This is a genomic window from Kitasatospora sp. NEAU-69, assembly GCF_057158765.1.
Genome location: NZ_JBWXUE010000015.1, coordinates 179,771 through 225,714, shown reverse-complemented (window position 1 = coordinate 225,714; position 45,944 = coordinate 179,771). Strand labels below are relative to the sequence as shown.

Here is a 45,944-nt window from a genome sequence, read left to right as displayed (position 1 = left end):
GGCGGTGGCGAGTTGCTCGGCCATCAGCGTGTCGTAGACCGGGCGCTGGATGTCGCGCAGCACGCCGATCGGGGTGTGGTGCAGGGTGTCGGCGTCGGCGAGGCGGGAGAGTGCGAAGGCGGTGACGGGGCTGGCCGCGTGTGCGTCGTGGACGAGCACCTGGGCCTCGTTGGCCGGTGTGACGGTGTCGGTGCGCAGTTCGCCGGTGGCCTGGTCGCGGAAGACGCCCTGGTCGGCGAAGCGGATCGGCTGTCCGTGTTCGAGGCGGATCAGCGCCTGGTCGGCGGTGGCCGGTTCCTTGAGGACGTCGAAGGCGCCGTCGTTGAAGATGTTGCAGTTCTGGTAGATCTCCACCAGGGCGGTGCCCTCGTGCTCGGCGGCCGCGCGCAGGACCGAGGTGAGGTGCTTGCGGTCGGAGTCGATGGTGCGGGCCACGAAGGTGGCCTCGGCGCCGATCGCGAGCGAGACCGGGTTGAACGGCGCGTCCAGCGAGCCCATCGGGGTGGACTTGGTGATCTTGCCGCGTTCGCTGGTCGGTGAGTACTGGCCCTTGGTGAGGCCGTAGATCCGGTTGTTGAAGAGCAGGATCTTCAGGTTGACGTTGCGGCGCAGCGCGTGGATCAGGTGGTTGCCGCCGATCGAGAGGGCGTCGCCGTCGCCGGTGACGACCCAGACGCTCAGGTCCTGCCGCGAGGCGGCCAGGCCGGTGGCGATCGCCGGTGCCCGGCCGTGGATCGAGTGCATCCCGTAGGTGTTGAGGTAGTACGGGAACCGCGAGGAGCAGCCGATCCCGGAGACGAAGACGGTGTTCTCCCGCCGGATGCCCAGCTCCGGCATGAACGACTGGACCGCCGCGAGGATCGCGTAGTCCCCGCAACCGGGGCACCAGCGCACCTCCTGGTCCGACTTGAAGTCCTTGGCGCTCTGCGGTGCGTCCGCCTTCGGCACCAGCGTCAGGGACTTGAAGCCCGAAGTGTTACCGGTACTCATTTGCCGTCGCTCCCGTCCAGCGTCCCGATCGCCGCCCACAGCACATCCGCCAACTGGGCCGCCTTGAAAGGCAGTCCACGCACCTGGTTGTAGGACTCGGCGTCCACCAGGTACTTGGCGCGCAGCAGTAGCGCGAGCTGCCCGAGGTTCATCTCGGGCACGATGACCTTGTCGTAACCACCCAGTACCGCGCCCAGGTTGGCGGGGAACGGGTTGAGGTGGCGCAGGTGCGCCTGGGCCACCCGGCCGCCGTCGGCGCGCACCCGGCGCACCGCGGCCGCGATCGGCCCGTAGGTCGAGCCCCAGCCGAGCACCAGCACCCGGGCGTCGCCGTCCGGGTCGTCGACCTCGATCGGCGCGACGTCGATGCCGTCGATCTTGGCCTGGCGGGTGCGGACCATCAGGTCGTGGTTGGCCGGGTCGTAGGAGATGTTGCCGGTGCCGTCCTGCTTCTCGATGCCGCCGACCCGGTGCTCCAGACCGGCCGTGCCGGGCACCGCCCACGGGCGGGCCAGCGTCTGCGGATCGCGCTTGTACGGCCAGAACGCCTCGCTGCCGTCCTCCAGCACGTGGTTCGGCGCGGTGGCGAACTGCGGTTCGATCCGCGGCAGTTCGTCCGCCTCGGGGATCCGCCAGGGCTCCGAGCCGTTGGCCAGGTAGCCGTCCGAGAGCAGGAACACCGGGGTGCGGTAGGTGACCGCGATCCGGGCCGCCTCCAGCGCCGCCCAGAAGCACTCGGCGGGCGTGGCCGGGGCCACGATCGGCACCGGCGCCTCGCCGTTGCGGCCGAACATCGCCTGCAGCAGGTCGGCCTGCTCGGTCTTGGTCGGCAGTCCGGTGGACGGGCCGCCGCGCTGGATGTCGATGACCAGCAGCGGCAGTTCGAGCGAGACGGCCAGGCCGATGGTCTCCGACTTGAGCGCCACGCCCGGGCCGGAGGTGGTGGTGACGCCGAGCGAGCCGCCGAAGGCCGCACCGAGCGCGGCGCCGATGCCGGCGATCTCGTCCTCGGCCTGGAAGGTCCGCACGCCGAAGTTCTTGTGCTTGGAGAGCTCGTGCAGGATGTCCGAGGCCGGCGTGATCGGGTACGAGCCGAGGAAGAGCGGCAGCCCGGAGCGCTCGCCGGCCGCGACCAGGCCGTAGGAGAGCGCGAGGTTGCCGGAGATGTTGCGGTAGCGGCCGGCCGGCAGCTTCGCCGGCGGCACCTCGTAGGAGACCGCGAACTCCTCGGTCGTCTCACCGAAGTTCCAGCCCGAGCGGAACGCCAGGACGTTGGCCTCGGCGATCGCGGGCTTCTTGGCGAACTTCTGCCGCAGGAACGCCTCGGTCCCCTTGGTCGGCCGGTGGTACATCCAGGAGAGCAGCCCGAGCGCGAACATGTTCTTGGCGCGCTCGGCGTCCTTGCGGGCCAGCCCGCTCTCCTTCAGCGCCTCCAGCGTCAGCGTGGTCAGCGGCACCTTGTGCAGCCGGTACGCCTCCAGCGAGCCGTCCGCCAGCGGGTCGGCCGGGTAACCCACCTTGGCCAGCGCCCGCTTGGTGAACTCGTCGCTGTCCACGATGATCTCGGCGCCGCGCGGCAGGTCGGCCAGGTTCGCCTTGAGGGCGGCCGGGTTCATCGCGACCAGCACGTTCGGCGCGTCACCCGGGGTGAGGATGTCGTGGTCGGCGAAGTGCAGCTGGAAACTGGAGACGCCCGGCAACGTGCCGGCGGGTGCCCGGATCTCGGCCGGGAAGTTCGGCAGCGTCGAGAGGTCGTTGCCGAAGGAAGCCGTCTCCGAGGTGAACCGGTCTCCGGTGAGCTGCATGCCGTCACCCGAGTCCCCCGCGAACCGGATGATCACTCGATCCAGGCGCCGGATCGGCTTGGACCCGCGCGACGTGCCCGGCGCCGGAAGGCCGCCCGGGCCCTCCGCCCCGTCACTCGCTGCCTCTACCTGATCGACCTCGCTGGTCACTGCCGCGGACCTCCCTCAGGGGTACCAGCCGCGGGCGTGAGCCGTGTGCCCCGTCCGCCTGGTGCACCGATCGCATCCTATGCGGGTAGAGAATTCCTAGGCGGGATCTAAAGCAAGCCGATCGCACTGCCTTATTTCCGGCCGTCCCACTGGCCGAACGGGCATCCCAGACCGTGGACGAACAATCGATTTCGGGGCGCCCGCGTCACGCGTCGAGGTGGGCGTCAGGAGTTCAGGTAGGTGAGCACCGCGAGCACCCGGCGGTGGTCCTCGGAGCTCTGGGTCAGCCCGAGCTTCTGGAAGATGTTGCTCACGTGCTTCTCCACCGCGCCGTCCGAGACCACCAGACGGCGGGCCACCGCGGTGTTGGTGCGCCCCTCCGCCATCAGGCCGAGCACCTCGCGCTCACGCGGGGTCAGGCAGGCCAGCACGTCTCCCTTGCGGCTGCGGCTGAGCAGCTGCTGGACCACCTCCGGGTCCAGCGCGGTGCCGCCGGCGGCCACCCGGACCACCGCGTCGACGAACTCGCGCACCTCGGCCACCCGGTCCTTGAGCAGGTAGCCGACGCCCCTGGTCGAGCCGGCCAGCAGCTCCGAGGCGTACTGCTGCTCGACGTACTGGGAGAGCACCAGCACCCCGAGCCCGGGGTACAGCCCGCGCAGCGTGACGCAGGCGCGCACGCCCTCGTCGGTGTGGGTGGGGGGCATCCGCACGTCGGCGACGACCACGTCCGGCAGCGCGTCGGCGGCGGCCAGCTCGTGGATCACGGCCAGCAGCGCCTCGCCGTCGCCGACCCCGGCCACCACCTCCAGACCGCGGTCGGTGAGCAGCCGGGTCAGGCCCTCCCGGAGCAGGACCGAGTCCTCGGCGATGACGACGCGCAGCATGGTGCCTCTCCCCTACCCAGGATCAACCCGGGAACTACCCCTCCCAGGAGCGTTCCCGGAACGATGATCACATCGTACGGATGGCCACCGCGTCGCAGAGCCCCTGGAGCGCCGCCTTCGCCGGGCACTCCGGCAGCGGGGCGAGCAGCGCGCGCGCCTCCTCGGCGTAGCGCAGCGTCTCGCGGCGGGCCCGCTCCAGCGCCGGGTGGCGGCGCAGCAGGCGCAGCGCCTCGGCGTGCAGCTGATCGTCGGTCAGCTCCAGCTGGAGCAGCTCGCGCAGCCGGGCGTCCTCGGGGTCGCTCGGGTCCACCGGCATCGAGCGCAGCAGCAGCACCGGCAGCGTCGGCACGCCCTCGCGCAGGTCGGTGCCGGGGGTCTTGCCGGACTCGTGGCCGTCGCTCGCGATGTCCAGCACGTCGTCGGCGAGCTGGAAGGCCAGGCCCATCTTCTCGCCGTACTGGGTGAGGATGTCCACCACCCACGGCTCGGCGCCTGCCATCAGCGCGCCGAACCGGCCGGAGACGGCGATCAGCGCGCCGGTCTTGCCGCTGAGCACGTCCAGGTAGTGGGCCAGCGGGTCCTCGCCGGGGCCAGGCCCGGCGGTCTCCAGGATCTGACCGGTGACCAGCCGCTCGAACGCGTCGGCCTGGATCCGGACCGCCTCCGGGCCGAGGTCGGCCAGCACCTGCGAGGCCCGCGAGAAGAGGAAGTCGCCGGTCAGGATCGCCACCGAGTTGTCCCAGCGGGCGTTCGCAGTGGCCACGCCCCGCCGCACGGGGGCCTCGTCCATCACGTCGTCGTGGTACAGCGTGGCCAGGTGGGTGAGCTCGACGACGACGGCGGCCGGCACCACGCCGGGCGCGTACGGGTCGCCGAACTGGGCACCGAGCATCACCAGCAGCGGGCGGAAGCGCTTGCCGCCGGCCTCCAGCAGGTGGCTCGCGGTGATGCTGATGAACGGGACGTCGCTCTTCACGGCCTCGGCCAGCGCGGCTTCCACTGCCTCCAGCCCGGCCTGCACGTCGCGCGTCAGATCGCGGTCCTGCACGCTGAGCCCGAAGGGTTCCACGACGGTCACGAAGACCACTCCTGTCGCCGGTCGATCATGCGGTCCGGGCCCTGATGCCGCCGCTGCCGTTCCCCAGCAGCGTATCCGGTCGCATGTGGATCACTGTACGGGCGTGCGGGTACAGGCCCCAGAAGGGCGCCGGGCCCGGGGCTCAGCGCCCCGGGCCCGGTCGTGTACGGAGTCCGCCCAGTCGTGTCGGGAGTCCGCCGGTCGGGTACGGAATCCGGCAGCGGTCTGCCGTCACCGGATCGGCGGACGGCTCGTCATCTGGTGAACATCGCCGCCTTCTGGGCCAGATCGAGGAAGTACTGCGGCAGCAGACCGAGCCCGAGCGTGACCAGCACACCGAGCGTGATCGCGGTCGAGGTGAAGACGCTCGGGATCGCGACCGAGGGCCCGTTCGGCTGCGGGTCGGAGAAGAACATCAGCACGATGACCCGGATGTAGAAGAACGCCGCGACCGCCGAGCTGAGCACACCGACGATCACCAGCGGCGTCGCACCGCCCGCCGCCGCGGCCTGGAAGACCGCGAACTTCCCCGTGAACCCGCTGGTCAGCGGGATGCCGGCGAAGGCCAGCAGGAAGAGCGCGAAGACCGCGGCGAGCAGCGGCGAGCGCCGCCCGAGCCCCGCCCAGCTGGACAGGTGGGTCGCCTCGCCCTTGGAGTCGCGCACCAGCGTGACCACCGCGAACGCGCCGAGCGTCACGAAGGAGTACGAGAGCAGGTAGAAGAGCACCGCGCCCAGGCCCTGCCGGTTGGTGGCGATCACGCCGGTCAGGATGAAGCCGGCGTGCGCGATCGAGGAGTACGCCAGCAGCCGCTTCACGTCCTGCTGGGTGACCGCCAGGATCGCGCCGACCACCATGGTGAGGATCGCCACACCCCACATGACCGGGCGCCAGTCCCAGCGCAGCCCGGGGAACGCCACGTAGAAGAGCCGCAGCAGCGCGCCGAACGCGGCGACCTTGGTGGCGGCCGCCATGAAGCCGGTGACCGGGGTCGGCGCGCCCTGGTAGACGTCCGGCGTCCAGGCGTGGAACGGCACCGCGCCGACCTTGAAGAGCAGGCCGACCGCGACCATCGCCAGGCCGATCAGCAGCAGCGCGTCGTTCTGGGTGCTGACCGCGAGCGCCGGGGTGGCCGGGGCCGTCCCGGAGATCACGTCGGCGATCTCCGGCAGCCGGAAGCTGCCCGAGTACCCGTACAGCAGCGCGCTGCCGAAGAGGAAGAACGCCGAGGCGAACGAGCCGAGCAGGAAGTACTTGACCGCCGCCTCCTGGGAGAGCAGCCGGCGGCGCCGGGCCAGCGCGCAGAGCAGGTAGAGCGGGAGCGAGAAGACCTCCAGTGCCACGAACATGGTCAGCAGGTCGTTCGCCGCCGGGAAGAGCAGCATCCCGCCGACCGCGAAGAGCGTCAGCGGGTAGACCTCGGTGGTCGCGAAGCCCGCCTTGACCGCGAGCCGCTCCTGCTCGCCGCCGGGGGCGGCCGAGCCCTGCGCGGTGAACGCGTCGGTGGCGACGCCCTCGGTGCGCGGGTCGAGCCGCCGCTCGGCGTAGAGCAGCACGGCGACGACGGCGGCCAGCAGGATCACGCCCTGCAGGAAGAGCGCCGGGCCGTCCAGCGCGACCGAGCCCATCGCGAGCAGGCCGCTCTTGGTCGAGCCGTAGCCCTCGCTCGCGAGCACGATCAGGGCGATGAACGCGCCGGCCAGGCCGGTCAGCGCGAGCGTCACCTGGGTGGCGTAGCGGGCCCGGCGGGGCACGAAGGCCTCCACCAGGATCCCGACCACGGCCGTGCCGAAGACGATCAGCATCGGCGAGAGCTGGCCGTACTCGATCTGCGGCGCCGGGATGCTCGGCGTGCTGCCGTTGGCGGCCGCCATCCACAGGCTGGGGACAGTCACTGGTTCACCCCTGTCGTGCCGGAGGCTGTCGTGCTGGAGAAGAAGACCGGGTGGGCCGGGATCGGGTCGGGCCGGTGCACCTGGGTGAGCGTGTCGGCCACCGCCGGGTTCACCAGATCGGTGAGCGGCTTCGGGTAGACGCCCAGCACCAGGGTCAGCGCGATCAGCGGGGTGGCCACCAGCAGCTCACGGGCCTTCAGGTCGGCCATGCCGCTGACCGACTCCCTGACCGGCCCGGTCATGGTGCGCTGGTAGAGCACCAGCACGTAGAGCGCGGCGAGCACGATGCCGAGCGTGGCGACGATGCCCAGCGCCGGGTAGCGGCTGAAGGTGCCGACCAGGACCAGGAACTCGCTGACGAACGGGGCCAGCCCCGGCAGCGAGAGGGTGGCCAGGCCGCCGACCAGGAAGGTGCCGGCGAGCACCGGCGCGACCTTCTGCACGCCGCCGAAGTCGGCGATCAGCCGCGAGCCGCGCCGCGAGATCAGGAACCCGGCGACCAGCATCAGCAGCGCGGTCGAGATGCCGTGGTTGACCATGTAGAGCGTGGCGCCGCTCTGGCCCTGGCTGGTCATCGCGAAGATGCCCATGATGATGAAGCCGAAGTGCGAGATCGAGGCGTACGCGACCAGCCGCTTGATGTCCTTCTGGCCGACCGCCAGCAGCGCGCCGTAGATGATCCCGATCACGGCGAGCACCAGGATCGCCGGCGCGAAGAACTTCGAGGCGTCCGGGAAGAGGCCCAGGCAGAACCGGAGCATCGCGAAGGTGCCGACCTTGTCGACCACCGCGGTGATCAGCACGGCCGTTCCGGCGGTGGACTCGCCCATCGCGTTCGGCAGCCAGGTGTGCAGCGGCCAGAGCGGGGCCTTCACGGCGAACGCGAAGAAGAAGCCGAGGAAGAGCGCGCGCTCCGCGGTCGGGTTGATCACCAGCTTGCCGTCGGCGAGCGCGCCGGTCAGCGTCTGCAGGTCGAAGGTGCCGAAGCCCTGCTGCTGCGCGATCACGTACAGCCCGATCACGGCGGCCAGCATGACCAGGCCGCCGAGCAGGTTGTAGAGCAGGAACTTGACGGCCGCGTAAGAGCGTTGGCGGGCTGCCTCGGGCCCGCCGGCCTTGTCGCCGAAGCCGCCGATCAGGAAGTACATCGGGATCAGCATGGCTTCGAAGAAGACGTAGAACAGGAACACGTCGGTGGCCAGGAAGGAGACGATCACCATCGCCTCGACGGCCAGGATCAGCGCGAAGTAGCCCTGGGTCCGGCGGCGCCCCTCGAAGGTGGCAGTGTCCGACGTGCCCTCCGGCGCCGGCGTGCCCGCGACGGAGTCGCTGGTGTCCGGCGTGGCGTCGTGCCAGGCGGCGATCATGACGAGCGGCACCAGGACGGCGGTGAGCAGCACCAGGACGGCGCCGATCCCGTCCACACCGAGCGAGAAGCTGATCCCGAACGAGCGGATCCAGCTGTACGACTCGGTGAGCTGGTAGCGCGGGCCACCGCTCTTGAAGTCGGCGGCAACGGCGGCCGAGAGCGCGAGCGTGACAGCCGAGACGCCGAGCGCGACGGCCTTCGCGGTGCGCCGCCGGGCCTCGGTGGTGCCGGCCGGCAGCGCGGCCGTCAGGATCGCACCGGCGGCCGGTACGGCGCAGGTGGCGGTCAGTAGAGCACTCATGGCCTTGCCTCCTGACTGGACATCAGATTCATACCGACCTCATCAGGAGGGTGGTGGCGACCAGCACCAGCGTGCCGCCGAACATGGAGAGCGCGTACGAGCGGACGTAGCCGTTCTGCACCCGGCGCAGCCTGCTGGAGATACCTCCGATGGTGGCGGCCAGGCCGTTGACGAAACCGTCCAGTCCCTTGCTGTCGAAGAAGACCAGCGAGGCCGTCAGCGCGGAGCCGGGGCGGACCAGCACGGCGTGGTTGAAGTCGTCCTGCAGCAGGTCGCGGCGGGCCGCCCGGGTGAGCGCCGAGCCCACCGGCGCGGCGACCGGCACGGGCGAGCGCCCGTACACCAGGTACGCGACGCCGACGCCGGCCAGCATGCAGACGAAGGTGATCAGCGTGACCGTGAGCGAGGACAGCGGCGAGTTGCCCTCGCTGTGGCCGGTGACCGGCTCCAGCCAGTGCAGGAACGAGCTGTTGATGGTGAACAGGCCACCGGCGAAGACCGAGCCGAAGGCGAGCACGATCATCGGCAGCGTCATCGTCTTCGGCGACTCGTGCGGGTGCGGCTCGTGGCCTTCTGCGTTGGCCTGCCAGCGCTTCTCGCCGAAGAAGGTCATGATCATCACGCGGGTCATGTAGAACGCGGTGATCGCGGCGCCGAGCAGGGTGACCAGGCCGAGGATCCAGCCCTCGGTGCCGCCCTTGGCGAACGCGGCCTCGATGATCTTGTCCTTGGAGAAGAAGCCGGACAGTCCGGGGAACCCGATGATCGCCAGGTAGCCGAGGCCGAACGTCACGAAGGTGATCGGCATGTACTTGCGCAGGCCGCCGTAGTGACGCATGTTCACCTCGTCGTCCATGCCGTGCATGACCGACCCGGCGCCGAGGAAGAGCCCGGCCTTGAAGAAGCCGTGCGTGACCAGGTGCATGATCGCGAAGACGTAGCCGATCGGACCGAGGCCCGCCGCCAGGATCATGTAGCCGATCTGCGACATCGTCGAGCCGGCCAGCGCCTTCTTGATGTCGTCCTTCGCGCAACCGACGATCGCACCGAAGAGCAGCGTCACCGCTCCGACGCAGACCACCGCGGTCTGCGCGTCCGGCGCCAGGTTGAAGATGGCACCGGAGCGGGTGATCAGGTAGACGCCGGCGGTCACCATGGTGGCCGCGTGGATCAGCGCGGAGACCGGGGTCGGGCCCTCCATCGCGTCACCGAGCCAGGACTGCAGCGGCACCTGGGCCGACTTGCCGCAGGCCGCGAGCAGCAGCATCAGGCCGATCGCGGTCAGCCGGCCCTGGCTCGCCTGGTGCGCGGCGCCGAAGACCGGGGTGAACGCGAAGCTGCCGAACTGGGTGAACATCAGCATGATCGCGATGGACAGGCCGACGTCACCGACCCGGTTGACGATGAACGCCTTCTTCGCGGCGGTGGCCGCGCTCGGCTTGTGCTGCCAGAACCCGATCAGCAGGTACGAGGCGAGCCCGACCCCCTCCCAACCCACGTACAGCAGCAGGTAGTTGTTCGCCAGCACGAGCAGCAGCATGGCGGCCAGGAAGAGGTTCAGATAGCCGAAGAAGCGGCGGCGGCGCTCGTCGTGCGCCATGTAGCCGATCGAGTAGAGGTGGATCAGCGAGCCGACACCGGTGATCAACAGGACGAAGGTGACGGAGAGTTGGTCGAGCTGGAAGGCGACGTCGGCCTGGAAGCCGGCCACCGGAATCCAGCTGAACAGCTGTTCGGTGACGGCCCGTTGGTCGGTCGAGCGGCCCAGCATCTGGAAGAAGAGGACCAGCCCGAACACGAAGGAGAGCGCGGCGGCCAACGTGCCGAGCCAGTGCCCGAACCGGTCGAGCGCCCGGCCACCGAGCAGCAACAGGGCAGCACCGGCCAGCGGGGCCGCCACGAGCAGCGGAATGAGAGAGTTCACCCTGGGCCCCTACAGCTTCATCAGGTTGCTGTCATCGACCGAAGCCGAGTGCCTGGTCCGGAAGATGCTCACGATGATGGCCAGGCCCACCACCACCTCGGCCGCCGCGACGACCATGGTGAAGAAGGCCAGGATCTGGCCGTCCAGGTTGCCGTGCAGCCGGGAGAAGGTGACCAGCGCCAGGTTGGACGCGTTGAGCATCAGCTCGACGCACATGAAGAGCACGATCGCGTTGCGCCGGATCAGCACCCCGGATGCCCCGATGGTGAACAACAGGGCAGCGAGGTACAGGTAGTTGACGGGATTCACTCGGCCTCCTCCTGGCTCTCGCCGTTCGCCCGCTGTGCCGTGCTCTCCTTGGTTTCCAGCGCCGGGCGCGGGCCGGGCGCCTTGGGCCGCTCCGAGGACGGGCGGCCCAGCCAGTCGGCGGTGCTGTTCTCCAGCTCCGCCATCCGCCGCAGCATCTCCTGGCTGACGTCGCGGATCTGGCCGCGCTCGCGCAACGTCGCCATCACCGACTTCTCGGCGACGGTGCCGTCCGGCAGCAGGCCCGCGATGTCCACCGCGTTGTGCCGGGCGTAGACGCCGGGCGCCGGCAGCGGCGGGATCTGGACGTTGTCCCTGATCCGCTGAGCGGCCAGCTCGCGCTGGGTCTTCGGCGCCGTCACGTGCTCGCGGTGGGTCAGCACCATCGCGCCGATCGCCGCGGTGATCAGCAGTGCGCCGGTGACCTCGAAGGCCCAGACGTACTTGGTGAAGATCAGCCGGGCCAGGCCCTGCACGTTGCCCTCGGCGTTCGCCTCGGCCAGGCCGGTGAAGTGGCCCAGCTTCGCGTTCGCGATGCCCGCGATCAGCAGCACCCCGAAGCCGAGGCCGCAGAGCACGGCGGCGATCCGCTGGCCCTTCAGCGACTCCTTCAGCGAGTCCGCCGAGGTCACGCCGACCAGCATCACGACGAAGAGGAAGAGCATCATGATCGCGCCGGTGTAGACGACGATCTGCACCACGCCCAGGAAGACCGCGCCCTGGGCCAGGTAGCAGACCGCGAGCGCGAGCATGGTGGCGGCCAGGCAGAGGGCGCTGTGCACGGCCTTGCGCATCGTCAGCATGCCGAGCGCACCGCCGACCGCGATCACCGCGAGCACCCAGAACTGGACCGCCTCGCCCGTGGAGGTCATGCCGTGGCCTCCTTCTCCTCAAGGGGGTGCCGCTGCTGGGTGACCGTGCCGGGCGCCGCGTGGGTGACCTCGCCGCGGTAGTACGCGCCGTCGTCGGTGCCCGGGTACATCGCGTGCGGCGCCTCGACCATGCCCTCGGTGAGGCCGCTCAGCAGCTGCTCCTTGGTGAAGATCAGCGAGGCCCGTGAGGAGTCGGCCAGCTCGTACTCGTTCGTCATGGTCAGTGCGCGGGTCGGGCAGGCCTCGATGCAGAGGCCGCAGAGGATGCAGCGGGCGTAGTTGATCTGGTAGACCGCGCCGTACCGCTCACCCGGGGAGTAACGCTCCTCCTCGGTGTTGTCGGCGCCCTCCACGTAGATCGCGTCGGCCGGGCAGGCCCAGGCGCACAGCTCGCAGCCGATGCACTTCTCCAGGCCGTCCGGGTGCCGGTTGAGCTGGTGGCGGCCGTGGAAGCGCGGGGCGGTGGGCTTGTGGTACTCCGGGTACTGCTCGGTCAGCCGCTTCTTGAACATGGCCGTGAAGGTCACGCCGAAGCCTGCGGCCGGTCCCAGCAGCGACGGCTTGTCGTCGGGTTCTGGCATCTCGGTTCAGCTCCCTTCGGAATGGTTGGCGCCGTTCAGCGCGTCCTCGAGTGGTTCGGCGGGCTCGGCCGGGATCGCCCGCGGGATCCGGCTGCGCCGGCGTGGCACCGGCGGCAACTGCTGGCCGGGCAGCGGCGGGACGGGGTAGCCGCCCGCCATCGGGTCGAACTCCGCGGCGGGCTCGAACTGTTGTGGCTTCTCCTTGGTCCGCATCGCGTCCCAGAGCAGCGAGAGCAGCAGCACCGCGCCGACCGGCGCCCCGACGTAGAGCACCACCTGGCCGAAGCCGTGGCCCTCGTTGCGCAGCGCCCGCACGCTCGCCACCATCACCAGCCAGACCAGCGAGACCGGGATCAGCACCTTCCAGCCCAGCTTCATGAACTGGTCGTAGCGCATCCGGGGCAGCGTGGCGCGCAGCCAGATGAAGAAGAAGATCAGCAGCTGGATCTTGATGATGATCCAGAGCAGCGGCCACCAGCCGTGGTTGGCGCCCTCCCAGAAGGTGGAGACCGGCCACGGAGCCCGCCAGCCGCCGAGGAAGAGCGTGCTCGCGACCGCCGAGACGGTCACCATGTTGATGTACTCGGCGAGCATGAACATCGCGAACTTCAGCGAGCTGTACTCGGTGTTGAAGCCGCCGACCAGCTCGCCCTCGGCCTCCGGGAGGTCGAACGGCGCGCGGTTCGTCTCACCGACCATCGCGATGATGTACACGATGAACGAGACCGGTAGCAGCACCGCGAACCAGGTCGGCTGTTGCGAACTGACGATCTGCGAGGTGGACATCGAGCCGGAGTAGATGAAGACCGCGGCGAACGAGAGGCCCATCGCGATCTCGTAGGAGATCATCTGCGCCGAGGAGCGCAGGCCGCCGAGCAGCGGGTAGGTCGAGCCGGAGGACCAGCCGGCCAGCACGATGCCGTAGATGCCGATCGAGGCGGTGGCCAGGATGTAGAGCAGCGCCACCGGCAGGTCGGTGAGCTGCATCGGGGTCCGGGTGCCGAAGATCGAGATCTCGTTGTCGGCCGGGCCGAACGGGATCACCGCGATCGCCATGAAGGCCGGGATCGCGCAGACGATCGGGGCCAGGATGTAGACCGCCTTGTCCGCGCCGGCGACCACCAGGTCTTCCTTGAGCGCGAGCTTCACGCCGTCGGCCAGCGACTGGAGCAGGCCCCAGGGGCCGTGCCGGTTCGGGCCGATCCGCAGCTGCATCCAGGCGATGACCTTGCGTTCCCAGACGATCGAGACCAGCACGGTGATCAGCAGGAAGGCGAAGCAGAAGACCGCCTTCAGCACGATCAGCCACCACGGGTCGCGGCCGAAGAAGCTCAGCGTCTCGTAGGTCGCGAGATGTGCCGGCGCGAGCTGCGCCTGCGCGACGTGCGCCAGCGCGAGCGGCGCCTGCGCGAGGTGCGCTTGGGGGATCACTGCTCCTCCTCCCCTGCCGGGGCGATGGTCACCAGGTGACCGACGGTGGTGCCGAGCGTGCGGTAGGCGCCGTTCTCGGTGGAGTTGAGCGGCACCCAGACCGTGCGGTCCGGGAGCTCCGCGGTGATCTCCAGCGGCAGCCGCAGCGAGCCGGCCGGTCCGGTGACCCGCAGCGCGGTGGTCGCGCCGATCTCGGCCGCGGTCGCGGGCGAGAGCCGGGCGACCGCCCGGTGGCGGGTGCCGGCCAGGTGCTCATCACCGCGCTGGAGCGAGCCTTCGTCCAGCAGCAGCCGCCAACCCGCCAGTACCGCCTGGCCGGTGGCCGGCCGGGGCAGCGGGCCCGGGTGGCCGGCCGGGGCCGCCGGGCGGTCACCGGTCCACGGCGCCAGGGTGTCCAGCTCCAGCCGGGCGGCCCGGATGTCCGGCAGCCCGAGCGGGCGTCCCATCGCGTCCGCGAGCATGTGCAGCACCCGTACGTCCGAGTGCAGGTGACGGCCCATCAGCTGATCCGGCTTCAGCGCGGCCTCGAACAGTCGCGCCCGCCCCTCCCAGTCCAGGAAGGTGCCGGCCTTCTCGGCGACCGCGGCGACCGGCAGCACGACGTCCGCGTGCGCGGTGACGGCCGAGCGGCGCAGCTCCAGCGAGATCACGAAGCCGGCCCGGCTCAGCGCCTCCTCGGCGAGCTGCGGGTCCGGCAGGTCGCCGGGATCCACCCCGCCGACCACCAGCGCGTCCAGATCGCCGTGGGCCACTGCGGCCAGGATCTGGCCGGTGTCACGGCCGTGCCGGGCGGGCAGTTCGGCGACGCCCCAGGCGGCGGCCGCCTCGGCGCGGGCGGCGGGCACGGTGACCGGACGGCCCCCGGGCAGCAGACCCGGCAGCGCACCCGCCTCCAGCGCGCCGCGCTCACCCGCACGGCGCGGGATCCAGGCGAGCCGGGCCCCGGTCGCGTGGCTGAGCCGCAGCGCCGAGGTGAACGCGCCGGCCGTCTGCGCGAGGCGCTCGCCGACCAGGATCACGCTGCCGGGGCGGCGCAGCAGTTCGGCGGCCCGCCCGGCCTCGTCGCTGAGCGGCTCCTCGGCGGCCAGTGCGCCGAGCCACTCGGCCTCGGTGCCGGGCGCCGCCGGCAGCAGCGAGCCGGCCAGCTTGGTCAGGCCGCGCGAGCGGTGGTCGGCGATCGCGAACACCTGGAGCCCACCGGTCCGGGCCGCCTTGCGCAGCCGCAGGAAGACGATCGGCGACTCCTCCTCGGGCTCGAAGCCCGCGAGCAGTACGGCCGGGGCCTGCTCCAGCTGCCGGTACGTGACACCCGTGCCGTCCACGTCCAGCCCGCGCCCGGCGATCGCGGCGGCCAGGAAGTCGGCCTCCTCGCCGCTGTGCGGGCGGGCCCGGAAGTCCACGTCGTTGGTGCCGAGCACCACCCGGGCGAACTTCGCGTAGCCGTACGCGTCCTCGACCGTCACCCGGCCGCCGGGCAGCACCGCGGTGCGCCGGCCGGCCAGGCCCTCGGCGGCGGCGGCCAGCGCCTCCGGCCAGGAGGCCGGGTGCAGCTCGCCGTCCTCGCCGCGGACCAGCGGGGAGGTCAGCCGGTCGCGCTGCTGCGCGTAGCGGAACGCGAACCGGCCCTTGTCGCAGCTCCACTCCTCGTTGACCTCGGGCTCGTCGCCGGCGAGGCGGCGCAGCACCTTGCCGCGCCGGTGGTCGGTGCGCAGCGAGCAGCCCGAGGAGCAGTGCTCGCAGACGCTCGGCGAGGAGACCAGGTCGAACGGGCGGGAGCGGAACCGGTAGGCGGCCGAGGTGAGCGCGCCGACCGGGCAGATCTGGATCGTGTTGCCGGAGAAGTACGACTCGAAGGCGTCGCCCTCGCCGATGCCGACCTGCTCCAGCGCGCCGCGCTCCAGCAGCTCGATGAACGGGTCACCGGCGATCTGCTGGGAGAACCGGGTGCAGCGTGCGCAGAGCACGCAGCGCTCCCGGTCGAGCAGCACCTGGCTGCTGATCGGGATCGGCTTCTCGTAGGTGCGCTTCATGCCGTCGAAGCGCGAGTCGGCCGCGCCGGTGGACATCGCCTGGTTCTGCAGCGGGCACTCGCCGCCCTTGTCGCAGACCGGGCAGTCCAGCGGGTGGTTGATCAGCAGCAGCTCCATCACGCCGCGCTGGGCCTTCTCGGCGACCGGCGAGCTGAGCTGGGTGCGCACCACCATGCCCTCGGCGACCGGGATCGTGCAGGAGGCGACCGGCTTGCGCTGGCCCTCGATCTCCACGATGCACTGCCGGCAGGCGCCGGCCGGGTCGAGCAGCGGGTGGTCGCAGAAGCGCGGCACCTGGGTGCCGATCTGCTCGGCGGCCCGGATCACCAGGGTGCCCTTGGGGACCTGGACTTCGACGCCGTCGATGGTGAGCGTGACGAGGTCGGTGACGGTCTTCGATGGCTCGGTCAGGGTCACGCGTGCACCTCCCTCTCGGTCGCGGGCTTGGGGGTCTTGGCCGGCTTGCCGTCGGCCCAGACGGTCGCGGCCGCCGGGTCGAACGGGCAGCGGCGCTCGGTCAGGTGCTGCTCGTACTCGGCGCGGAAGTACTGCAGCGAGGAGGAGATCGGGCTGGCCGCGCCGTCGCCGAGCGCGCAGAAGGACTTGCCGTTGATGTTGTCGGCGATGTCCAGCAGCTTCTCCAGATCGCCGTCCACGCCCTCGCCGGCCTCGATCCGCTTGAGCAACTGGACCAGCCAGTAGGTGCCTTCGCGGCACGGCGTGCACTTGCCGCAGGACTCGTGGGCGTAGAACTCGGTCCACCGGGTGACCGCGCGGACCACGCAGGTGGTCTCGTCGAAGATCTGCAGCGCCTTGGTGCCGAGCATCGAGCCGGCCGCGCCGACCCCCTCGTAGTCGAGGGGGACGTCGAGGTGCTGGTCGGTGAACATCGGGGTCGAACTGCCGCCCGGCGTCCAGAACTTGAGCCGGTGCCCGGCCCGCACCCCGCCGCTGATCTCCAGCAACTGACGCAGCGTCACGCCCAGCGGGGCCTCGTACTGGCCCGGGTTGGTGACGTGCCCGGAGAGCGAGTAGAGCGTGAAGCCCGGGGACTTCTCGGTGCCCAGCGAGGTGAACCACTCCTTGCCGCGCAGCAGGATCGGCGGCACCGAGGCGATCGACTCGACGTTGTTGACCACCGTCGGGCAGGCGTACAGGCCGGCGATGGCCGGGAACGGCGGCCGCAGCCGGGGCTGGCCGCGGCGGCCCTCCAGCGAGTCGAGCAGCGCCGTCTCCTCGCCGCAGATGTAGGCGCCGGCGCCCGCGTGCACGGTGATGTCCAGGTCGATGCCCGAGCCCAGGATGTCCTTGCCGAGGAAGCCGGCCTCGTAGGCCTCGGCCACGGCGGCGTGCAGCCGGCGCAGCACCGGGACCACCTCGCCGCGCAGGTAGATGAACGCGTGGTCGCAGCGGATCGCGTAGGAGGCGATCACCATGCCCTCGATCAGCGCGTGCGGGTTGGCGAAGAGCAGCGGGATGTCCTTGCAGGTGCCCGGCTCGGACTCGTCGGCGTTGACCACCAGGTAGTGCGGCTTGCCGTCGTTCTGCGGGATGAACTGCCACTTCATGCCGGTCGGGAAGCCGGCACCGCCGCGCCCGCGCAGACCGGACTCCTTGACCAGCGCGATCAGCGCGTCCGGGTCCATCTCCAGTGCGTTGCGCAGGCCCTGGTAGCCGTCGTGCCGCTGGTAGGTCTCCAGCGACCACGGCCGGTGGTCGTCCCAGGAGGCGGAGAGCACGGGGGTGAGCAGCTTCTCCGCGGGCTCGGTCGAGGTCATCACGCTTCCGTCCCTTCGCCCCGCGGGGCCACCACCCGGGCGCCGGGCGTGCCCGGCAGCGCCTCGCCCTTGGCGAGCCGCAGACCGGCCAGGCTCGGCGCGCCGCCGGCGCCGGACTCGTCGTTCGCACCGGCCCGCTCGTCCGGGAACCCGGCCAGGATCCGGGCCGTCTCCTTGAAGGAGCAGAGCTTGGCACCGCGGGTCGGCCGCACCTCGGCGCCCGCGCGCAGGTCATCGACCAGCTGCTTGGCGCTCTGCGGCGTCTGGTTGTCGAAGAACTCCCAGTTGACCATCACGACGGGCGCGTAGTCGCAGGCCGCGTTGCACTCGATGTGCTCGATCGAGATCTCGCCGTCGGCGGTGGTCTCGTTGTTCTTGATGCCCAGGTGCTCCTGGAGCTCGGCGAAGATCTGGTCGCCGCCGAGCACCGCGCAGAGCGTGTTCGTGCAGACGCCGACGTGGTGCTTGCCGGCCGGCCGGCGCCGGTACATCGTGTAGAACGTCGCGACGGCCGTGACCTCGGCCGTGGTCAGCTCCAACTGCTCGGCGCAGAACCGGATCCCGGTCGTGCTGACGAAACCCTCCTCGGCCTGCACCAGGTGCAGCAGCGGCAGCAGCGCCGAGCGGGCGTGCGGGTAGCGGCCGATCAGCTCGGCGGCGTCCGCGGCGAGGCGCTCGTGCACCTCGGGCGGATACGGCTTGGCCGGCATCGCCGGCAGGCCGAGTCCAACAGCGCCTGATCGAACATCGGGGCTCAACGGTCCACGCCTCCCATCACCGGGTCGATCCCGGCCACCGCCACGATCACGTCGGCCACCTGGCCGCCCTCGCACATCGCCGCCATCGACTGCAGGTTGGTGAAGGACGGGTCGCGGAAGTGCACCCGGTACGGGCGGGTGCCGCCGTCGCTCACCACGTGCACGCCGAGCTCGCCCTTGGACGACTCGACCGCCGCGTACGCCTGGCCGACCGGGACCCGGAAGCCCTCGGTGACCAGCTTGAAGTGGTGGATCAGGGCCTCCATCGAGGTGCCCATGATCTGCCGGATGTGGTCCAGCGAGTTGCCCATCCCGTCCGGCCCGACCGCGAGTTGGGCCGGCCAGGCGATCTTCTTGTCGCCCACCATGACCGGGCCGGGCCGCAGCCGGTCCAGGCACTGCTCGACGATCCGCAGCGACTGGTGCATCTCCTCCAGGCGGATCAGGAACCGCCCGTAGGAGTCCGCGCTGTCGGCGACCGCCACGTCGAACTCGTAGTCCTCGTAGCCGCAGTACGGGTTGGACTTGCGCAGGTCGTGCGGCAGGCCGGCGGCCCGCAGGATCGGGCCGGTGGCGCCGAGCGCCAGGCAGCCGGCCAGGTCGAGGTGACCGACATCGACCAGCCGGGCCTTGAACACCGGGTTGCCGGAAGCGAGTTTGTCGTACTCGTGCAGCCGGGAGCGGAGCAGCTTGACGCCCTCGCGGATCTTGTCCACGGCGCCGGGCGGCAGGTCCTGGGCCAGCCCGCCGGGCCGGACGTACGCGTGGTTCATCCGCAGGCCGGTGACCAACTCGAAGATGTCCAGGATGACTTCGCGGTCCCGGAAGCCGAAGATCATCAGCGTCGTGGCGCCGAGCTCCATGCCGCCGGTGGCCATGCAGACCAGGTGCGAGGAGATCCGGTTGAGCTCCATCATCATCACCCGCAGGACCGTCGCCCGGTCCGGGATGTCATCGGTGATGCCCAGCAGCTTCTCCACCGCGAGGCAGTACGCGGTCTCGTTGAAGAGCGGGATCAGGTAGTCCATCCGGGTGACGAAGGTGGTGCCCTGCACCCAGGAGCGGTACTCCAGGTTCTTCTCGATCCCGGTGTGCAGGTAGCCGATGCCGCACCGGGCCTCCTTCACCGTCTCGCCGTCGATCTCCAGGATCAGCCGCAACACGCCGTGCGTGGACGGGTGCTGCGGGCCCATGTTGACGATGATCCGCTCGTCGTCGGCCCGCGCGACGGCGTCCACCACCTCGCCCCAGTCGCCGCCGGTGACGGTGAAGACCCGGCCCTCGGTGGTCTCCCGGGTTCCTGCTTCCTCGAACTGAGTGCTCATCAGGAGTACGACCTCCGCTGATCGGGTGCCGGGATCTGGGCTCCCTTGTACTCGACGGGGATGCCGCCGAGCGGGTAGTCCTTGCGCTGCGGATGGCCCAGCCAGTCGTCCGGCATCATGATCCGGGTGAGCGCCGGGTGGCCCTCGAAGACGATGCCGAAGAAGTCGTAGGCCTCGCGCTCGTGCCAGTCGTTGGTCGGATAGACCTTGACCACGGAGGGGATCCGCGGGTCGGCGTCGGGCGCGGTGACCTCCAGCCGGATCAGCCGGGTGTGCGTGATCGAGCGCAGGTGGTAGACCGCGTGCAGCTCCCGGCCCACCTCGCCGGGGTAGTGCACGCCGCTGACGCCGAGGCAGAGTTCGAAGCGCAGCGCCGGATCGTCGCGCAGGGTCTGCACGGTCGCCAGCAGGAACTCGCGGGCGATCTGGAAGGTCAGCTCGCCGCGGTCCACCACGGTCTTCTCGATCACCGCGGCCGGGTTCAGCCCCTGCTCCTCCAGGGCCCCCTCCAGCTCGTCGGCCACCTCGTCGAACCAGCCGCCGTACGGGCGTTCGGCCGGCGCGGGCAGCACGATCGCGGCGGCCAGGCCGCCGAAGCCGGAGGTGTCACCGCTGCCGTGCGCGCCGAACATGCCCTGGCGCTTGCCGACCACCTCGACCGGGATCTCCCTGCGGGTCTCCGGGACGACCGGGGTCTCGTTCTGCGGGCCGTCGCTCATCGCAGCAGCCCCCGCATCTCGCTGGTCGGGGTGGCGTGCAGCGCACGCTCCTCGGCCTCGTCCTGGGCCCGGAGCTTGTTCACGCCGAGCGGCTCGTGCTGGATCTTCTGGTGCAGCTTGAGGATCGCGTCCAGCAGCATCTCCGGGCGGGGCGGGCACCCCGGCAGGTAGATGTCCACCGGGACGATGTGGTCGACGCCCTGGACGATCGCGTAGTTGTTGAACATGCCGCCCGAGGACGCGCAGACGCCCATCGAGATGACCCACTTCGGGTTGGGCATCTGGTCGTAGACCTGGCGGAGCACCGGCGCCATCTTCTGGCTCACCCGCCCCGCCACGATCATCAGATCGGCCTGCCGCGGCGAACCGCGGAACACCTCCATGCCGAACCGGGCCAGGTCGTAACGGCCGGCGCCGGTGGTCATCATCTCGATGGCGCAGCACGCCAGCCCGAAGGTGGCCGGGAAGACCGAGGCCTTTCTCACCCAGCCTGCGGCGCTCTCCACCGTGGTGAGCAGAAAGCCGCTCGGCAGCTTCTCCTCGATTCCCATCTACCCATCCCTCTCAGTGGCCTCAAATCCAGCTGATCGCACCGCAGTTGCGTGCTGCTGCGGGTGCCCTTCTAATCCCATTCCAGGCCGCCGCGCCGCCAGACGTAGGCGTACGCGACGAAGACCGTGGCGATGAACAGAAGCATCTCGACCAGCCCGAAGATCCCCAGGGCGTCGAAGCTGACCGCCCACGGGTAGAGGAAGACGATCTCGATGTCGAAGACGATGAAGAGCATCGCCGTCAGGTAGTACTTGATCGGGAACCGGCCGCCGCCCTGTGGCTGCGGGGTCGGTTCGATACCGCACTCGTAGGCTTCCAACTTGGCCCGGTTGTACCTCTTGGGGCCGGTCAGCGAAGCCATCACGACGGAGCCGACCGCGAACGCCGCCGCGATGGCACCGAGTACGAGGATCGGCGCGTAGGCATTCATCTGCCGTCGCTCCCTCCGTCCAGTCGTCCTTGACTGCAGATCGGAACCACCGGATCACTGTGGGGTGATCCGGTGATCCGGTTCCCGGGATCCACCCCATGTGAGGCAGTTCACAAGCCCGGATCGAGCGCATCCTATGCCTGTCGGCTTGTGATCTGCGACACGCGTTTCAGGACGATCTTTGTGATCTGCACCACCTCGCGAACCGGTTGCCATGGCGACAAGTCCCGAGATATGTACGCAACGAACCCAGATGGTCGCAAACTGTCATATTCATCGGCGAAGCGGCTGGTCAGAGCGGCGCGCCTATATCAACTATTCTGCTCTCATCGCAAATTTATAGGCGCAATGTTGACGTGATAGAGACCCTCACCCTCCCGGGTAAGGGCTCGCGGCAGCCGCTTGACCTTTCGTTCACAAGCTCATGCAGGCCGATGTGGCCGCCCGTGCGGAGGTCGTGCGCCGCTGGCTCGTCAGGCCGGGTCGGGCTCTGCGGCGGGGGCCGGTTCGGCCGGGGTGGGGAGGGTGGCGCGGCGGCCGGCTTCGGTGGCGAGGAGGACGAGCAGGCCGCCGAGCAGCGCGGGTGCGCTGAGGCGGTCGCCGCCGAGCGCGATGCCGAAGACCGCAGCCCAGAGCGGCTCGGTGCCGAGCAGCAGGCTCACCCGGGACGGCGAGGTGGCCCGGACCGCCCACATCTGGACGAAGAACGCGAAGAGCGTGCAGAACAGCGCCAGGTAGAGCAGCAGTGCCCACTGCGCCGGCCCCCAGGCCGCCGCCAGCCGCCACGGCGGCGGCCCGCCGAACGGGCTCGCCAGCACGAACACCAGCGCGGCGCTCGCCAGTTGCACCCAGGTCAGGGCGAGTGAGTCCACCCCGCGCAGCGCCCGGCTGCGGGACATCGCGAGCACGTGCCCGGTCCGCAGCACGGCCGCGCCGAGCACCAGCAGGTCCCCCAGCGAGGGCGGCCGCAGGCCCGACCCCTCGGTGAGCAGCCCGACCCCGAGCAGCGACAGAGCGGCCGCCCCGAGGAACGCGCGCGGCACGGGCGTGCGGCGCACCGCGCTCTCGGCGAGCGGCGTGAAGATCATCGTCAGGCTGATGATCAGCCCGGCATTCGTTGCCGAGGTGTGCACCACCCCGTAGCTCTCCAGCAGGAAGATCCCGCCCAGGATCCCCCCGAGCACCGCCGCCCCCCGCCACTGCGCCCACCCGAGCGAGCGCAGCCCGCGCCACGCGAACACCGCGAGCAACGGCAGCACCAGCGCGAACCGCAGCACCAGCATCGGCACCACGGTGCCGGCACTGGTCAGGTGCTTCACCGCGAGGAAGCTGGACCCCCACACCACGGCGACCGCGAGCAGCGGCACGTCCGCGAACCGGGCGAACCGGCCGGCGGTCGACGCTTGTGAACCGGTGCGCATGCGGGCTCCATCCCGAGGGGTCCGGCTGATCCTTTCGCAGAGCCGCCCGGATGATCAACGGGATTTCCGAACCCGGCGACTACATCCGAGCTACTGTGGATGTCATGACCGTGGCCTACGAGGACGTGCCGTTCAGTGAACTGCTCCACCATCCGGCGGCGACCACACGAAGACTGGACGCCGTCCGCGCGCTTCGGCTGCGGCGCCGTGACGCGGGGGACCTCGCGCTGATGCGGGTCGAGCAGATGGAGCGTGACGCCTCGGTCGTCGACTTCACCTCGCGCCTGCTCGCCGGACTCGTGCGAACCGGGAACATCGACGCCCTGCGCCAGGCACTTCCCGAGGCGCTGCCCTGGTGCACGTTCCTGCCCGCCGAGGACGTCGACACGCTCCTGCTGGAGCTGGTGGACACGGCGCGCGGTGCGGTGGCCCTGGACAACCTTGCCCCGATCGCGCTGCTGCTCACCCAGTGGCAGCACAGCGCGGAGATCCACGCCGACCCCGCCCTGCTGGCGCTGCTGACCCGCGAGCCCGACGGCGATCTCGGCCCAGTCCCCGCACCGGGGGCCACCGAGTGAGCCCCAAGCGAGGGGACCGGGCCGCTCCCCCACCCATCGGTGTCGAGTACGACCTCCGGTTCGCCAACGCCGAAGCGGCCGAAGGCTGGGAACAGCTGAGCCGGCAGGCGGCCGGAAACCTGCGTCGTGCCTTCGAGAGGATCCGCTCCACACCTCGGGCGACGGACATCCCGGACCGCCAGCACAGACTCAAGGGCAAGCTCGGCAGCGGGATGTTCAAAGGGCACGAGCTGGAGCGGTGGCAGTACGAGGTCACCAGCGGGGGCCGGATCTGGTACCTGATCGACGACACCGACCGAACAGCCTGGATCACCTACGCGGGGACCGGCCATCCGAAGGCCACGGACTGACTGCCGCTCTGTTCTGACGTGGCGAGGGAGTCGCCGTCGGCCAAGATCAAGAGACCCTCTAGCATCTGCGATCGCCGACCGAACCGGATCGACGACGCCTGTGAAGAGGACCCCCGTGAGACTGCTGATCGTGACCGGCTACGCCCTCGCCCTCACCCTGCTGGTGCTGGGCACGCTGATCCTGAATGTCTTCGGCCTGGGCGACGGGGGCCGGCTGCTGATGACGCTCGTCGAGTTCGTCGCCGGACTGCTGGTGCTCAGCATCGTGATGGCGGCGCTGCCCCGCCGGCTCCAGCAGCAGATCGCGGGTGCCCAGCCCACCTCCGCGATGATGCGCCGCCGGGTGGACCGTCTGCTGATCGCCCTCGGCGGCATCGCCCCGCGCACCGCCCGCGCGGACATCGCGGCGCTCGCGAGCGGCGTCCCGCTGTACGCGCGAGCCGTGCGGATCGACGGCCCGCGCCCCGCGGTCGGCATCCTGCTGCTGGAGCGCCCGAAGGGCGGCCGGCCGGTGCTCCGCTGGCGCCAGGGCCTGACCGTGGCGGCGGTCCCGGGGCCGTACACGGTGACCGAACTGCAGAACGTCCCGGTCACGCGCGGGGCGCGGATGCTCAAGGCCACCAGCACGGCATGGATCGGCGAGGAGCTGAACCTGCAGCTGACCCCGATGGACCTCGAGGTGCTGAACCACCTGGTGACGGCAGCGGCCTGATCCGCCCGACGGCCGCACCAGCGCGCGCAGTCGGAGCTGTCACCCGCTGTCCCGGGTCACCAGGAACGCCTGCAGCTCGGCGAGTTGCTCGGCGCTGAACGCCCGCTTGGGGAGTGCCGCGACGGCCGTCCGGTTGAGGAAGAGGAAGAAGTACTCCGCGTCCTCCTCCACCTTGGGCAACTGGGCCCACACCAGGTTGACTTCGCCATCGGGGGCCGTGAAGACGATCCGCTCGGGCGTCAGGACCGCCTCCAGGAGCGCCGGGCCGTTCGGCTGCTCCGGAGTCGCGGCCCGCTTCAGCCGCACCAGCCGCACCACCAGCACCACGACCGGAAACAGCACGGCGAAGGACGGCGGAGTACCCCGGCTCACCACCACGTACGCCGCCCCGAGCACCAGCACCGCGGCCAGGCGGATCATGAGCTGTCTTCGTGCCCTGCGGGTGCCCACCCGCAGGGCTCTGGCGATGTCCTCGAAGGTCTCGTAGTACGACACGGTGATCTGCATGCTTCCCCCCGAAATCACTGCACCGAAGCGCATCGTGACAGATCAATCGGGGGGCCAACAGCCCATCCGCAGAGGCGTCTTGGGCGACCTACTCGACCGGCGCGGCCGCCGTCTCCGAGACCGCCTCCGCCGCCACCGCGCCCGCCGGATTCCGCAGCCCCACCAGCGCGTACAGCCCGCCCAGCACCACCAGCACCGCAGCGACGGTCAGCACGGTGTCGATCCGCCCGATGTGCAGCCCGCCCAGGTCCGCGTGGAATCCGGTCAGCACGGTGCTCGCGAGCCAGCCGGCCAGGCCCATGCCGATCACGTTCGCCAGCTGCTGCACCGGGGTGGCCAACGAGAAGACCCGGCCCAGGAACTGCTCGGGCACCGCACCGATCAGCAGCGGTGCGATCGCCGCGTTCAGCATGGCGAGCGGCGGGCCGAGCAGCGCGAGCAGGATCAGCGCCGGCACGAACGAGGTCATCCGCGCGTAGGTGATGAGCAGCAGCCCCATCAGCAACAGCCCGGCCGGGAACGTGCGGTGCAGGCCGAACTTGGCGCCCAGCGGAGCCGCCACCGCCGATCCGGCCAGCAGCCCGATGCCCAGCGCCATGTCCAGCGTGCCGTACCACTTGACGCCCGTGTGCAGGTTGTCGGTCACGAAGAAGACGTTCACCGTGCTGAGCGCCCCGACCCCGATGCTGATCAGCGCGATCACCGCCAGCATCACCCGCACCACCTTGTTGCCCGCCGCCACCCGCAGGCCCTCGGTGAGCTCGGCGCGGAAGTTCGGCGCCTCCAGCACCTCGGGCAGCTCGCGCGGCTGCGTCCGGATCGCCCGGACCAGCAGGAACGAGACCAGGTAGGAGAGCGCGTTGGCGGCCAGCGCCCAGCGCACCCCGGCGGTGAAGAGCAGCGGCGCGGCCAGCGGCGGGCCGAGGATCGAGGCGATCGCCTGGGTGGACTGCTCGATGCCGGCCGCCTTCACCCGCAGCTCGCTGCCGACCACGTCGCCGATGATCGCGAACCGGGCCGGGTTGAAGAACTGCGAGACGGCGGTGTTGAGGAAGACCGCCAGGTAGACGACCGCGACCATGACGCCGGTCGGCACGGTGCCACCCGGCAGGAACGCCAGCACCGCGACCGCGCCGATCAGCGCGGCCCGGATCAGGTCGGTGCCGAGCATGGTCCGGCGCAGGTCCCAGCGGTCCACGTACACCCCGGCCAGCGGAGCGACCAGCAGCGTCGCGACGGCGACGGTGATCAGCAGTCCGGAGACGGCGGCCGGCGCGTAGGAGCGGCCGGCCAGCAGCTGGGTGCCGATCCAGAGCGTCAGCGTCGTGTCGAAGACGAAGTCGCCGACCTGCGAGACGGCCTGACCGCCCCAGAGCAGGGTGAAGTTGCGGTTGATGAGGAGCACAGGCGGAATCCTGGCACGAACGTTTGTTTGCTGAACAGGCATCAACAGGAATAACGTCCGGCACTCCTGGGCATGAGGGTGTGGACATGTCACCCTTGTCACTCGCGCCGCCTGCTATCCGCCCGCTATCACCCCCCGCCGTCCCGCCGTCCTGAGAGGTCCTCACATGGCCCGTACGCGCCTCGCCGTCGCCGCAGCCGCCGCCACCCTGGTGCTCTGCGCGACCAGCGCCGCCTCCGCCGCGACCGTCAGCCCCGACGCCCGGCCCGCGCCCGCCACCGCGGCCGCCCCGACCGGCACGGCGCCCAACTGCGGCTACACGGCCTCCGTACCGGCCGACGACTTCAAGGGCATCCCGGTCTTCGACGCCGCGAAGGCCGCCCGCCCGTACCACGCGGTGCTGCGCACCAGCCAGGGCACGGTCACCTTCCAGGCCCTCACCGCGCAGGCCCCCTGCACCACCTTCTCGTTCCGCTTCCTCGCCGAGCACGAGTACTACGACCGCACCCACTGCCACCGCCTCACCACCCAGCGGCTCTGGGTCCTCCAGTGCGGCGACCCGACCGGCACCGGCAGCGGCGGCCCCGGCTACTCCTTCAACGACGAGAACCTGACCGGCGCCACCTACCCGGCCGGCACCGTCGCGATGGCGAACGCCGGGCCGAACACCAACGGCAGCCAGTTCTTCATCGTCTGGAAGGACACCAAGCTCTCGCCCGCCTACACCCCGTTCGGCAAGATCACGAGCGGGATGGACGTCCTGCAGAAGATCGCCGCCGGCGGCGAGGACGACCAGAACGGCCCGGGCGACGGCTTCCCGACCCTCCCGGTCAACATCGACAAGGTCCGGATCACCAACCGCTGATCCCCCGCCCGCCGTTGCCGGCTCCCCCGCCCCACCGCCCGGTCGGGGGAGCCGGCAGCGGTACGTTGACCGGATGCCGACCATCCTCGACGCCACCGAGCTGACCGCCACCCCGGACCTCGCCGCCGGGTTCGCCGATGCCGCGCACCTGATCCTGGCCGACCTGGTCCGCGCGGGAGCCGCGCTCGGCTGGGTGGACCCGCCGTCGCGCGAGGAGGTCGGACGGCTGCTCGACGACGTGCTCGGCGCGGTGCGGTCCGGGGACGGCGCGCTGCGCGCGGCGTACGTCGACGGGCGGCTGGCCGGGCTGGGCTACTGGCTGCGGTACGCCCGGCCGACCCACCGGCCGCACGCCGACCTGGAGAAGCTCGCGGTCGCCGCCGCCGCGCAGGGGCACGGCGTCGGGCGGGCGCTGACGGCCGCACTGGTCGACGACGCCCGGCGGGCGGGCATCGAGGTGCTCACCCTCGACGCCCGCGGCGACAACGCCAACGCGCTGCGGCTCTACCGGTCGCTCGGCTTCACCGAGTACGGCCGGCTGCCCGACTTCGTCGCGGTCGGCGAGCGCCGCTACGACAAGGTCTTCTACATGCGCGACTTCCGCCGGAGCCGCTGAGCCGACTGCCGCTTACGCCTTACGCGTTCGGCGCGACCCGGGCCAGGCCGTTGATGATCCGGTCCATCGCGTCGCCACCCGTGGGGTCGGTCAGGTTCGCGAGCAGCTTCAGCGTGAAGCGCATCAGCATCGGGTGGGTGAGCCCGCGCTGGGTCGCGATCTGCATCACCTTCGGGTTGCCGATCAGCTTCACGAACGCGCGGCCGAGCGTGTAGTAGCCGCCGTAGACGTCCTTCAGCACCGTCGGGTACGCCTGCAGCGCCCGCTCACGCCCACCCGGGGTGACCCGGGCGTGGGCCTGCACGATCGTGCGTGCCGCGATCTGGCCGGATTCCATCGCGTAGGCGATGCCCTCGCCGTTGAACGGGTTGACCATGCCGCCGGCGTCGCCGACCAGCAGCAGGCCGCGGGTGTAGTGCGGCTGCCGGTTGAAGGCCATCGGGAGCGCGGCGCCGCGGATCGGGTCGGTCATGTTCTCCGGCGTGTAGCCCCACTCGGCGGGCATGTTCGCGCACCAGGACTTGAGCACGTCGCGCCAGTCCAGCTCGCCGAAGGCGGGCGAGGAGTCGAGGATGCCCAGGCCGACGTTGGACGTGCCGTCGCCCATGCCGAAGATCCAGCCGTAGCCCGGCAGCAGCTTCTTCTCGCCACCGCGGGTGTCCCACAGCTCCAGCCAGGACTCCAGGTAGTCGTCCGAGCTGCGCGGCGAGGTGAAGTACGTCCGGTACGCGACACCCATCGGGCGGTCCTCGCGCCGGTGCAGGCCCATCGCGATCGAGAGCCGGGTCGAGTTGCCGTCGGCGGCCACCACCAGCGGCGCGCGGAACTCCACCTCCCGCTTCTCGGTGCCGAGTCGGGCCTGCACGCCGATGATCCGACCGGTCCGCTCGTCCAGCACCGGGCCGCTGACGTTGCACTTCTCGTACAGCCGGGCGCCGGCCTTCTCGGCCTGACGGGCCAGCAGCTCGTCGAAGTCGGCCCGCTTGCGGACCAGCCCGTAGTCCGGGAACGAGGAGAGCTCCGGCCAGTCCAGCTCCAGCCGGACACCGCCGCCGATGATCCGCAGGCCCTTGTTGTGCAGCCAGCCGTTCGAGGTGGACACGTCGATGCCCATGTCGACCAGCTGCTTGGTCGCACGCGGCGTCAGACCGTCGCCGCAGACCTTCTCGCGCGGGAACTCGGTCTTCTCCAGCAGCAGCACGTCCAGACCCGCCTGGGCCAGGTAGTACGCAGTGGTCGCGCCGGCCGGACCGGCCCCGACCACGATGACGTCCGCGGTGCTCTCCACAGCAGTGCTCTCGACGGCGGTCTCGGTCACGGCTGGCACTCTCCTGAGAACTGCTGCGGGGCAGGCCGCGCGGGCCCGCCGACTGACCGCAGCAGTCTACGGGGTGGGCGTCGCCACAGGCCGGGCGACTGTCCACAGGTCCTCGAACCGCTGGATCCGCTTGGCCAGAGTCGTCTCGCTGCGCTCCAGCCAGGTGCGGGCGATCGGGCGGTGGTCGTTCGTCCCGGAGACCTCGTCGATGCCCACCTCGTAGATCACCGCGCCGTCGAAGACGATGTAGTCGGGGTTGGCGCCGAGCGCCCAGGTCGGCAGGTCGGCGGTGGAGACGGTGCGGACGCTGATCCCCAGCGCCGCCTGGGTCAGGCCGACCCGCAGGATCTCCGCGATCACGGCCGTCTCCGCCTCGTCCATCACGAAGACCCGCCGCACCGGCACGCCGCGGCGCACCGCCGCCCGCTGCGCCGCCAGGTAGCGGCGGCCGACCTCGGTGGTCCAGTAGCCGAGGTCGATCGAGGTGCTGACGGCGTCGATGCTCAGCACGGCACTGTGCGTCAGCCGCAGCAGCCAATCCTGGTCCTCGCCCTCGTAGACGGCCCGACCGACCTGGAGTTGGCGCAGGGTCAGCGCGGTCCAGCCGATCTCCTTCTCGACGAAGGAGCGCATGATCGGCGGCAGCTCCTCGCTGAGCTGCGAGGCGTTGCGGATCAACTGGCCGACCACGCCGTTGCCCAGCCAGGACCTCTCCATGGTGCGGAACAGCTGGGTCGCCTCGCCGACCCGGTCGAACTCGTCCTCGACGAGCGAGCGCATCGCCCGGTGGTGCTCGCCGAGCGCCTCCTCCAGGCTGGTCAACCGCTCCTCGAACTCCACCAGGAACTCGACCAGCAGCGCGATCCCGCCGACCAGCAGCGAGAGGTTGACGCCTTCGATCATGGACTGCTTGGTCATCTCGGTGATCGCCAGCGTGATGCCGCCCGAGATGGAGGCGGTGAGGATCTTGCGCAGCAGCGGCGGCATCCGCCGCTCCGCTTGGCCCCGGTGCTGTTCGTGTGCCACGTCGGTACCCCCCGTACGTGCGGAAAGAACGCGGAAGGAGCAGGGTCAGGCTCCCTGGTGGGTGTGCGCCGGCAGGCCGACGGCCTGCAGCGCGAGGTGATCGCGGATGCGCTGGACGCCGGCCCCCCACTGGCGGCTGAATCCGGGGCGGACCTCCAGGCTCTCCCAGACCGGGGCGAGCGCGTGGTCCACCCGCGCACCGGGCATCCACAGGTGCAGCAGGTGGTTGACCGCGGGGCGCAGCCGCAGCAGCGGCTCCGGGCCCGGAGCCGAGCCCAGGCCGCTGCGCTCGATCTGCTGGACGAGCGTGGTCAGCAGCCAGTCGTGCCGGGCCAGGTCCTCGGCGAACGCGGCCACCGCGGGCGCCGCGGCCGGCTCCAGCTCGGGGAGGGTGAGCCGGAGCGTGCGCAGCGTGCCGTCCTCCACGGTGAACCAGGCGCCGGCGGGCGAGCCCTGGACGGCCGCCCAGCGCAGCCGGGTGCGCCGGGAGCGGAAGGGTGCGCGCCGGTCCAGCCCGGGGCGGCCCTGGAGCTCGGTCAGCAGGCGCTCGGCAATCGCGCCCAGGTCCAGAGCCGGGCCCGGATCCAGGCCCGGATCCCGCTGCCGACCCGCGCCGTCCGCCGCGCCGGCGCCGAGGTAACCGCCGACCAGGTCCGTCGCACCGAACCGCCCGAGCGGCTCCACCGCCCCCGGCCGGGCCAGGTAGTGGCCCCAGGGCAGCCGGATGCTGCCGCCCGCGGCGCCGATCCGGGCCCGCACCGAGGCCTGCACCAGCCGCCCCTCGGTCAGCACCGCCCGGGAGGTCGCGGTTCCGACGCCGCGCACCGCCCGGCCGGCCACGCTCGGCAGCGCGCAGTCCACACCGGTCAGCAGCTCGGGCGAGAGGACCTGGCTGTTCGGCCGCTCCGAGCTGCGCACCCGCTCGCCGTGCCGCAGGTTCAGCAGCTGGACGGCCGCGGCGCGCGGCAGCTCCACCGAGTGCTGGAGCAGTCCGGTGCGCACCTCGCCCAGCAGGATCAGCGGCTCGCCGGCCCGCGCAGCCTCAGCCCGCGCAGAATCAGCCCGCGCAGCCTCGGCACGTACCACCCCGGCCCGGGCCGCCTTCCCGGCCGCGGCCGCCCCGGTACCCGCCGTCATGACGCACCGTGGAAGACGTACCCGACCCGCTCCGCGATCGCGTCCGGCAGCACCAGCCCCTCCCGTCCGGCCCGGTCGGCGAGCTGCGCGAGCACCGGGTCCTCGGCCGACCACTGGTCCAGCACCACCCGCACCGCGTGCTCGATCGACAGGAACCGGCCCGCCAGCACCGAGACCGTCCGGTACGCCGTGAACGGATCGGCGGCCGGGTTGAGCCGGACGATCGGCGGCAGGCCGTCCCAGGAGTCGGGGAAGGCCTCGCCGCGTGGCACGGGTGCCAGCACCTCGCGCCCCTCGTCCCGCAGCAGGCCCAGCCGCAGCAGCTGCCAGACCGCCGCCAGGAACGGGCAGGACCAGGTGCGCCGGCCGCCCTGCTCGTCCCAGAGCTCGACGTCCAGGAAGACCGAGTGCCGGCGGGCCTCGCTCTCGCGCGGCGGCCGCCAGCCGGTGGCGGCCCGCATCGCCTCGGCGGGCGCGGACGGCGAGCGCTCGCCGTTGCTCAGCCAGCCGGTCTCGGCGACCGGCGGGCGGCCACCGGTGCTGCCGGGCGGCGGGGCCGGCACCAGCCGGCTCTCCACCAGCTTGGCCGGGTGCACCGGGCCACCGGCCGTGACCGCCTCGGCGCAGGCCGACTCGCGCGCCAGGTAGTCGATCACCAGCCCCGACTCGGCCGCCTGCTCGATCAGTTGGGGCACCACCTCGGCCGGCGAGGAGAACCGGGTGAAGTAGTCGTCCACCAGGAAGCAGGTGCTGATCCGGCGCCGCCGGCCGGCCGGGACGGCGCAGGCGGCCCGCGCCGCGTCCGCCCATGGCCGGACCCGGGCGAACTGCTCGCGCAGCCGCTGCGGCCCGGCCGCGAAGTCCTCCATGTACAAGTGGCCCAGCTCCAGGGAGAGATGGGACAGCGGAAGCGCCGCGGTCCGCGGGTCCGAGGAGACCTCACGGAAGGTCGTGTCGATCGGTTCCTGCTCCGCCCTGGCCCCCATCACTCCCCCTCACTCCCTCTCACAATGGCGACTCCCAGCGCTGGTCGTCGGTGAGTCCGGCGGCCAGGTCCGCGAATGCCTGCACGGTCTCCAGGTTGGCCACCTGGCTGGTCAACACGTCGTCGTCGGTGATGAGTTGCTCACGCCACTGGAGCACCGGATCGAGAGGCACGCTGCCCAGGGTGCGAGTCGGGCCGAGCCGGTGCTCGCCGGCCAGCCGGGTCAGGTCCCCGTCGCAGATGCTCAACCAGAGTGCCTGGGCCGGGCGCAGGCTGCTGAACATCGGCGAGGCCGCCTCCGGCACGGCCGCCCGGACGAACCGGACCGACTCCCGCAGCCGGTCCTCGTCGTGTCCGCCGAGTGCTCCGATCGCCATGATGCCCCGGTCGCCGTAGACCAACCCCGCTGCGGCGATGATGTGTTGACGGGTCCACCGGTGGAAGACCAGCCACCGGGAGGCGAGCCCGGCCAACTCCGGCCGCGAGGTGGCCTCCAGCACCAGCTGCGCGGCGTACGAGCGCCCGGCGCTCAGGTCGACCAGGATGATCTCGAACTCCTCCGCCAGCCGCAGGAAGAGCTCGCAGCAGCGGCGCAGGGTGTCCGGGCCGGGCGTGAACTCGCCGCCGCCGCGGTCACCGGCCAGCAGCTCCAGCCGGCCGGCGCCGGTCGGGCGCGGGCGCAGACCGGAGTTCTCGGTCTCGGCCCAGATGTCGACACGGCGCGGCTCGGCCACGTCCCCGCGCAGGTACGAGTGCAGGCCGCCGCGTTCGACCCCGCGCTGCGCACTGGGGACGTCGAAGACCGCGGCGCTGGTCGGCGAGCCGAAGTCGAAGTCGAGGTAGCAGACGTCGTCCCCGCCGAGCGCCCGCCGGTAGGCGATGTTGGCGCTGGTGACGGAGCGTCCGGTGCCGCCCTTGTCGGAGATCGCGAAGATCAGCACCGCTCAGTCCCCCCAGGATGCCGAGCGCCGGGCGGCGGCCAGCTCGTCCAGCGAGCCGAGCACCTGGTAGGCCAGCGCGCAGGCGGCGCCGGGCCGGTCGCGGAGCATCCGGCGAGCCCGCTGCAACCGGGCCTCGGCCTGCCGGAGCATGCTGTGCACCGAGGCGAACCCGCCGCCGGCCACCTGCATCAGCTCCCGGTCGAGCTGGTGGTCGGCTTCGCTGAGCAGGTCGGTGGCCAGGTCGATCAGCCGGGAGCTGCGGATCGGACTCTGCGCGATCATCCGGGAGGCCGCGACCAGGCTCTCCACCACCCGCTCGGTGATGCTCCAGGAGAGCTCGCGGCCCTCCACGCCGAGTTGCGGGTAGACGTTGCTCATGTCGTCCCAGAGCCGGGCGCCCTCTCCGGTGCCGATCCGGCGCTCCCAGAGCTGGTCCATCACGCCCTCGGCGAGCCGGACCAGCCGGTCGTGCGAACCGATGTTGCGGGAGAGTCCGCCGAGTTGGATGGTCCGCTTGAGCAGCTGGGCCGAGAAGTCGGCGACCGACCAGCGCAGCAGCGGGCCCAGCCGTTCGCTGCCGAGCAGCGTCAGTGGCACGCCCGGGTAGTGCAGCGAGAGCGCGGTGTCGCCGGGCACCAGCTGCCGGGTGGTCTTGGAGCGCATCGCCAGCTCCTCCAGGACCGTCACCGTCCGGGTCAGGTCGTCGTCGTTGGCCCGGCGGCGCTGCAGGTCCTGCACCACGATCGAGCTGACCAGCAGACTGAAGTAGAGCGACTGCTGGCGGTCCGTGGTGCGCCAGGGGATGTTCTCCAGCGGCCAGGCCTGGTCGTCGAACCGGGCCAGCGTCGACCAGTACTGCTGGGTGAGCTCCCAGCGCAGCCGCAGCGCCTGGGACATCCGCTGCTGGCCCTCGTTGAGCAGGCCGAGGGTCAGCGTGCGCTCGGAGAAGAGGTCGGCGATGCCGTCCAGCGCGACCACGGTGAAGTACAGGTACGGCACGGCGTCGGCCACGCCGTCCGGCTGGACCCCGACCTGCTCGGTGGTGTCCACCGGCGGTGCGTTCTCCAGCACGCCCCAGGACCAGCCGCACTCGAACAGCAGGTTCTCGTTCTCCAGGTCACCGGTATTGGTCAGGCCGATCGTGAAGTAGTCGCGGATGGTGGCGCGCAGCGGCTGCAGCCGCCGCTGCAACTGCTGGACGACGGACCGGTTCGGCGCCCCGGTCCGGTTGATCATCTCGACCAGCGCGGCGCCGCGCTCCGAGTCGGCCTCGAAGACGTTCACCGCGAAGCAGCGCAGCAGGGCGGCCATCGCGGCCGACAGCCGCGCGCTGGTCGCCTCCTCCAGTTCGGCGACCTTGCGGCGCAGGTCGGGTCTGGTCACCTTGGGGGTGAAGACCTTGAGGAAGCCGAGCGTGGCGAGCGAGAGCGTGATCGACATCGAGTACGCGTCCACCACGCCGAGCGCCCGCTGCTCCGGCGTCACCGGCACCCCGGGCTCGGCGCTGTCGAAGTAGTCGCCCCCGGCGAACGTGGGCGTGTCGCCGTCGCGGTGGCGCGCCATGTAGCCGGTGATGCTGTCGATCAGCACCCGGGGGATCTCGACGCTGTCGCCGAGCTTGCGCAGCGCCGCCAGCACGTCCTCGGCGGTCTCGTCCGGCACGTCCAGGCCCAGCGCCGGAACCTCGGTGGCGGGATACAGCAGGCAGAGCAGCTGCTCCGCGTCGCTGACGCTGTTCGGCACGGCGCCGGCCGGGCCGCCCTCACCGCCCTCACCGGTGTCGGCGAGCCGGCCGTGCCGGCCCTGCGCGGCGACCGCCTCCCAGAGCTCCAGCAGTTGCTGGCGTGGTTTGATCCGCACCTCTCACCCCTGCCTCGGTGGGTCTGCCCGGTCCGCCGCCCCGGTCCGTTACGGGCGCATCCGCCCCAGCGCCAGCACCATGCCGTCGTATCCGGCGCGCACCCGGTCCTCGGGCGGGAGAACGACCGTCTTGACCACCAGACCCTCTATGGCGTGCCGGTCCAGACTCGCCGATACGTGGCTGCTGTCCACCTCGCACGCGGGGAAGTCCAGCGCACCGACGTCGTAGCCCTTCGAGTTCATCATGAAGGCCACCGCGAACGGCGCGCCGGGGCTCAGCGCCTCGGCGAACCGGTCCACCGCGCTCTCGAACTCGTCGCTCGCGGTGGAGAGTGATTCGGCGACGAAGAACATGGTGCCGATGCCGGCGGGCTCGTCCGGCAGGTCGGTGAACAGGTCGCCCTGGAGCACCCGGACCCGGCCGGCCAGCAGCGCGCGCGGGTCGCCGAGATCGCGGTAGACCGGGCGGTCCGCCAGAAGCCGCCAGAACTGATCCCAGTTCGCGCCGTACGCCGCGACCTCACCACGCAGCCAGGCGACACTGCGCGCGGAGCGTTCGAAGAGGGTGAGCCGCGAACACCAGGGCAGCATCGCCAGCGCCGGGTAGAGATTGGTCCCGGTGCCGACGTCCAGGCCGTGCAGGCCGCCGCCGGGGTGGTGCTCGAAGTGCTCGGCGAAGTGCTCGCGGACGAGGGTCAGGATCTCCCGGTCCTCGGGGAGCAGCTTGCTGTAGTTCTTCTCGAGGTAGGCGTCGGCGTCGAAGGCGTCCCAGTCGGCGTCCCCGTTCCGCCGTCTGTCATCGGTGTCCGACGGCTGGGCCTCGCCTTCGGGTTCGACCTCAGGGGTGCTCTCAGCCGCCGCGGGCAGGACGTTCATGCGCACAGCCTGCACCGGCTGACCCCCCGTCAACTCTTTTGATACGTCAGGATCTTGAGCGCATCATTCACTCGATGGAGGGTCAAGGATAGCGTCCCGCAGGAGCCTTGTGGAGTACTCGCCGGGCACGGAGAATACCCGTCAGGACACTCTCAGCCACTGCTTCACAGCAAATCTCACCGAGTCAAGCCGGGTGAAAGGCCAGGATGTGCCAGAGTTCACGCGAACGAGTGAGGCGAGCGAAGCGGGTCGAGTACGGCTTGCGACCGAGACCGATCTGGCGGGGATCGCGAGGCTCGACCGGGCGATCTTCGGGCGGCACGCCTACCCGTACTTCGTCCTACGGCAGAACTTCGACGTGCACGGCGGCCGGCTGCTACTGCTGGAGCAGGGCGGCGAGCTCGTCGGCTACAACATGCTCGCCACCACGTCCGACGGGCAGCTGAGCTGGGTGCTGGGCCTGGGCGTGCTGCCCCGGGCCCGCCGCCACGGCAACGCCCGCCGGCTGCTGACCGACGGGCTGGAGCTGCTGGCCGCCGACAAGGTCGCCGAGGTGCGGCTCAGCGTCGCACCGGACAACGAGTCGGCGCTGCGCCTCTACCGCTCGCTCGGGTTCCGCGACCTGCGCGTCGATCCGGAGTACTTCGGGCCCGACGGCGCGCGGCTGATCATGGCCCTGCAGCTACGGGACTGACGGCCGACCACCGGCCCGGGAAGGCCTGGTGCTCAGGCCTTGGTGCCGCGGTGCAGGGCGACGATGCCGCCGGTCAGGTTGCGCCAGGCGACCTTGGTCCAGCCGGCCTGCTGGAGCTTGGCGGCCAGGGCGGGCTGGTCCGGCCAGGCGCGGATCGACTCGGCGAGGTAGACGTACGCGTCGGGGTTGCTGCTGACCTTGGTGGCCACCGGCGGCAGCGCGCGCATCAGGTACTCGGTGTAGACGGTGCGCAGCGGCGTCCAGGTCGGGGTGGAGAACTCGCAGATCACCACGCGGCCGCCGGGCTTGGTGACCCGGTACATCTCCTCCAGGGCGGCCTCGGTCTCGTGCACGTTGCGCAGCGCGAAGGAGATCGTGACCGCGTCGAAGGAGGCGTCGGCGAACGGGAGCTTCGTGGCGTCGCCGGCGGTCAGCGGCAGTTCGGGGTGGCGCTTCTTGCCCTCGGTGAGCATCCCGATCGAGAAGTCGCACGGGATGACCCTGGCGCCGGCCTCGACGAACGGCAGGGAGGAGGTGCCGGTGCCCGCGCCCAGGTCGAGCACCAGGTCGTCCGGGCCCGCGCCGACCGCGTCGGCCACCGCGCGGCGCCACAGCCGGGTCTGGCCGAGCGAGAGGACGTCGTTGGTCAGGTCGTACTTGGCCGCGACGTCGTCGAACATGGCGGCGACTTCGTGCGGCTGCTTGTCCAGGGATGCTCGGGTCACGCACCCCATTCTTCACCCTGGCTGCCGCGCCGCTGCGCCGGGGCTCGGCGCGGCGCCGCGAGGCGGCTCGGCGCAGTGGGCGACGGCTCAGCGCACGGCGGCTCAGCGCAGTGCGCGGCGGCCGCCCTTGCGGCGGCGCCGGGAGCGTTTGCCGTGGGTGATCGCCGGCATCCCCTCGGCCAGCGCCTCGGTGGCCAGCGCGACCGTCGCGTACACCCGGGACTCCCGGGCCCGGAAGACCACGTTGCGCCGGTGCCGCAGGATCCGCAGCACGCAGAGCGCGCAGATCAGCAGCGCGGTCGGCACGCTGATCTGGGCCAGCCGCACCCCCGCCGCCTGCGGGTAGTGCTGGTGGCAGACCCGGACCGCGCCCGCGTCCTGCGCCGCGTGCTCCAGGCAGATCGGGTCGCCGACCTTGGCGTCGTCCGGCAGCTTGAGGTCGGCCGCCCGGTGCTGCTGCCCGTCGGCCCGGTAGCTGACCCCGCTGTACGTCGCGCTGCCGCCGGGCAGCTGCGTGATGGTGCCCTGGACCTGCACCGGGTGCGCGCCGATCTTGTCCGCGAGGTCCGCCTGCCGCCAGCCCAGCACGCACATGCCGAGCGCGACCACGGCGCTGAGCACCGCCGCGAGGTACCAACCTCGGCCGATCCTGGGGGCGGTGGCGGACGGGGATCGCATGGGTGTGCGGGACCTGGCTTCCCGTGAGGGGCGGGTTGGAGAGGCCCGCCCACCTGGGAGGAGTCAGCGGGGCCGAACCGGGATCGTAACTGCTGGCGCCCCCTCAGGTCACGGCGAGGGCGGATCAGGGCATCGGCCGGGGAGCGCAGTTCGACTGCGGACGGGCCTTGCGGGAGAACGCTGATGGCCGCTCAGGGCCGGGTTTCAGCGGGTCCGGTGCAGCAGGCGACCGGCCAGGACGGTGCCGAGGCAGCGTGAGGTCACGCGATCGTCGGACTGTTCGGATTGTTCGAAGATGGCGAAATCCGCCCGATCTCCGACCGTAAGCGACCGGTACGGCACCCCATGCAGCCCCTCGGCCCGCTCCTCGCCCACCGCAGTACTCGGCAGCTCGGACGGCGACAGCACCAGCAACCCCGAGCGGCTCACCGCCGTCCGGATCGCCGGCAGCTCGAACGGCCCGGCCAGCGCCGTCGTCCCGTGCGCCAGCATCCGCTGGAGCCCGCGCCGGGCGCTGCCGCCCAGACCCCCGTAGTGCGAGTCGGGCAGCTCGACCGGCAGCGGCAGCGGCCGCTCGCCCAGTTCCTCGCGCGGATCCGGGTGGTAGCGCCGCTCCAGCAGCAGCCGCCCGGCCGGCTGGGCCAGGCCGGGCACCAGCAGTCCGGGCCACTCCCGCACCCTGGCCTGCGGATGCGCCGCCGCGAGCTCGGCGAACGGGCCGACCCCCGCCACCACCGCGCCCTGCACCAGCACCGCCCCGTCGGAGATCGACGAGGCGGTGCCGGAGGGCCGCAGAACGGCGGCCCGGTGGAGGGTCAGCATCGGTCGGCGGATCAGTTGGTGGAGAGGATCTTCAGCTCCGGGTGCGCGGTGCCGCCCTCGATCGCCGTGGAGGCGATGTGCGAGGCGACCCGCGGGTCCACCGGGTCGTTCGCCGGGTCGTCCAGCACCCGCAGGTGCTGGTACGTGGTCGAGCGCTGCGCCGGAGTGCGCCCGGCCGTGCGGATCAGGTGGATCAGCTCGGTCAGGTTGGAGCGGTGCTTCGCGCCGGCCGCCGAGACGACGTTCTCCTCCAGCATCACCGAGCCCAGGTCGTCCGCGCCGTAGTGCAGCGAGAGCTGGCCGGCCTCCTTGCCGGTGGTCAGCCAGGAGCCCTGGATGTGCGCCACGTTGTCGAGGAAGAGCCGGGCGATCGCGATCATCCGCAGGTACTCGAAGACGGTCGCCTGGGTGGAGCCCTTGAGGTGGTTGTTCTGCGGCTGGTACGTGTACGGGATGAACGCCCGGAAGCCGCCGGTGCGGTCCTGCACCTCGCGGATCATCCGCAGGTGCTCGATCCGCTCGGCGTTGGTCTCGCCGGTGCCCATCAGCATCGTGGAGGTGGACTCCACGCCCAGGCCGTGCGAGATCTCCATGATCTCCAGCCAGCGCTCGCCGGACTCCTTGAGCGGCGCGATCGCCTTGCGCGGCCGCTCCGGCAGCAGCTCGGCGCCGGCGCCGGCGAAGGAGTCGAGGCCGGCCGCGTGGATCCGGGTGATCGCCTCCTCGACGGAGACGTTCGAGATCCGGGCCATGTGCTCGACCTCGGAGGCGCCGAGCGAGTGGATCACCAGCTGCGGGAAGTCCTTCTTGATCGCCGAGAACGCGCGCTCGTAGTACTCCACGCCGTAGTCCGGGTGGTGGCCGCCCTGGAACATGATCTGGGTGCCGCCGAGCTCGACGGTCTCCGCGCAGCGGCGCAGGATCTCTTCCAGGTCGCGCGACCAGCCCTTGTCGCTCTTCGGCGGCACGTAGAACGCGCAGAACTTGCACGCCGTCACACAGACGTTCGTGTAGTTGATGTTGCGCTCGATGATGTACGTCGCGATGTGCTCGGTACCGGCGTAGCGGCGGCGGCGCACCGCGTCGGCAGCGGCGCCGAGCGCGTGCAGCGGCGCCGAGCGGTACAGCTCCAGCGCCTCCTCGGCGGAGATCCTGCCACCGGCGGCGGCCCGGTCGAGGACGGCCTGCAGGTCGGTGCTGGGCGCGGCGAGGGGCGCGGCGAGCTCGGTCACCTGGCGGCCTTCTTTCTCTCCAGGGGTGGCCGGGGGCTGGTCCGCAGACCCCGGCGGCATGACCGAACCAGCCTACGCCAGCCCCTCGGGCCGCCCTCTACCGCACGTTGCCCACCCGGTCCAGCCCCGCCGTCTCCCCTGCGCCGCCGCCGCTGCGCGGGTCAGCTCGCGACGGCCGGGGCCAGCAGAGTGATCGTCACGTCCGGTGCGAACCCGCTGTCGTGCCCGGTCCGGCGGGCGAACTCGGCGATCCCGGCCAGCTGCCGCTCGCCGAGCGAGAAGTCCAGCGCCTCGCTGAAGTAGCGCTCCAGCACCGGCGCGTCGAAGTCCTCCCAGCGCGCCGCGTGCTCGGCCACCTGGTCGGCCTCGGCCAGCGAGAGGTCCCGGGACTCCAGGAACGCCCGGTGCACCGCCGCGACCAGCTCGGGGCGGCTCTCCACCACCTCGCGCCGAGCGGCCCAGACCGCGAAGACGAACGGCAGGCCCGTCCAGTCCTTCCACATCTGGCCGAGGTCGTGCACCACGTAGCCGGAGTCCGGCCGGACCTCCAGCGTCGCGCGCAGCGCCGGGTCGCCGATCAGCACGGCGGCGTCGGCCCGGGCGAGCATCGCGTCCAGGTCCGGCGGGCAGCTGGAGTACTCCGGCTGAACGCCGTACCGGTCGGAGAGCAGCAGCTGCGCCAGTCGAACGGAAGTGCGGCTGGTCGAGCCGAGTGCGACCGGCCGGCCGTCGAGCTCCTCCAGTGGCAGTTTGCTGACGATCACACAGGACATCACGGGGCCGTCACTTCCGACCGCAATATCAGGAAGTACGACAAGTTCGTCCGCGTGTCGCAGGTACTCCACACAGGTGATCGGACCGATGTCGAGCGAGCCGCTCACCAGCAGGTCGCTGAGCTTCTCCGGGGTGTCCTTCGTCAGGTCGAGGTCGAGCAGGCTGCCGGTCCTGGCCAGCCCCCAGTAGAGCGGCAGGCAGTTCAGGAACTGGATGTGCCCCACTCTCGGCCGGGCCTCCCGCACCGCCCCCGCCACAAGCTCCAACCCGTCGCGCACAGGGCCCGCGTCGCCCTCGCCGCCCGTTGCCAGCGCGCCATCCAGCAGATCAGCCACCACGTGCTCCCTCGCCCGTTCGTCCGGTCTTCGCAGGGTATGCCCGGCACCTCGGCGACTCGGCGCGACCCCTCCCCGACACACCTCTCACGTAGTACCCGACACGCCTCTTGGAGGCTCAAGAGACCCCTGGTCGAGCCCGCGCCTCCGTGCTACCGTTCCATCCAGTTGCAGTTTGATTCCCCTTGCAGTACTTGAAGCCTGCGGAGCATGTAACCGCGGGCTTTTTGTAGTTTTTCAGCATTGCGTATTGTGCGAAAAACTCCGGGCCCACTCCGGAGGCGGGGCGATCAGCGCAGCGGACCGGATGTCACACGGTGTGGCAACCAACACGTCCCTCGCAAGGAGAACGGCATGGCCACGGGAACCGTCAAGTGGTTCAACGCTGAGAAGGGCTTCGGCTTCATCGCCCAGGAGGGCGGCGGCCCCGACGTCTTCGTCCACTACTCCGCCATCAACGCGAACGGCTTCCGCTCGCTGGAGGAGAACCAGGCGGTCAGCTTCGACGTCACCCAGGGCCCGAAGGGCCCGCAGGCGGAGAACGTCACCGCCATCTGATCACCTCTGATCTGATCGCTCAGGACCTCGCCCCGAGCCGGGTCCCCCGGCGGTCCGCCCCGGGCCGCTGAGCATGACTTGTAGTACCCAAGGGGGCCCGCCGCTTCTTCGGACGGCGGGCCCCCTGCCGTTGACGCCGCCGTTGATTCGACGCCGCCGTCGGTGCCACCGCCGACGAGCCCCGCCCGCCCCACAGGGCGCCGGCGCGTACGTCACGCCACACTCCCCCCATGCGCCCCGCACGCCACCCCGGCGACAACTCCCGCATCCCGGCTCCCCACTGACGGCCCGACAGGCACTCCCATGCCAAAAATTCTAGCAACGCTAGACAATCTAGCGCTGACATGCCTAGCATTGCACCAGGATCTAGCGCCGCTAGAAATTCCCTTCAGGAGGGGACATGCAAGACGTACTGGCCGTCGTCACGGTCGTCGTGGTCGGGCTGATGGTGGGCGTGGAGTTCGCGGTGGCGGTGTTCGTCAACCCGATCCTCGACCGGCTCCCGGAGGACGGCGGACTCGCCGCCCGCAGCGACGGGGGGCGCGTGCTCGGGCGGGTCATGCCGTTCTGGTACATCGGCTCGCTCGTCCTCGCCGCAGCGTGGACCGCACTGGCGTGGGGCGGCTCGGGCGCGGCACTGATCGCGACCGGCGTCGGGCTGCTCGTGCTGAGCGTGCTGCTGTCGGTCCTGATCCTCGTGCCGATCAACTCGCGGGTCGTGACCTGGGCGCAGGAGGGCGCGCCGGCGGACTGGAAGCAGCAGGCGGGGCGGTGGGACCGGTTCCACTACCTGCGGGTGGCTGTGATCGTGCTCGCCTTCGCGCTGTTCACCGTTGCCCTCGCCGTCGCCTAGGGCCTGTCCGGCGGATCTTGTCGGATCAGCGCGCGGCGTTGGGCGCCCGGCTGGGCGTGCCGCAGAGTCGCCCTCGTACTGGACGTACTTGGGCGATTCTGCGGTGCGTCCAGCCGGGATGCCCGGCGTCGCGCGCCCGGCAAGATCCGCCGGACAGGCCCTAGTGCTTCAGGCCGACGACCGGCGGCTCGGCGCCGGTGCCGTCCTGGGAGACGATGGTGAAGCGGTCGGCGCCGGCGGCCGCGAGGTCCACCGGCAGGTACGACACACCGCTGTTGATGCCCAGGCTCGCGGTCCGGTGCCCGGTGGCGACGTCGATCCGGACCAGGGTGTCGCGGGTCAGCACCCAGACTCCGGCGCCGGCACCGGCATCAGCGCCAGTGCCGTCCACCGAAACACCGATCACCTGGTCGTCCAGCCCCGACACCCACTTCTTGCTGCCGTCGGCCAGCGAGTAGGCGGCGAGGCGGCCGGTGGCGTTCCGGCTGAGGCCGTTCTTGTTCCTACTGAACGTCACGTCGTTCGGCTTCTCGGCCGGTGCGATCAGCAGCCCGCCGGCCACCACAGCGCCGTACAGCGGGCGGGCGGCGAACGACGCGAAGTCGTAGCCGGGACCACCCAGCGCGATGTCCAGGTCGTACTCGTCACCGGAGACCGGGATCGAGGAACGCAGGTGGCCGGCCTGGTCGAAGCTGAGCACGGCGTGCGTGCCGCGGTCGCCGTTCTCGTCGACCCACACGGTGAGCGGGTCCACGGAGAGCACGGCCGTGTCGTTCAGCCCGTTGATGACCGGCAGCTCGATGCGCATCTGCCAGCGGCCGTCCTGAGCCGCCAGCGAACGCAGCACCGGCTCAGCAGTGCCGCAGTTCGCCACCGTCACCACGGAGTTCGCGCCACCGGCGACGCGCAGTGGCGAGCAGCCCGGGTCGGTGGCGCTGCGCCAGGCGGCAGTGCCGTCCGCCAGGTTCAGGGCACGCCAGTCGCCGTCCTCCTGGAGCACGGCACGGTCACCGGCGATCGCGAGCAGACCGGCTGCGGCGGAGTCGCCGATGCGGTCCGGCGCGGCCAGTTGGGCCGTCCAGCGAACCGTGCCGCTCGTCAGGTCGAGCGCGACCACGGCGGCGCACGGCTGGTTGAGCGCGGCGTGGCCGAGCAGCCCGATACCGTGGCCGGTCTCGCGGCTCATCGCGCAGACGGAGTCCTCGCCGGGCGGCGTCCAGCGCCAGGCGACCTCGCCGGTGGCACCGCGGTACGCGACCACCTGGTCGGGACGGGCCCGGACCACGAGATCGCCGCTGGTCCAACTGCCCACCGCGCGGACGTCCGTGGGCCGGTCGAGCGGAGCCTGCCAGGCAGTGCCCAGGCCCGGACCCGCGAAGAGCACGAAGACGCCCAACCCGGCCAGCGCGCCGACCACGATCGACGGCACTCCGAGGAGCGGTTTGAAGAAGGCACAGAGGAGGCCGGCCCCGAAGGGCAGCAGACCGAGGACGCTGATGCCGCCGAACCAGGTGAGGCTGTCGCCGCCGTAGCCGTAGTCCGGGCCGAAGATCGCGCCCAGACCGAGCATCCCGAAGAACGCGCCGCCCAGTCCCCCGGTGATCGTCAGCTTGGTGCCCGCACCCTCGGCTTCGACGATCCTCCGCCACAGTGATCTGCCCGTGGGACTGTCCGTGGGACTGCCCGTGCTGTCGCTGGGTTCCCCAGTCATCGCCACTCTCCCCCGAGAAGTCTCGGCCGCCCTGTGGCGGCGGCCTCGGGTGATCATGGCAGAGCACGTCAAGATCCGCTGCCGAAATCCAAGGGACCCGCGATGCGCGAACCGACAGCTACTGCAACCACCACCACACCCGTACTGATCGTCGGCGGCGGCCCGGTCGGCCTGACCCTGTCGATCCTGCTCTCCGGCTACGGGGTGCCCCACCTGCTCGCCGAGTCCCACCCGGACACCTCGCCCTACCCCAAGGCGCGCGGGATCTCGGCACGCTCGATGGAGATCTTCCGACGCTGCGGCCTCGACGAAGCCGTCCGGCGGGCGGGACTCCCGGCCGAGCACGTCTACTTCTTCCGTGGCCGGAGCCTGGTGGACCCGGACTACGTCCGCACCGGAGTCGTCCGGCAGGCACCGGACGGCGAGGAGCACACCCCGTCACCGGGGGTGCTCTGTCCGCAGGACGCCCTGGAGGCCGTACTGCTGCGCCGCGCACGCGAACTCGCTTCCGGCGCAGTCCAGTTCTCCACCCGGCTGCTCTCCTTCACCCAGGGCCCCGACGGCGTGCTCGCCGTCCTCGCCGACCGGGCCACCGGCGAGCAGCGGACCGTACGCGCCGACTGGCTGATCGGCTGCGACGGCGCCGCGAGCACGGTCCGCGCGGGTGCGGGCATCGCCATGGACGGCCCGACGGGCCTCAACCACTTCCTCAGCATCCGCTTCGAGGCGCCGCTGGGCGAGGTGGTGGCCGACCGGGCCAGCGCCTCGTACTTCCTCACCGAGCCCGGGCGCGGCGGGTTCCTGGCGGTGGACAACGACCGCCGGTGGATCTACCAGCGCCCGTTCGACCCCCAACACGCCGACAGTTCCACCACGTTGGGCAATCCTGCCCAACTGGCCCGGCTCGTCCGAGAAGCCGCCGGCCTGCCCGACCTGGCAGTGACCGTCCAGGACACCATGACCTGGCGGATGGACGCCCAACTCGCCGACGCCTACCGCGAGTCACGCGCCCTGATCGCGGGCGACGCAGCCCACGTGGTCCCGCCGACCGGCGGACACGGGATGAACACCGGGATCGGCGACGCGGACAACCTCGCCTGGAAGCTCGCCGCCGTCACCGGCGGCCTGGCCGGCGAGGCGCTGCTGGACAGCTACGAGGCCGAGCGCCGCCCGGTCGCCCGCCGGGTGATCGACCTCTCCCTCGCCAACTCCCGGGCCCGGACGAGCTACCGGATCGACGACGAGCTGCTGCTGAGCGCCGCCTACCGTTCCACCGCCGTCATCCCCGACCCCGACACACCCGCCAGCCAACCCATTGATCCGGACGGCTACCGCCCGAGCAGCCAACCCGGCCACCGCGCACCGCACTTGCGCCTGGCCGGATCGCCCGCAAGCCGCTCCACGCTGGACCTGATCAGCCCGGACCTCACCTTCACTCTGCTCACCCAGGCCGCCGACCCCGCCTGGCAACACCAGGCAGACACCGTCACCGCCGCCGGCCTCCTGCTCACCGTCCACGCCCTGAACGCACCGGCGGACGACTGGACCAGCCTCTTCGGCCTCCCCACCACCGGCGCCCTGCTCGTCCGCCCGGACGGCCACACCGCCTGGCGCGCCGCCCACCCGCCTACCGACGCCACCGAACTGCTCAGCGCCCTACGGCAGATCCTCTCCGCCACCGAGTCCGGCCACCGATGAGCCCGCTGGCGGCGGCCCGGCTTGCCGGCCGGGCCGCCGCTCCCGCTCCGGGGAGGGCGGGGCAGTGGCCACCCCCCCAAAGTGCA

Annotated in this window: 43 protein-coding genes; 9 read left to right on the top strand and 34 right to left on the bottom strand. The window is 71.2% G+C overall.

Annotated elements, in window-relative coordinates:
• The 19 genes from AC060L_RS19780 to AC060L_RS19690 all read right to left on the bottom strand — a co-directional run.
• On the bottom strand, positions 1–990 hold a 990-nt coding region (locus AC060L_RS19780; RefSeq protein WP_483800124.1), incomplete at its 3' end, for a 2-oxoacid:ferredoxin oxidoreductase subunit beta.
• A complete protein-coding gene (locus tag AC060L_RS19775) occupies positions 987–2,849 on the bottom strand; it encodes a 2-oxoacid:acceptor oxidoreductase subunit alpha (protein WP_483800138.1) in 1,863 nt (620 codons plus the stop codon). The genes AC060L_RS19775 and AC060L_RS19780, both read right to left, overlap by 4 nt.
• Positions 2,850–3,169: 320 nt before the next feature.
• Entirely contained in the window at positions 3,170–3,832 is a 663-nt protein-coding gene (locus AC060L_RS19770) for a LuxR C-terminal-related transcriptional regulator (protein ID WP_483800123.1), read from the bottom strand.
• Between the two features lie 67 nt (positions 3,833–3,899).
• On the bottom strand, positions 3,900–4,910 hold the full coding sequence (locus tag AC060L_RS19765; protein WP_483800122.1) for a polyprenyl synthetase family protein: 1,011 nt from the start codon (positions 4,908–4,910) through the stop codon (positions 3,900–3,902).
• A gap of 254 nt (positions 4,911–5,164) precedes the next feature.
• Complete coding sequence (nuoN, locus tag AC060L_RS19760) at positions 5,165–6,784, bottom strand: NADH-quinone oxidoreductase subunit NuoN (protein WP_483800137.1); 1,620 nt, start codon at positions 6,782–6,784, stop codon at positions 5,165–5,167.
• Between the two features lie 17 nt (positions 6,785–6,801).
• Positions 6,802–8,475 (bottom strand): NADH-quinone oxidoreductase subunit M, encoded by a 1,674-nt coding sequence (locus tag AC060L_RS19755; RefSeq protein WP_483800121.1) that lies wholly within the window; start codon positions 8,473–8,475, stop codon positions 6,802–6,804.
• Between the two features lie 28 nt (positions 8,476–8,503).
• Positions 8,504–10,399 carry an NADH-quinone oxidoreductase subunit L gene (gene nuoL, locus AC060L_RS19750; RefSeq protein WP_483800120.1) on the bottom strand — a complete coding sequence of 632 codons (1,896 nt, stop codon included), beginning with the start codon at positions 10,397–10,399 and terminating at the stop codon, positions 8,504–8,506.
• Positions 10,400–10,408: 9 nt separating this feature from the next.
• Positions 10,409–10,708 (bottom strand): NADH-quinone oxidoreductase subunit NuoK, encoded by a 300-nt coding sequence (nuoK, locus tag AC060L_RS19745; RefSeq protein ID WP_043915678.1) that lies wholly within the window; start codon positions 10,706–10,708, stop codon positions 10,409–10,411.
• Positions 10,705–11,577: an NADH-quinone oxidoreductase subunit J gene (locus AC060L_RS19740; protein ID WP_483800119.1), complete on the bottom strand. Its 873-nt coding sequence runs from the start codon at positions 11,575–11,577 to the stop codon at positions 10,705–10,707. The genes nuoK and AC060L_RS19740 overlap by 4 nt, the downstream gene beginning before the upstream one ends.
• Positions 11,574–12,158, bottom strand: coding sequence for an NADH-quinone oxidoreductase subunit NuoI (gene nuoI / locus AC060L_RS19735; RefSeq protein ID WP_483800118.1), 585 nt, complete (start codon positions 12,156–12,158; stop codon positions 11,574–11,576). The genes AC060L_RS19740 and nuoI overlap by 4 nt, the downstream gene beginning before the upstream one ends.
• A gap of 6 nt (positions 12,159–12,164) precedes the next feature.
• A complete protein-coding gene (nuoH, locus tag AC060L_RS19730) occupies positions 12,165–13,550 on the bottom strand; it encodes an NADH-quinone oxidoreductase subunit NuoH (protein WP_483800136.1) in 1,386 nt (461 codons plus the stop codon).
• A gap of 35 nt (positions 13,551–13,585) precedes the next feature.
• A complete protein-coding gene (locus tag AC060L_RS19725) occupies positions 13,586–16,036 on the bottom strand; it encodes an NADH-quinone oxidoreductase subunit G (protein ID WP_483800117.1) in 2,451 nt (816 codons plus the stop codon).
• Positions 16,033–17,397: an NADH-quinone oxidoreductase subunit NuoF gene (gene nuoF / locus AC060L_RS19720; protein ID WP_483800116.1), complete on the bottom strand. Its 1,365-nt coding sequence runs from the start codon at positions 17,395–17,397 to the stop codon at positions 16,033–16,035. The genes AC060L_RS19725 and nuoF overlap by 4 nt, the downstream gene beginning before the upstream one ends.
• Positions 17,397–18,107, bottom strand: coding sequence for an NADH-quinone oxidoreductase subunit NuoE (gene nuoE, locus AC060L_RS19715; RefSeq protein WP_483800115.1), 711 nt, complete (start codon positions 18,105–18,107; stop codon positions 17,397–17,399). Before nuoE ends, nuoF begins: the two co-directional genes overlap by 1 nt.
• 44 nt (positions 18,108–18,151) lie before the next feature.
• On the bottom strand, positions 18,152–19,480 hold the full coding sequence (locus AC060L_RS19710; RefSeq protein ID WP_483800114.1) for an NADH-quinone oxidoreductase subunit D: 1,329 nt from the start codon (positions 19,478–19,480) through the stop codon (positions 18,152–18,154).
• Positions 19,480–20,199 carry an NADH-quinone oxidoreductase subunit C gene (locus AC060L_RS19705; protein ID WP_483800113.1) on the bottom strand — a complete coding sequence of 240 codons (720 nt, stop codon included), beginning with the start codon at positions 20,197–20,199 and terminating at the stop codon, positions 19,480–19,482. The genes AC060L_RS19710 and AC060L_RS19705 overlap by 1 nt, the downstream gene beginning before the upstream one ends.
• Positions 20,196–20,750, bottom strand: coding sequence for a NuoB/complex I 20 kDa subunit family protein (locus AC060L_RS19700; RefSeq protein ID WP_483800112.1), 555 nt, complete (start codon positions 20,748–20,750; stop codon positions 20,196–20,198). The genes AC060L_RS19705 and AC060L_RS19700 overlap by 4 nt, the downstream gene beginning before the upstream one ends.
• A gap of 71 nt (positions 20,751–20,821) precedes the next feature.
• Positions 20,822–21,181, bottom strand: coding sequence for an NADH-quinone oxidoreductase subunit A (locus AC060L_RS19695; protein ID WP_483800111.1), 360 nt, complete (start codon positions 21,179–21,181; stop codon positions 20,822–20,824).
• A gap of 473 nt (positions 21,182–21,654) precedes the next feature.
• On the bottom strand, positions 21,655–22,602 hold the full coding sequence (locus tag AC060L_RS19690; protein WP_483800110.1) for a DMT family transporter: 948 nt from the start codon (positions 22,600–22,602) through the stop codon (positions 21,655–21,657).
• A gap of 104 nt (positions 22,603–22,706) precedes the next feature.
• Between AC060L_RS19690 and AC060L_RS19685 the strand changes: the two genes are divergently transcribed.
• The 3 genes from AC060L_RS19685 to AC060L_RS19675 all read left to right on the top strand — a co-directional run bounded on the left by AC060L_RS19685 (position 22,707) and on the right by AC060L_RS19675 (position 24,242).
• The gene (locus AC060L_RS19685; protein ID WP_483800109.1) at positions 22,707–23,180 is read left to right on the top strand and encodes a hypothetical protein; all 474 of its coding nucleotides are present in this window, start codon (positions 22,707–22,709) and stop codon (positions 23,178–23,180) included.
• Positions 23,177–23,530, top strand: coding sequence for a hypothetical protein (locus tag AC060L_RS19680; RefSeq protein WP_483800108.1), 354 nt, complete (start codon positions 23,177–23,179; stop codon positions 23,528–23,530). The genes AC060L_RS19685 and AC060L_RS19680 overlap by 4 nt, the downstream gene beginning before the upstream one ends.
• Before the next feature lie 115 nt (positions 23,531–23,645).
• Entirely contained in the window at positions 23,646–24,242 is a 597-nt protein-coding gene (locus tag AC060L_RS19675) for a hypothetical protein (protein ID WP_483800107.1), read from the top strand.
• Between the two features lie 39 nt (positions 24,243–24,281).
• Here the strand turns inward: AC060L_RS19675 and AC060L_RS19670 are convergent, their stop codons facing one another.
• Both AC060L_RS19670 and AC060L_RS19665 read right to left on the bottom strand, forming a co-directional pair.
• On the bottom strand, positions 24,282–24,749 hold the full coding sequence (locus tag AC060L_RS19670) for a YcxB family protein (RefSeq protein ID WP_483800106.1): 468 nt from the start codon (positions 24,747–24,749) through the stop codon (positions 24,282–24,284).
• A gap of 88 nt (positions 24,750–24,837) precedes the next feature.
• Positions 24,838–26,154, bottom strand: coding sequence for an MFS transporter (locus AC060L_RS19665; RefSeq protein ID WP_483800105.1), 1,317 nt, complete (start codon positions 26,152–26,154; stop codon positions 24,838–24,840).
• A 166-nt stretch (positions 26,155–26,320) separates the two neighbouring features.
• On the opposite strand from AC060L_RS19665, the gene AC060L_RS19660 reads away from it, so the two are divergent.
• A complete protein-coding gene (locus AC060L_RS19660) occupies positions 26,321–27,019 on the top strand; it encodes a peptidylprolyl isomerase (protein WP_483800104.1) in 699 nt (232 codons plus the stop codon).
• 73 nt (positions 27,020–27,092) lie between these two features.
• Positions 27,093–27,635: an N-acetyltransferase family protein gene (locus AC060L_RS19655; RefSeq protein ID WP_483800103.1), complete on the top strand. Its 543-nt coding sequence runs from the start codon at positions 27,093–27,095 to the stop codon at positions 27,633–27,635.
• A 19-nt stretch (positions 27,636–27,654) separates the two neighbouring features.
• Here the strand turns inward: AC060L_RS19655 and AC060L_RS19650 are convergent, their stop codons facing one another.
• The 7 genes from AC060L_RS19650 to AC060L_RS19620 are packed head-to-tail and all read right to left on the bottom strand — an operon-like array spanning position 27,655 to position 35,778.
• The gene (locus tag AC060L_RS19650; RefSeq protein WP_483800102.1) at positions 27,655–28,962 is read right to left on the bottom strand and encodes a geranylgeranyl reductase family protein; all 1,308 of its coding nucleotides are present in this window, start codon (positions 28,960–28,962) and stop codon (positions 27,655–27,657) included.
• Between the two features lie 57 nt (positions 28,963–29,019).
• Complete coding sequence (locus AC060L_RS19645; protein WP_483800101.1) at positions 29,020–29,979, bottom strand: DUF6879 family protein; 960 nt, start codon at positions 29,977–29,979, stop codon at positions 29,020–29,022.
• Between the two features lie 45 nt (positions 29,980–30,024).
• Positions 30,025–31,116 (bottom strand): SCO2521 family protein, encoded by a 1,092-nt coding sequence (locus tag AC060L_RS19640; RefSeq protein WP_483800100.1) that lies wholly within the window; start codon positions 31,114–31,116, stop codon positions 30,025–30,027.
• Positions 31,113–32,102: an SCO2522 family protein gene (locus AC060L_RS19635; protein WP_483800099.1), complete on the bottom strand. Its 990-nt coding sequence runs from the start codon at positions 32,100–32,102 to the stop codon at positions 31,113–31,115. Before AC060L_RS19635 ends, AC060L_RS19640 begins: the two co-directional genes overlap by 4 nt.
• A gap of 19 nt (positions 32,103–32,121) precedes the next feature.
• On the bottom strand, positions 32,122–33,042 hold the full coding sequence (locus AC060L_RS19630; protein ID WP_483800098.1) for an SCO2523 family variant P-loop protein: 921 nt from the start codon (positions 33,040–33,042) through the stop codon (positions 32,122–32,124).
• 3 nt (positions 33,043–33,045) lie between these two features.
• Positions 33,046–34,902: an SCO2524 family protein gene (locus AC060L_RS19625; RefSeq protein WP_483800097.1), complete on the bottom strand. Its 1,857-nt coding sequence runs from the start codon at positions 34,900–34,902 to the stop codon at positions 33,046–33,048.
• Between the two features lie 48 nt (positions 34,903–34,950).
• Complete coding sequence (locus AC060L_RS19620) at positions 34,951–35,778, bottom strand: SCO2525 family SAM-dependent methyltransferase (RefSeq protein WP_483800096.1); 828 nt, start codon at positions 35,776–35,778, stop codon at positions 34,951–34,953.
• 208 nt (positions 35,779–35,986) lie between these two features.
• Here AC060L_RS19620 and AC060L_RS19615 point away from each other — a divergent pair, with 208 nt between their 5' ends.
• Positions 35,987–36,472, top strand: coding sequence for a GNAT family N-acetyltransferase (locus tag AC060L_RS19615; protein WP_483800095.1), 486 nt, complete (start codon positions 35,987–35,989; stop codon positions 36,470–36,472).
• Between the two features lie 32 nt (positions 36,473–36,504).
• Here the strand turns inward: AC060L_RS19615 and AC060L_RS19610 are convergent, their stop codons facing one another.
• The 5 genes from AC060L_RS19610 to AC060L_RS19590 all read right to left on the bottom strand — a co-directional run bounded on the left by AC060L_RS19610 (position 36,505) and on the right by AC060L_RS19590 (position 40,969).
• Positions 36,505–37,197 (bottom strand): demethylmenaquinone methyltransferase, encoded by a 693-nt coding sequence (locus AC060L_RS19610; protein WP_483800094.1) that lies wholly within the window; start codon positions 37,195–37,197, stop codon positions 36,505–36,507.
• A 102-nt stretch (positions 37,198–37,299) separates the two neighbouring features.
• Complete coding sequence (locus AC060L_RS19605; protein ID WP_483800093.1) at positions 37,300–37,875, bottom strand: hypothetical protein; 576 nt, start codon at positions 37,873–37,875, stop codon at positions 37,300–37,302.
• A gap of 204 nt (positions 37,876–38,079) precedes the next feature.
• Positions 38,080–38,697, bottom strand: a complete 618-nt coding sequence (locus AC060L_RS19600; RefSeq protein ID WP_483800092.1) for an imidazolonepropionase-like domain-containing protein — start codon at positions 38,695–38,697, stop codon at positions 38,080–38,082.
• Between the two features lie 11 nt (positions 38,698–38,708).
• The gene (gene mqnC / locus AC060L_RS19595; protein WP_483800091.1) at positions 38,709–39,929 is read right to left on the bottom strand and encodes a cyclic dehypoxanthinyl futalosine synthase; all 1,221 of its coding nucleotides are present in this window, start codon (positions 39,927–39,929) and stop codon (positions 38,709–38,711) included.
• A 161-nt stretch (positions 39,930–40,090) separates the two neighbouring features.
• Positions 40,091–40,969 carry a menaquinone biosynthetic enzyme MqnA/MqnD family protein gene (locus AC060L_RS19590; RefSeq protein WP_483800135.1) on the bottom strand — a complete coding sequence of 293 codons (879 nt, stop codon included), beginning with the start codon at positions 40,967–40,969 and terminating at the stop codon, positions 40,091–40,093.
• A gap of 423 nt (positions 40,970–41,392) precedes the next feature.
• Here AC060L_RS19590 and AC060L_RS19585 point away from each other — a divergent pair, with 423 nt between their 5' ends.
• Complete coding sequence (locus AC060L_RS19585) at positions 41,393–41,596, top strand: cold-shock protein (protein ID WP_030235313.1); 204 nt, start codon at positions 41,393–41,395, stop codon at positions 41,594–41,596.
• 400 nt (positions 41,597–41,996) lie between these two features.
• On the top strand, positions 41,997–42,449 hold the full coding sequence (locus AC060L_RS19580; protein WP_483800090.1) for an anthrone oxygenase family protein: 453 nt from the start codon (positions 41,997–41,999) through the stop codon (positions 42,447–42,449).
• A gap of 160 nt (positions 42,450–42,609) precedes the next feature.
• Here the strand turns inward: AC060L_RS19580 and AC060L_RS19575 are convergent, their stop codons facing one another.
• Entirely contained in the window at positions 42,610–44,160 is a 1,551-nt protein-coding gene (locus AC060L_RS19575) for an outer membrane protein assembly factor BamB family protein (protein ID WP_483800089.1), read from the bottom strand.
• A 102-nt stretch (positions 44,161–44,262) separates the two neighbouring features.
• Between AC060L_RS19575 and AC060L_RS19570 the strand changes: the two genes are divergently transcribed.
• A complete protein-coding gene (locus tag AC060L_RS19570; RefSeq protein WP_483800088.1) occupies positions 44,263–45,858 on the top strand; it encodes an FAD-dependent monooxygenase in 1,596 nt (531 codons plus the stop codon).
• Positions 45,859–45,944: the final 86 nt, after the last annotated feature.

Excerpts from the sequence above, each read along its gene's own strand:
- AC060L_RS19585 (WP_030235313.1), top strand. The coding sequence starts at position 41,393 with ATGGCCACGGGAACCGTCAAGTGGTTCAACGCTGAGAAGGGCTTCGGC.
- AC060L_RS19655 (WP_483800103.1), top strand. The coding sequence starts at position 27,093 with ATGCCGACCATCCTCGACGCCACCGAGCTGACCGCCACCCCGGACCTC.
- AC060L_RS19570 (WP_483800088.1), top strand. The coding sequence starts at position 44,263 with ATGCGCGAACCGACAGCTACTGCAACCACCACCACACCCGTACTGATC.
- AC060L_RS19580 (WP_483800090.1), top strand. The coding sequence starts at position 41,997 with ATGCAAGACGTACTGGCCGTCGTCACGGTCGTCGTGGTCGGGCTGATG.
- AC060L_RS19695 (WP_483800111.1), bottom strand. The coding sequence starts at position 21,181 with ATGAATGCCTACGCGCCGATCCTCGTACTCGGTGCCATCGCGGCGGCG.
- AC060L_RS19685 (WP_483800109.1), top strand. The coding sequence starts at position 22,707 with ATGACCGTGGCCTACGAGGACGTGCCGTTCAGTGAACTGCTCCACCAT.
- nuoI (WP_483800118.1), bottom strand. The coding sequence starts at position 12,158 with ATGCCAGAACCCGACGACAAGCCGTCGCTGCTGGGACCGGCCGCAGGC.
- AC060L_RS19740 (WP_483800119.1), bottom strand. The coding sequence starts at position 11,577 with ATGACCTCCACGGGCGAGGCGGTCCAGTTCTGGGTGCTCGCGGTGATC.
- AC060L_RS19710 (WP_483800114.1), bottom strand. The coding sequence starts at position 19,480 with ATGAGCACTCAGTTCGAGGAAGCAGGAACCCGGGAGACCACCGAGGGC.
- AC060L_RS19670 (WP_483800106.1), bottom strand. The coding sequence starts at position 24,749 with ATGCAGATCACCGTGTCGTACTACGAGACCTTCGAGGACATCGCCAGA.
- AC060L_RS19660 (WP_483800104.1), top strand. The coding sequence starts at position 26,321 with ATGGCCCGTACGCGCCTCGCCGTCGCCGCAGCCGCCGCCACCCTGGTG.
- AC060L_RS19755 (WP_483800121.1), bottom strand. The coding sequence starts at position 8,475 with ATGAGTGCTCTACTGACCGCCACCTGCGCCGTACCGGCCGCCGGTGCG.
- AC060L_RS19605 (WP_483800093.1), bottom strand. The coding sequence starts at position 37,875 with ATGCGATCCCCGTCCGCCACCGCCCCCAGGATCGGCCGAGGTTGGTAC.
- AC060L_RS19620 (WP_483800096.1), bottom strand. The coding sequence starts at position 35,778 with ATGAACGTCCTGCCCGCGGCGGCTGAGAGCACCCCTGAGGTCGAACCC.
- AC060L_RS19770 (WP_483800123.1), bottom strand. The coding sequence starts at position 3,832 with ATGCTGCGCGTCGTCATCGCCGAGGACTCGGTCCTGCTCCGGGAGGGC.
- AC060L_RS19705 (WP_483800113.1), bottom strand. The coding sequence starts at position 20,199 with ATGAGCGACGGCCCGCAGAACGAGACCCCGGTCGTCCCGGAGACCCGC.
- nuoN (WP_483800137.1), bottom strand. The coding sequence starts at position 6,784 with ATGGCGGCCGCCAACGGCAGCACGCCGAGCATCCCGGCGCCGCAGATC.
- nuoF (WP_483800116.1), bottom strand. The coding sequence starts at position 17,397 with ATGACCTCGACCGAGCCCGCGGAGAAGCTGCTCACCCCCGTGCTCTCC.
- AC060L_RS19575 (WP_483800089.1), bottom strand. The coding sequence starts at position 44,160 with ATGACTGGGGAACCCAGCGACAGCACGGGCAGTCCCACGGACAGTCCC.
- AC060L_RS19640 (WP_483800100.1), bottom strand. The coding sequence starts at position 31,116 with ATGACGGCGGGTACCGGGGCGGCCGCGGCCGGGAAGGCGGCCCGGGCC.
- nuoE (WP_483800115.1), bottom strand. The coding sequence starts at position 18,107 with ATGCCGGCCAAGCCGTATCCGCCCGAGGTGCACGAGCGCCTCGCCGCG.
- AC060L_RS19690 (WP_483800110.1), bottom strand. The coding sequence starts at position 22,602 with ATGCGCACCGGTTCACAAGCGTCGACCGCCGGCCGGTTCGCCCGGTTC.
- AC060L_RS19635 (WP_483800099.1), bottom strand. The coding sequence starts at position 32,102 with ATGGGGGCCAGGGCGGAGCAGGAACCGATCGACACGACCTTCCGTGAG.
- AC060L_RS19700 (WP_483800112.1), bottom strand. The coding sequence starts at position 20,750 with ATGGGAATCGAGGAGAAGCTGCCGAGCGGCTTTCTGCTCACCACGGTG.
- AC060L_RS19600 (WP_483800092.1), bottom strand. The coding sequence starts at position 38,697 with ATGCTGACCCTCCACCGGGCCGCCGTTCTGCGGCCCTCCGGCACCGCC.